The sequence below is a fragment of the Limnothrix sp. HT2024 genome (genome assembly GCF_059138625.1).
This window is the reverse complement of record NZ_CM181121.1, coordinates 2,620,506-2,678,176: the sequence shown is the minus strand read 5'-3', so window position 1 is coordinate 2,678,176 and position 57,671 is coordinate 2,620,506. Positions and strand designations below refer to the sequence as shown.

The window sequence follows — 57,671 nt, the reverse complement described above, 5'->3', positions numbered from 1 at the left end:
CTGGTTGTCCAGCCCTGGAAACTGGAGCCGCTTGAACACCTCGCCAATTTCCTGGCGAAACTTCGCGCCCTGGCGTTCTCCCAGCAAATCTTCAATGTCGAAGTACACCGCCTGGAGCAGCAGCATCCCCGCCAGCACATAGGACGATTTCGCCGCCCCACTGTCGCCTGCGCCAGCATCCGCTACTCCCAGGCGATCGAGCCGCACCTTGCCCCACACACTGAACCGATCCGGCTCTTCCAGCAGGACGCAAGCTTTCCCTCGGTTATCCGTCAGATCTCGCCACAAGGCCCGCGCCTCTTCCGCCTGATTTGCGCCAAAGACATTCAGCAACGTGAATGTTTGACCCTGATAGCTCAGGATCGGAATTTGCTGATCTTTTTCGGGATGCCGGACGTTGGAAATGTCCACGTCTTGCCGCTTCAGAATAAACATGCGTTATTCAAAGAACTCATGCTTGGAGCTACGCCATTCAAACCAGAGGCCACAGGGCCGATCTAGCTTGAACTCATGCAGTCGATCAACCAGAGCTGCTCCAGAAGCTAGCCCCAGCAGGGTCGTGAGGGCTGCATAGACAGCTTTCCCAACCGGTGAACTGAGCCTGCGCTGGGCATCATTCTAGCCCAGGGCCCTTAGCGTAGAGCTATTGGGGGATCTAGGGTCGAAAATCAACTTTGGTCTCTCAAGTGTACCCCGCGACCTTCTAAAAACTGGCTCTTGGCGGAATTGCCTCGGAATGGATGTTCTGAGGGTGGGTTGATCACTCCCATCAACCTCCTCAACGGCCTTGCTTGGGGTTAGGTTAACTCGATACAATTCGTAAACCTTGAAAGGCGGCCAGTCCAGGCGTGTCATCCTGAGTCGCGGATGAAACCCACACCGCCGCGATCGAGCCGGAAGCGCCCTGATGACAGCATTCGTTGGCGAACTGCTGCAATCAGGAGAAGCAATGGTTTTCTCAAGGCCCTGGGAACTTCCGCCGATGAATTTTCCCCGGATGATGTGTGGGAATTTTCACGGAAATCTCTACAAATCTCAGTCTGGGTGCGTAGCTCAGTGGATAGAGCAGCCGCCTTCTAAGCGGCCGGTCGCAGGTTCGAGTCCTGCCGCACCCGTCCTCTGTTCGGGTCTTTAGCTTGTGTAGCAAGAGCTGGTTGAGCAAGGGGTTAATCAACGGCTGGAAATCTTGCCCCGAACCGATGACTCCTCGTTTTTCGATATTTATCGAAAAATATCGAAAACACCGATCGTGATGCTGATCGGGCCCAAAATTTTGAACGCCTGGCCCCGAGAACGCTCCAATAATTGATGAGTAATTGGTGAACAGAGCGTTGGCCCCGAGGAATTAGCCATCTCAAAGATGCCAAAGATCATGGCTTGAAACCTCGATCGCTTGAAAATCTTGAACACCACCCTCCACATTCAGCCATGGGGCCAGATAGACAAGCGAAATAGAAATATGGCAAAAGTCAGGAAAGCAGCACAAAGACGGCAATAACAGAGCAGAAGCGCAGCGGGAACCCGTCGAAACCCGGCCGAAAATTCGGCACAAGTCCAGCGAAAAACAGTCACCGGCATAGCAACCACACCAACAATCAATACAGACAACACAGACAACACCAACATGACTCAGCCGTTGAATCAGCCAACGATCGGGAAAACTGCCTCCTCCCCGGCTTACCGCAGGCGATCGCGCTGGAGTCTGGTGCTGGCGGGCATTGTGGCCCTGGTGCTGGCGGTTCCCGAGGGCCAAACCGCAGCCCCCAAGCTGGTGAACTGCGATCGCCTGCCCCATTGGAGCAACTTTGCCAGCGGCCCCCAGGTGAACCAACCCCATATTTTTTGTGGTGAATTTAGCAACGGTCGGCCCAAGGGGTTCCATTCCCGACCGGGCGGCACCAATCCCCGCACGGTGGCCCGGTTTCAAGTGACCCAACCACCCAACCGGCGAGGGATCTATGGGGTGCGCTGGAGCCATGGGGCCGATCCCAGTCGGGAAAAGTTTTCTACGATGTTTCCCGATCGCTGCTCTCAAGCCCAGGTGTTGGAATCGATCCGCTATGCGGCTCGCAATCAAATTAGTTGCCCAGGGGGCGCGCCCGATTGGGCTTGGTGCGGTTATAACCGGCCTGGCAACCGATCGACCTCGGCCCAAGCGGCCGTTGCGCCGGTTGCTCAACTCATGCCCGCTGCGCCTGGGGCAACCGCCTTGGCGCTTCCTAAGGATCCTTCGGCGGCGGAAAATTCCCTGATCGCCCAAGCCAGCCGGTTTTGCGAGGCCAACGATGGGCAGCGGTTTGTAATTGCAGGGGCATTTGTGCGGGGGCGCAATCAAATCAACACGGCTTTTCCCCTGCGCTAGGGTACAGGCCCGGGAGCATGATGATTCTCCGGAAGCCTGATCATTTCCCGGGAGCATGATGATTCGCATTGCAGCACTGACAGTACAGCACTGGCATTGCTGCAATGCCAGTTTTGCTATCTCTGGCTCGCGGTTTTTACGGATGGTTTCCCATGACGGATTTTGTTGTTTCTTGCTTTGAGCAGGCCCAAGCGGCGATCGCAGCGGGCCAGGTCGATCGCGCCGGTCAGTTGTATTTGCAGGCCACCGACTTCCTAAAACCCCAAGAACATCGCCGTTGGGGCGAACTGTTCCAGCAGGCGGGCCAGTGGGATTGGGCGGAAACCCTGCTGCGTCGCCTCACCCGACAACACCCCACCATGCCCGAGGCCTGGACGGATTTGGGAACCCTGTTGGTCAGTCGTGATCAGCTTCCAGAGGCGCAAACCTGCTTTGCCAAGGCCCATCGCCTGCGGAACTGGCCCGAAAGTGGCGATCGGGGTTATTGGTTTTCCCGAGACTGGTTTTCCAATCAATTGCCCAACTGGGTGAACTGGGTGCAGCCCTTGGCCGATCGGGGGCCGATCCAGGCTTTGGAAATTGGCAGCTTTGAAGGGATGTCTGCCTGCTGGTTGCTCGATCGCGTCCTGCTGAATCCGGAAGCAAGGCTCACCTGCATTGAACCGGAAATTCGTCCCAGCCTGCGGGACAATCTCGATCGCACCGGTCGGGCCCCGCAGGTCACCCTTCTGTCTCAGCTCTCTTGGGAAGCCCTGGCCCAACTGCCGGTTGATCACTACGATTTGGCCTACATCGACGGTTGCCATGCGCCTTGGGTGGCCTTTCGCGATGCTGTCATGACCTGGCCCCTGGTGAAGGTGGGTGGGCTGGTGGTGATTGATGATTATCGCTATGTGGGTTTGCCGGAGGATTGCCCACAATTCGGTGTGGATTTGTTTATGTTGCTGTTTACCCACTGTTTTGAAGTGGTTTTCAGCGGCTATCAGCTTTTTTTGCGCAAAGTTCGCGATTGGCAACCCCTCACAGCTCCCTGGCAACGGGCGGCCGAGGCCACAACGGATCCGCTGCTCTTGGATGCCTTGGCTTGGGCCTTGGCGCGATCGCACCAATGGGACGCGGCCCAACAACTCTGCGAACGGGCGATCGGGTTGGCTCCCCAAGTGGCGGCTCCCTATCTCACCCTGGCGGAAATTTGGGCCCAGCGCCAGCCGGAGTTTAGTGATCAAGACCTGGCGCACTATGGGCCCTTGACCCGATCGCTAGTACAGGTCTTTGGCCACAGTCACCCTGGCTTTGCCCTCAAAACCGTACCCATCGGCACTGGCTACGACTTGGAACCCCTGGTGGCCTATCTGCAAGCCCTGGAAAAGGATACCTACTGGCACGAACCCATTGCGAATCTTTTGACCATTTTGGAAGAACAGGGGAAACAACAGGGAATGTCGCAAGCCATGGCCGTTTGGCTCGATCGGCTGCATCATCCCCCGGTGGGCGGCTTGGCCTTGCCCCACCGCCCCGATCTTTGGCGCTTGATTGGTGACTTGGCGATCGGCTCCAACAATGCCACCGCCGCCGCATTGGCCTATCGGTGCGCTCTTTAGCCCCCAACCCCGGCCTTGAGCCGCAAAAACCGCCAGCCCTTGCCAATCCATGGCAACAGCTAGCCATTGCTCCCCATGCGCCAAGCCCGAAGCGATGTTTAGGCGATCGCCCCGCCCAGGTCTCCATTCACCCGGCTCAGCCAGACCCCGCCAGACAAAACCCGCCAAAAAGTGATGATCACCACACCCAAATCCGGAAACGGGTCGCTAAACTGAGATCCGACGATTGCGCTCGATTGCTACCATTTCCATGGCGACCCGATTAAGTTGCACTGCCCAAGGAACTTTTTCCTAAGAAACTTTTTGGGAACACAGTTCGTCAGGGTTCAGCAAATTTGGCAAAAAATTTGAGGAATTTGCCTAAATCAACTTGAAAAACGGTTGATTGCTGTTTTTTTCACTTTCCTCAGCCTTGAGCACTCTCTCTTGCCTTGCCACTACTCGATCGACTCTTAGCTTCTACGCATCTCAATTAGGTTCTCCTTAGTCTCCCTGCGTCGTTTTCCTTCCTGTTTTCGTCCGTAATTGTTACCGGTTGCGCAAGTTGGGCGGAGAAAAGGCTTCGCTCTGGAACCTGAGCCGTTGTTGAAACAAGGCTGCGATCGCGATCGACCCTCTGGCCCTCGGCACGGGAATCAAGGCTCATGGCTGCGGTCAGGAGCGCACTCAGCCATGGGCCTTAGATGCACGCTCGCTCAATCACTCCACAAACCAGCAACCTAGCATCAGTCTTGGTTGTGGGCTTTGGTTTCGATGGGTCTCGATCGGCCGTGACTGAATGCCAGCCTAGCTGAATTCACGGGCTGGTCAGTCCATTGGGGGAGGGGGTCTCACCCTGTGACGGCGATCGCACCCAAGCCCTGTTTTGATCTCAGGGGATGACGCTCAAGATCCATGCGGGGTCAGCGATCGGTCACTTCGCTGATTAGGCTTTCCCCCGATACTAAAAACTGTGGCAACCGGAAACTTCCCAGATCCTTGCAGTCGTTGAGTAGGTCTCAAAGCAACATGACTTCAATTCGCGAGATTGTGTCCGAAGCGTTAGCTGATCAATACCTGTCGATCGAGGCAGAAGAAGCCCTGCGCCAACTGATGCGCGGGAAATATGGCCCCGATGACTTTGAAGCGTTTATGGCCCTTCAGCGGGCGTTTTTGTCAGGCAGCTTGCGCCAAGAGTCCCGTGAACGGTTATTGGGTCAGCAAAATTTCACGATCGCGGCGGTGGCTGACTCAATCGCCCCGGCCTGCACCACCCGCGATTTATCCTACGCCTAGGCTCTCGATCTCAGTTCAGGGATTCAATCCCCGGGATTTTGTCCCCCCAGGCCCTCAACCCAGCCGCTAGCCCAAACTACAAAGCTGATCAAAAACAGCCACCTCCCCAACTGAATGAGGGAGCTGGCCGCTTAACTGATGATTGGGGTTACCGCTGTTTAGGGTTTGGTCTGGTTGGGTTTAACTCAGCTTGGTTTGTCGATTCCGCTCGATCGAGTGTCCCCAAATTTCGAGTGTCCCGAGATTTGTCCTAGAACGCTTCGCTCAGATCTGCTTCATCCAAATCGTCAGTGGATCCCCCAGTAATTGCCCCCGCTTCTTCCAGCTTTTGGCGCACGGCCAACTCCATTTCTGCCGCGATCGCCGGATTTTCCTTCAGGTATTGAATAGCGTTGTCACGCCCTTGGCTGATGTTTTCGCCCTTGTAGCTATACCAAGCTCCCTTGCGCACCAAAATTCCGGTGGATTCAGCCAAGTCCACTAAGCAGCCGATCGAGGAAATGCCTTCCCCAAAGATGATGTCAAATTCTGCGATCCGGAACGGCGGCGCGACTTTGTTTTTGGCGACTTTGACCTTGGCCCGAATCCCAAATTCTTCGGTTCCCTTCTTCAGGGTTTGAATGCGGCGAATGTCCAAGCGCACCGATGCATAGAACTTGAGGGCATTTCCGCCCGTGGTGGTTTCCGGGCTGCCGTAGGTGACTCCAATTTTTTGGCGCAATTGGTTCAGGAAAATCACCGTGCAGCCCGATTTGCCGATGTTGCCGGTGATGCGCCGCAGGGCATGGCTCATGAGGCGGGCTTGGCTGCCCACTTGGGCCGCGCCCATTTCTCCTTCAATTTCCGATCGGGGAACCAAGGCGGCCACCGAGTCCACCACCACCAGATCGATCGCCCCCGATCGCACCAGTTGATCCACCACCTCCAGACCCATTTCCCCCGTGTCCGGTTGGGAAACCAGCAGATTATCAATATCCACCCCAAGGGCCTTGGCATAAACCGGATCTAAGGCGTGTTCTGCATCCACAAAGGCCGCAATGCCGCCCGATCGCTGCACCTCCGCGATCGCATGGAGTGCTAGGGTCGTTTTCCCGGAACTTTCAGGGCCATAAATTTCCACCACGCGGCCCTTGGGAATGCCACCGCCCAGGGCCAAATCCAAGGTCAAGGCCCCGCTGGGGATGGTTTCCACCCGCATTCGGGCCGCATCTCCCAACCGGACGATCGCCCCTTTGCCGAAGCTGCGTTCAATTTGCTGAACCACCAGCCCCAGGGCTTTTTCCTTTTCCTTGCTAATTTCCTTGGTGGGCCCTTCTTTGGCGGCGCTCTCTTTGGCCGACTCCTTAGCCGCTTCCTTAGCGTCCTTGGATCCTTTGGCGCTGCTGGCGGATTCCTTGGCGGTGGCCGTCTTCGCCGTGGGGTCAGAATTTGCGGATGCGTTGGAAGCCATAGTCGCCTGGGGGTCAACGGTGATGGAAGATTTACTGCCCGATCGCACCGTGGCCGGCTCCGGCAAGCCCTGATCGGCCGGGGTGCCTGCTAGGGGAGCGATCGAAGCGGCTTCTATTGTAGGAGGAACTGGAGTCGCAACGGAGGCGGCGGCCATCCCGAAAACCCTCAAGACGAAAGAGCTTCTCCAATTTAGCAAAAATTCGTACAGAAATCAAACAATCGCCCGACGGAGCCAGCGGGTTCAACCAAGCATCCCAAACTGGCCCCTGAAGCAAACGGCAACCCCTCAAGCGATCAAGAACAGGCTAGAACAGGAAATATCGCTGGGCCATGGGCAGAATGGCGGCGGGTTCACAGGTTAATAATTGACCGTCGGCAAACACTTCGTAGGTTTGCGGATCCACTTCGATCACCGGTTGGGCATCGTTTAATTTCATGTCGGATTTGCGGATCGATCGAATCCCCGACACGGCCACAACCTGTCGCTGGAGACCGAGTTTTTCGGGAACCCCGGCCTTGAGGGCGGCTTTCGAGACGAACGTGAGGCTGGTGCTGTGGATCACTTTACCGAAGCTGGCGAACATCGGACGGCCATGCACCGGTTGCGGCGTGGGGATGCTGGCGTTGGCATCGCCCATTTGGGCCCAGGCGATCGCCCCGCCCTTGATCACCAGCTCCGGTTTCACGCCAAAAAATGCCGGTTTCCAGAGGCACAGATCCGCCAGTTTGCCCGGTTCGATCGACCCCACATGGTTGGCGATCCCGTGGGCGATCGCCGGGTTGATCGTGTATTTGGCGATGTAGCGTTTGGCGCGGGTGTTGTCGTGGCGGGCCGGGTCTTGGGGCAGGGAGCCGCGCTGCACCTTCATTTTGTGGGCCGTTTGCCAGGTGCGGATGATGCTTTCGCCAATCCGGCCCATGGCTTGGGAATCCGACGACATCATGGCGATCGCCCCCAGGTCGTGCAGGATGTCTTCGGCGGCGATCGTTTCCCGGCGAATCCGCGACTCGGCGAAGGCCACGTCCTCGGGGATGGCCCGATCGAGGTGGTGGCAAACCATCAACATATCGAGGTGCTCCTCGATCGTGTTCACCGTGTAGGGGCGCGTCGGATTCGTCGAGGAAGGCAGCACGTTGGGCAAGCCACAGACCTTGATGATGTCCGGCGCATGGCCGCCGCCCGCGCCTTCGGTGTGGAAGGTGTGGATCGTGCGGCCCTTGAAGGCGGCCACGGTTGCTTCCACGAATCCCCCTTCGTTTAAGGTGTCCGAGTGGATCGCCACCTGGATGTCATAGTCTTCAGCGACGCTCAGGCAGGTATCGATCGCGGCGGGTGTGGTGCCCCAGTCTTCGTGCAGCTTCAGCCCGATCGCCCCGGCCTTCACCTGCTCAATCAGCCCCGCCGGTTGGCCGCTGTTGCCCTTGCCCAAAAAGCCCAAATTCATCGGAAAGGCTTCCGCCGCCTCCAACATCCGGGCCATGTGCCAGGGGCCGGGGGTGCAGGTGGTAGCGTTGGTGCCAGCGGCGGGGCCCGTGCCACCGCCGATCATCGTGGTAATCCCGGCGGCCAGGGCCGTTTCGATTTGTTGGGGACAGATGAAATGGATGTGGGTGTCAATGCCGCCGGCCGTGACGATCGCCCCTTCGCCCGCAATGATTTCCGTGCCGGGGCCGATGATGATGTCTACGCCCGCTTGGGTGTAGGGGTTGCCGGCCTTCCCGATCGCCGCGATTTTGCCGTTTTTGATGCCAATATCAGCTTTGATTACGCCCCACCAATCGAGAATCACGGCATTGGTAATCACCGTATCCATCGCACCGTTACTATTAGTAATCGGCGATTGGCCCATGCCGTCGCGGATTGTTTTGCCGCCACCAAATTTCACTTCATCGCCATAAACCGTCAGGTCTTTTTCGACTTCAATCAGCAATTCCGTGTCGGCCAATCGCAGGCGATCGCCCGTCGTTGGCCCATAGGTTTCAGCATAGGTGTGGCGATCGATTCTGTAGGGCATTTTCAATACCTCTGAGTGGAATTTCCCTGATAAGGAAGTTGTCAAATAACCAAGGAAGTTGTCAAATAACCATTGCCAGCCGATCAATGGCATTATCATTGTTGATCTATCGCCGCACGATCGAAGTAATCAAAATCGTCACCGTGGCGCTAGCAATTAACCCAAAGGCCAGTTGCACAACCCATTGCGTTGCTTTTTGATAAACTTCAAACCGTTCATCGCTGCGATCGAGCCGCATGTTCGTTTCTTCCAACCGAACATTTGTTTTTGTTAACTCATCAGAGAGTGCATCAAGCTTTTCAGCAATGCCTTGCAAACTGGGTTCCGTTGACATACCAACCTCTTACAAATATTGTCAGCTAGGTGATCAACAGCGCGATCATTTTGACCGTTTGATCGGGTTTAGTTAATGACAGGCTAGAAGTCTACGCTACAGGCTCCAGCGAAGAATTAGGAGCATTTGAGACCCACCAAACCTCGATCCGTTACTACATTCAGTCCTGTAATCTGTCTCGGCCTGACGTTATTTTCGGGATTTTTTCTCGGCTTTCTTCTCGGCTTTTTCCTTTGACTTCTTGCTGGGCTGATTGCCCTCCAGTGGCCCTTCTACCAGTGCATTAAACCCGTAAATTTCCCGGGTTCCGGCAAAAGGAACCAGCGTCACCGTTTTCTCATCACCTGGTTCAAACCGAACTGCCGTTCCCGAGGGAATATCCAAATGGGTTCCCCGAGCCGCCGCGCGATCGAACACCAAGGCTTCATTCACTTCAAAAAAATGAAAATGGGAGCCAACTTGAATCGGGCGATCACCCCGGTTTTCCACCGTGATCGTCACGGGAGATCGACCCACGTTCAATTCAACTTCGCCGGGTTCAACAATCAATTCACCGGGAATCATGGCATTGTTCCTGATCGCAAGTTTGTACATTAGGGGCGTGCGGCCGTAGGGCCTGTCGTCGTTTAACCCGAAACCCTAGATCTGCCGTTAGCGGATCGTAAGGGACAAGGGGCTTAAGCCCCTTGTTACGACGGTTAGGACACAGAAGATCAACCGTTCTAGCATCACCTCGAAAAATGACGACACCCCCTACGCCCCTACTAACGAATGGGGTCATGCACGGTCACCAATTTCGTGCCGTCGGGAAATGTCGCCTCCACCTGCACATCGTGGATCATCTCCGCCACCCCCTCCATCACCTCATCCCGAGTGAGCAGCGTTGTCCCCTCCGCCATCAGTTCCGCCACCGTTTTTCCGTCTCGCGCCCCTTCCAAAATGGCCGCCGTCAGATAGGCCACGGCTTCCGGATAGTTGAGCTTCAGTCCGCGATTTTTGCGGCGCTCAGCCAACAGCGCGGCGGTGAAAATCAGCAGCTTGTCCTTTTCTTGGGGCGTGAGTTGCATAGGGCGATCGCGCAGGTCATCTTGCCAATACTCTGTTGTTGGTTGTACCGCGATTTGTCTAGCAGGCCACCGATTGATTGCGAAGATTTTGGGTTTCGGGGTTGGGAACGCTCAAAGGGGCCAAAACCGGGAGACGATCGCGGGACGATCGCGCTGGTGACGGCGTACCAAATCCCATACCTGCCAGAACCAGCGCCGGGCCTCACTGACCGAATGGCCCCGATAGCGACAAAGCAGCCCGGCTTGTAGTCGCGTGATCCCGCAATCGACCCGATCGCCTTGGGGCAGGTGCGATCGCGCTTCCGTGATTAGCTCCTTGGGCAATTCCTCACCAATCCAAGCCAGCGTCCCAACGATCGGGCAGCCCGCCAACCCGTGGGAACCGTCGCGGGTCGCCGGGTCAGTCGCGTCAATCCGTTGCGGATCCAGCCAGACCAGCCGATCGCCCTGCCACACTTCCAGGCGCGATCGCCACTCGCCGCAGCCGTAGCGCTCACCGCCGGCCGTGCGCCCCAGTCGGACAATTTCGCTGCCCAGCCAACTGGCCCCCGCTGCCAGGTCAATGCGCGATCGCTGCTCATACAACGCGCCATCAAAAATAATCGTCTCCTGGGGCAACCATTCCAAGTGCGCCCCTGCGCCCACCCGTACCCGCACCGATTGTTGGGCAAACCGCCCGGCCGGATCAATCAGCGATCGCCCCCGACTGCCATAGATCTTGGCCGCCGAAACCGTCGTCACCAGGGCCGCCGTTTCGGGAGCCAAATCCAACGAAATCGACAGGCGATCGCCCCCCACCATGCCCCCCGCCACATGCAACATGGCCGCATGGCCAACCTCCGGCCCCTCGGGATAGAAAGGTCGCTGAAATTGCAGGGGCGATCGGGTTTGGGCCTGCACCTGAGTGCGATCGCCCGATCGCGCAAACTGCAAATCGATCGACCCATGCCAGGTGCGATCGGTCTCGGGCGTTGGATGGGGTGCAACGGTCACGCGGTTTCCTCCGGTTGTGAACCCACCTTCAGCCAACCAAAAATCTGCTCCGCCGTCAGGGTCAGGGGCAAGTCCGGTAAGCAAAGCAAGGGATCTGCCCGCCGACCGATTAAGGGTGAGCGATCGGGCAACAAGGTCAAAACAGATCGATCCTGGGGATCAACTAACCAAGCCAACTGACTACCAAATTGCAAACTGTGCAATAGGTTATCTAGCACTCTGGTCGTTGATTGCTCTGGGGACAAAATTTCAATCATCCAATCTGGAGCGGCTAAAAACTGATCGATCGGCTCACCGTCGTCCGTCAGCAGCACTCGTTCCCAGGCAATCACCGCCACATCGGGGACGATCGAGCGATCGCCAAAGGTACAGCGCAATTCCGGCATAGCCGTGTAGCGATCGCCCACCGCGTCGATCGCCCGAATCAGTCGTTTTTGCAGCAGGGAATGACGAAACTTGGGCATGGGCTTTTGGACTGCCCGGCCGTCGAAATATTCCCAAGCGGGCGAATCGTCGAGATCGGGGCGATCGAGAAATTCCGCCAGGGTGGCGAGCGGGGCGATCGAAACCGTCATAGGCACGCAGCCAGCGAACAGCGCCGCGAGAGGACTTCCTTCAGCCTAAGCGAAAACAATCGGCACGGAAATGGTCAATTCCGTAGGGGCGCAACGCTTTGCGCCCTCTGTTCTGATATGTTGACATGCTCGCGATCAGAGGGCGTACGGCGGTACGCCCCTACGAATTCTGATTGATTGGGGTAGGGGCGCAACGCTCTGCGCCCTCTGACGATGTGATTTTGAAACCGATCGCTGGGTGTGCAGCGGTACAAGCAACAATCGCCCCTATTTCAAATCGGCGATCGCCCCTCGGGCCATTTCGGCGATCGCTCGATCGGTTGCTTTCGGCAGGTGATAATACTTGCCGCCCGCCGTTTCTGCCAGTTCCTTGGCGAAACCCGTCGAAACGAATTTGCTTTGGGTGTCGATCACCAACAGCTTGATGTTCAGGGCGCGGATTTTGCCGGAAATATCCAGCAGCTCTTGTTTCACGTCGGGTTTTTCGTCTGGCTCCATGGGCTGGCCGAGCGATCGGGCCAGGGGCACATTTCCCCGACCGTCCGTAATCGCCACGATCACTACCTGACCCACATCCCCCGACTGGCGGGCATTCGTCCCCACGCGCACCGCCTGGGTCAAGCCGTGGGCCAAGGGCGAGCCACCGCCGCAGGGCATGGTTTCCAGCCGTCGCCGGGCCGCCGAGATCGATCGCGTGGGTGGCAACAGCACTTCCGCTTGCTCACCCCGGAAGGGAATCAACGATACCTGATCGCGGTTTTGATAGGCCTCCGTCAGCAACCGCAACACGGCCCCCTTGGCCGACTGCATCCGGTTCAGGGCCATTGACCCCGACGCATCCACCACAAACACCACCAAGGCTCCGGCCTTACGGGCCAGGCGCTTGGCCCGCACGTCGCTTTCTTCCACAAACACGCGGCGGCCGGTCTCGCCAGTGGCGGCGGCCCGGGCGCGGCGGGCTTTTTGGTAGGGCGCGGCCGATCGCAGGGTGGCATCGACGGCAATCCGGCGCACGGGGCCGCGCGGCAACACGGGTTTGATGTAGCGTCCGCGATCGTTCGAGAAAATGATCGATCGACTGCCGGAGCTACCGCCCGATCGCTGGGCCGTGGTTTGGGCAAACAGTAGCACCGACGGATCCATCACCACCCCTTCCGGGTCGAACACAAACTCCTCGGGGATCGCGGGCGGCTCGTCCGGTTGATCGTCGTCTTCGTTTTCGTCTTGATCGTCGTCTTCGTTGTCGGTTTCGTCGTCTTGCTCTTGTTCCGCTTCCGGCTGTTGTTGCGGCGGCGGGGGCGGCGGCGGCTGTTGCTCATCCGGCGGCGTTTCAATCACCGTGGCCCGGGGCACAATCACCAACTCCACCGCCACCCGCAAATCGTCAGCATTCACCGCCGTCCGCCCATCGAGGGCCGCGTGGGCCTTGGCCACCCGCACCGCAAACAGTTCCGCCCGGTGGCCCTGCACCCGGCCGCGTACCGCCTCTTGCACCAAATATTCCACCTGCTCGCGGGTGATGGTGGCATCGCGCAGCCACTCCCGCGCCAACAGGATTTGGGTTTTCAGACCGTCCAGCTCTTCGGCATATTGACCGAGGAAGTCCTCGGGCGATCGAGCGTAGCCGACGGCCCGATCGACCACTTCCACCCGCTGATCCAAGCCCAAGGCTCCATCGGCAGACAGGGCGATCGCAATTCGATCGAGCAAATGTTCTCGCAGCGGCCCCTCTTCCGGGTTGTAGGTAGCGATCAACAGCGCTTGGCAGGGATGGGCAAAGCTGATCCCTTCTCGCTCAATTTGGTTACGTCCTTCCCCGATCGCCCCGAGCAGCAAGTTGGCGATTTGGTCATCGAGCAAATTCAGCTCATCGACATACATCACGCCCCGATTCGCTTCCGCCAGCAAACCGGGCTGAAACACCGTTTCGCCGCGCTTCACGGACTGGCCCACATCCACGGAACCCAGGAGCCGATCTTCGGTCACGCCCAGGGGAATTTGCACAAAGGGCGCGGGGATGACTTTCCGGGGCACTTCGCCACTAAATTGCAAGCCGTCTTCCCAGCGATCAGGCGCGTCCGGGTCGCAATTGCTGAGGGAACCGTCCACCACCTCGATCGGGGGCAGCAGGGCATGGATCGCCCGCGCCATCACCGATTTAGCCGTGCCACGCCGACCGGCGATCGCCACGCCCCCCAGGCCCGGATCGATCGCCGCCAACAGCAAAGCCATCTTGATCGACTCTTGGCCGATCACCGCCGTCAGCGGAAAGGCGATCGGGTCTCGGGTTTGGAGCGGCGCAGTAACGGACATGGCGGGCGAAAGACTGGGATTTTATGGTGAGTATTGATGCTCTTCAGGATATCAGCGCAGCGGGACAGCCGGGCCAGTTCGGGCGGCTAGAACGGTAGTGGCGTGACAGTCCGGAAATTGCGGGTTCCGTCGGGAGCTTGGCTGTTAACCAATCGTCAGGGAGCAAGGGGCTTAAGCCCCTTGGCTAGCAGGGTAGAAGGGTTCTTGGGCAAGGGTTTTGCGGGTTTGATGACCTTTCACGGACTGTGCCACTACTGTGCTGGATCTTGCACAATAACAACAGCGACCCTGGGCAGAATTGCGATTTCTCGATCGCCAAGGCGCTGAGGAGTTTGAGCCAATGACTTCCAAAACGATCGCCCCAATCACCTACGACAGTGACTATTACGGCTGGGTGCAACAACAGGCCGAACTGTTGCGATCGGGGCAGTTTGATCAATTGGATCTGGAGAATTTGTTAGAAGAGGTTGAAAGCTTGGGGCGATCGGAAAAGCGAGCCTTAACCAGTCAAATTGTCCGGCTCTATTGGCATTTGCTGAAATGGCAATACCAACCCCAGAAGCGATCGAACTCCTGGGTTTTCTCAATTGAAGATGCGCGGGATGAAATCTTGGAATTACTGGACGATAATCCTAGTTTTCGGCGTGATTTAGAAAGCTGGATTCCCAAGAGTTACGAGCAGGCCCGCAAAAAAGCCGCCCGGGAAACGGGCTTACCGATTGATACATTCCCGATCGAGCCGCCCTTTTCCTGGGAATTGGCGATCACCCTGCCGATCGAATCTGTTATTCGGGATTAGGATGCCACCGCATGGAAATACAGACGACTATCGAGCCGATCGCCCCAATCACCTACGACAGCGACTATTACGGCTGGGTGCAACAACAGGCCGAACTGTTGCGATCGGGGCAGTTTGATCAATTGGATCTGGAGAATTTGTTAGAAGAGGTTGAAAGCTTGGGGCGATCGGAAAAGCGAGCTTTGGTGAGCCAATTGGAGCGGCTTTATCTACATCTTTTGAAGTGGCAATTTCAACCCCGTAAGCGATCGAATTCTTGGGTATTTAGCATTCGTTCCGCCCGTCGGGAAATTCAACGGTTACTCACTGAAAATCCCAGCTTGAAACCCTGGCTGCCCTGCGCGATCGAGCAGGCCTATCCCCAAGCCCGCGAGCAAGCTTTTGTGGAAACAAAATTACCTTTGAAGACGTTCCCGATCGAGCCGCCCTTTTCCTGGGAGTTGGCGATCACCCTGCCGATCGAATATGCCGATCAAGATGTCGATTCAGAGGAGAAATTGAGTGGTTGAGCGAATCAACATCCACTCAAGGGCTAGGCGATTTTTAACTCCCCGATCGCTTCCAAACGCTTAAAGGCATTGAGCTGCACATATTTTTCTTCCAGCGCTTCCGACACATCGGGCCCAATCCAGCCCAACTGCTTCAGGATGTGGATCGCAGCGGCATATTTAGCCCGTTTAGCTCCGTCCGTCACCTTGATGGCAACACCCAGCCGCTCGCCCACGCGGCCCATACATTGCATTCCTTCAGCTCCTGCTTTGCTGACAATTTCGCCCCCCGTCAGCCGCATCAAATCCGTATCAAAACCACCATGGCCGGAAATCAGTTCCGGATAGCCGGTCATGGCCCGCACGATGCGCTCCAATTGCAGATTGTCACCGGATGTGAGCTTGGCAAACAGGGTGGCCAACTCCTGAAGGGGCATCAGATAGGTGGGTGCGCCGCAATCGTCGCGGGCCACAACGAATTCTTGAGCAGGAATCCCGAGCAGTTCGCCAATGACGCTAGAAACGGCTTGCTGGGCGGGGTGGGAATATTGCAGATAGTCCCCGATCGACCAATTGCCGTGGCGACACATGGCCAACATCCCCGCATGTTTGCCAGAGCAGTTGTGCTGAAGGGCGCTGGATTTGCCTTGGGGAATGGGGCATTGGAGGGCACTGGGTTCAATGCCGCAATGCCAAAGGATGTTGAACACTTGGCGGGCTTGGGCAATGTCTCCCTGATGGGAACTGCACATAATCGCCAGGTCGCGATTGCTGAGGCCGAAGTGATCCAAGGTTCCAGAAGCGACGACAGCCAGGGCCTGGAAGGGTTTCAGAGCCGATCGCGCAAAGCTGGAGATGCCGGAATCGCCCGCCAACATCAACAAGCGCCCCCGATCATCGCAGGCCACTGCTTGCACCATGTGGGTGGATTCCACCAACCCTTCTCGCAGCAAGCGAATTTCAATATCGGCCGCGCGTGTTAATTTGCCCCGAGTCATAAAAACTGGTTTGAAACTTGTTTAGTTAGACATTAATTCCGTCAAAAACTGCGATTGTTCACCGCAATTTAAGATCAGCTTCGGCAATTAGCCTATTTTTTCATTGTTCCGTCGGTCTTGAACGGGTCTTGAACGGGTCTGGGCCGTGTAACAACAGGGAGTTCGATCGCGCCCACTGTTCCCCATCCAGGTTAACCGAACCGGCCCTAGACCAGGCCCCAAACGGCCGCCCCCGCCAGCAGGGTTCCTGCCAAAATCAGCACCAACCGCCGGAGCCGATCGAGCGTGGGCTTCACCTCATAGGAAACCACTAGCCGATCCTGAGCCAACATTTCCGGAGCCTTTTCCCAGACCTGGCCGTCATACCAGCCGGATTCTTCATAGATAATTTTTTCGCTGAACAGGCGACGGCCCACATAGCTCCAGGCCGAATAAATCCGCGCCAACACCAACAACACGGGCAACACAGCCCCGCCGCCGGCCCCCAACAGGAAATGGGCCAGGTCTTTTTTGAGGGGGAAGCTGGCGGCGGCCACGGGCCCCACCACCAACCAGCTCCAGGCCCAAATCCACAGCAGCTTGATCACCAACCCTCGGCTCGGCAAGGTGGGCCAAGACAATAGCCAAGCCTCCTTCAACTCGGAAAACTCGTTGAGGGGTTGTTGTTCTTCGGGAACGGGGCAAACCGAACGGGGCGATCGCGTCATAGACAAGGGATTTAATCAGCTCTGTTGCGCCGCTCAGGCATGGATCATGGGCTGGGGGATCGGAATTGAGATCCTTAGCCGGCCGTGTGGGGCGATTCGGAGGCGGGCAGGGGCCGAAACTCCAGCCGCCTGCTGTGGCCCCAAAAGGCTTCCAGGTTGTAGTATTCGCGCTCCGTGGGCATCATTACATGCACCACCACATCGCCGTAGTCATGCAAAACCCAGCCGCCATCGCCATAGCCAGCGGTGTTTTGGGGCCGGCGATCGAACTCGGTTTTCAGCTTCATTTCGATCGCGTCGGCAATGGCGCGAATTTGGGCCCGCGAAAACCCGGTCACAATCAGAAAATAGTCCGCTAGGTAGGAAACCTCCGTCACCTCCAGCAGCGCAATATCTTCCCCTTTGCGATCGTCCGCCGCGTTGGCCGCCGCGATCGCCACTTCATAGCTGGAACCACGTCCCAGTTGATAGACCGCCCCTTTGGCCAAGGGCGGCGCAAACTCTACGACCGTCTCATCGTCCCCTTCGTCTTCAATGCCCTCAGCCGTCAACAGGGCCAGCTCTTGCGCGTTCAACTTCAAATCCGGATCACTCATCAAAATTACGTCGCCGCGATCGGCTGGCGAGGTGAGTTCTACACAATGACGCAACACAATGGCACAACGCAGAAACCCGAAACCAAAACGCTGATGAACGGTCGATCGATCAACCCAGCCGCCACCCCAAGCAAAACTTAAACGGTGGCAACAAACTGGGGCGATCGGGTCATGAAGATGAGAGCGCAGCCCTCCGGTTCACGGGTCACTGTTTTGAGTCACGCGCCATTGAACCTTCAGTCTAGCAAAAGCCGTTGTTCTGCGAATCGATCCCCTGAATTACCATCCCCGAAAGCATCCTTCCGTCAATCCTGGCCTGAATTTGCGCCCGCCAGCCCACCCCATTTTTAAATTCTTGGGCCGCAACGCCAGCCTCCAAGTCTCTGTTAAAATGGCGGCGTTGTTATTGCCCCGTAGCACCCTTGAGTCCGTCTCTCGATCTTCCCAAGGTTGACGATTTTTTGCAGGAACTCGCTGCAATCCAGCAAACCGGCTCCAAGCGGATCGCCATCCTGGGTTCGCGCCACGTGCCGATTACGCATCAACAATTGATTGAAACCCTCAGCTATGCATTGGTGCTGGCCGGGAATCAAATTATTACTTCGGGTGCTACGGGAACCAACGCCGCCGCCATTCGCGGAGCCATGCGCGCCGATGCCAATTTGTTGACCGTGATTTTGCCCCAAAGTTTGGAGCGGCAACCGCGCGAATCTCGCGATCAATTGGAATCGGTGATTCATCTGGTTGAAAAACCGGAAAATGACCAGCTTTCTTTGGCTGAAGCCAGCTCCCTGTGCAACCACGAAATTATTTCCCGTTGCCAGCAGTTAATTTGCTTTGCCTTCCATGACAGTGTGACCCTGCTGCAAACCTGCCGGGAAGCTGAAGAACAGCGCCGAGTGGTCACGCTGTTCTATTTCGACTAGTTGATTCAACGTCCTGAAATTCGACTAGGTGAAAACGCATGATTTTGGGTTTTAGCATTCCCACTTTGCTGCTGGGTTCAGTTTTTGCGGCGAGCTTTTTGGTCTATTTTCCTTACTTGGCGGTGGCCTATGCCCGGTTCCAGGTGGGGATGGATTTGGGTGCGCCCCGGGCCATGTTCGATCGCCTGCCGGACTATGGTAAGCGAGCCACTTGGGCCCACCAAAACAGCATTGAAACCTTTGCCCCCTATGCCGCTGCGGCCCTGGCGGCCTATGCCACCGGAGTCAACACCCCTGCGGCCGGTTGGGCAGCGGTGGCCTTTGTGGGAGCGCGGGCGCTGTTTTCGGTGGCCTATTTGGCTAACATTCCGCCCCTGCGATCGCTGATGTTTGGCATTGGGCAAATTGCCATGATTTCGCTGTTTGTGCAGGCGCTCCAGCAAATTGCCTAGGGAACCTCATCAGTCACCATCGGCGAGTCTGGTTCTTGGGAACTCGATCGCCCCTGGCTGAAGATTGATCACGAATTGGGCGATTTATTTTGTATTGGTGTGGATTGAAAAATTAGGGTTATGGCTTCGACGTTTTCCTTTGATGTGGTGAGTGAGTTCGATCGACAAGAACTGGTCAACGCGATCGACCAATTGCAGCGAGATTTGAAATCCCGCTACGACCTAAAAGACACCAACACGATCGTTGAGCTGGGCGAAACCGACCTCACGATCGAAACCGCCAGCGAAATGACCCTCGAAGCCGTCACGGCCGTTTTGCGCGAGAAGGCCGCCAAACGAAAACTAGACCTGAAAATCTTTGACTTTGGCGACATTGAATCCGCAAGCGGCAACCGTGTTCGCCAAAAGGTGAAACTCCAAAAGGGCATCCCCCAAGACATCGCCAAACAAATCAGCAAACTGATTCGCGATGAGTTCAAAAAAGCCCAAGCCCAGATTCAAGGCGACGCAGTGCGCGTTTCTGCCAAATCCAAAGACGATCTGCAACTGGTGATCCAACGCCTGAAGCAAGAAGATCTGCCCGTGGCGCTGCAATTTACTAACTATCGCTAGTCCCACCGGCTCCCCGATTCAGGAGCCGGCCCGCCAGCTTGGCAACCCAGAATATCTCGAAGCACTTTGCTGTTTTGGCAAGGTGCTTCGTTTTGGCAAAAGCACACCGCCGCACAACCACGGTCAGATGCAGCCCGATCGCCCCGGTGGCATGGCCGAACCCGATCGTTGTTGCAACCACAACGGGTTAGCAAATGTCTAGAGATCACGATCGGGTCAGCTTGCTCAAGGACAAATTCTAATGCAACAATTTCGCATTAATTAGAATCTGTCTTTTGAGCCAGCCCGATCGCCATGACCATCACCACCTCTGAACAAGCCGCCGTTGAGCTGTATCAAGAGACGCTGGCTCAGGCCCGACACCCCGACTCCACCGATCGACACGATCGCCTATTGGTTTATCCCGCCTGGCTTTGGGAAGGCTACATGCGAGAAGTGGAACTCCGAGAAGGCTTTGAAGTCCAAATTCATCACTACCGGCTGCGCGATCGCTGGGATGCAGTGCTGGCCGAGCGGGCCGAGTGGCTATCGTTCCACTTCCACCTTTCTGGCCAGCACCAAGACACTTACACCGAAGTCCACAATCTGGAATATGCCCTCTATGGCAGTGGTCTGGCCCCCAAGGATTGCATCATCGGCACCGATCGGCACCCGATCTTGGAAGTGCATATTTGGCTGTCACCGTCCGTGTTTCAGTCCTTTGCGGGCCAGGACGGAGAGCTACCGCCCGCCTTGCGCCACCTCGTGCGCCCAGCGGATCAGCTTTATTACACCCGCGTCGGCAAAGTTTCGAGAACCATGCAGCGAGTGCTGTGGCAAATCATTCGCTGTCCCTATCAGGGCATTACCAAGCGGCTGTTTCTAGAGAGCAAGGCCCTGGAGGCGGTGATGTTGGTGTTGGCCGATGAGCTGAAAATTCAGCAGGAACAACAATCAACCCACAGCCCAGCAGCCGCTTGGGAGAACGGTGCGGCGTTGGCAAACCTGAAGCCCGATGATATCGATCGCCTGCATCAGGCGCGATCGATTTTGCTGCAACACCTCGAGCAGCCGCCCTCATTGATGACCCTGGCGCAACGGGTGGGGCTGAACAGCCGGGCCCTCAAAGAAGGCTTTCGGCAGGTGTTTGGTCAGCCACCCTTCACCTATTTACATGACCATCGCCTAGAGCAAGCCAGACAGTTGCTAGAAACCGGCGATCTCAAAGTGTCCGAAGTCGCGGCCGCCGTGGGCTTTGGCGATCGCAGCCACTTCGCCAAGCAGTTCAGAACCAAGTTTGGCATCAATCCCAAGCTCTATCAGGCCCAGCGCAAAAAGTTCTGCTAACCCCCAAAAAAAGTACCGCGACTCACCAAAACGGCTTTGCTTTGCGGTTCGCCCTTGCTAGGCTCCTGAAAGTCTTTCTCAACTGCGGTGTGGGGTCATGGTGAATCGGTTGTCGGGTCTGGTTGTGGCGAGTGTGCTGTCCGTGGCGGGGCCGCAGGCCGCTTGGGCCGAAGACAACGCTCAAATTCCCCGAATACAAGACCTCGGACAGCCGGCCACCAGCCTCCAAGAGTGGCGGGCGCAAATTGAGCGCACCACCGTACAAGTAACCGGCGTGCAACTGAACCGTACTGATACGGAACTCGAAATTATCCTCGAAACCGCCGAAGATAAGCCCCTGCAAATTGATGCGACTCAGTTTCGCGCTGAGGGCGATCGCCTCGTTGCCGATATTCCGAATGCCGTGCTGGCCTTACCCAACGGCCAAGCGTTTGTCGCGGAGAACCCGATCGCGGATATTGCCACGGTGCAGGTGACGCAGCAAGACAGCAACACCATCCGGGTCAGCGTCACCGGAACCAGCGCTCCGCCCAACACCGAAGTAATCCTGACCACAGCCGGACTGGCCTATAGCCTCAACCCAGCGGAGGAGGAACCAGACGAGGAACTTGTGGTCACCGGGGAAGGGCAACGGGGCTATCGCGTGCCCAACTCCTCCACAGCGACGCGGACCGATACGCCATTGCGTGATATTCCCCAATCGATTCAGATCATTCCCCAAGAACTGCTGCAAGATCAACGGGCTGACGTGACCAGCGCATTGCTGAATGCTCCCAGTGTGCGAGTCGGCTCGCCGTCTAACTTTGACGCGGTGCGGGCACAGGTTCGAGGATTTTTCACCTCACCCACCGTCGATGGCATGATCACGCGGGACTTTAATGGGGTTTCTTCCAATATTGGCCCCGACCTAACCGGCATTGAGCAAATTGAAGTGCTGCAAGGGCCCAACTCAATTTTGTTTGGCTCATCCTCACCCGGCGGAACCATTAACTTTGTCAGCAAACGTCCTTTAAGCGATCCCTATTACTTCATTGAAGCCAGCGGGGGTAGCTTCGATTTTTACCGGGGTGAAGTGGATTTGTCGGGCCCCCTCGATCGCGACAAAAACATTCTTTATCGACTGAATGCTTCCTATCGAGATCAGGGACTTTTTACCGACTTCAGCCAAACCAGCAACCTAGTGATTGCGCCCGTTCTCAGCTTTGCTTTGGGTGAAAACACCACACTCAGCCTTGAAGGCACCCATAAGCACTTACAGCGCGACAATGCCACCCATGGCTTACCCATCTTGGGCACAATCCTGGATAACCCCTTGGGAGATGTGCCGCGCAGCCGCAACCTAACGGAAAGTGATGCTGAGGTTAGACAGACCCGAATTGGCTACAAACTGGAGCATCAATTTAATGAAAATTGGTCATTAAATCATGCATTTCGGTATGGATCGATGGAGTTTGACACCTTTGGCCGATTTCCAGGGGCACTTGGTGCGGATAATCGAACTTTATCAACCAGCTTCTCTGACATTTCCGATCAGTATCTTGATTACCGGATGACCACAAATGTGGTGGGTAAGTTTGCAACCGGTTCCATTCAGCATCAATTATTATTTGGGGTTGATTTAGGGCGATCGGATATCGAACTACGATTCACGGGGTTAGAAGGCCCGCCCATTGATCTATTTGATCCCACCTTTGGGGCATCCCCCGGGGCAGTGACCTTTAGCAGTAAAGACGACATTGTGACCGATGAGCTGGGGATTTTGCTGCAAGATCAAATCGCCCTGGCAGATAACTTGAAGGTGCTGATCGGTGGTCGATTTGACATGTTCAAGCAGACTGGGGATTTTGGTAATCCCGATCTGGTTCAGTCGGGTGAGGCGTTTAGTCCCCGGCTAGGGATTGTTTATCAACCGATCGAACCGATTTCTCTGTATGCCAACTACAGTCGATCATTTGAACCCACGATCGGGCGGTCTCGCGACGACAGTGTTTTTGAACCCACTCGGGGAACCCAGTTTGAAATGGGTGTAAAAGCAGATTTGAGCGATCGGCTGTCTGCAACCTTGGCTTGGTACAACATCACCCAAAAAAATGTGCTGACCACCGATCCCGTTGATGACAATTTCTCAGTGCAAACGGGAGAGCAACGGAGCCGGGGTGTTGAACTCAGCGTGGCGGGGGAGATTTTGCCAGGGTGGAATATCTTCGCCAGCTATGCCTACAACGATGCGCGAATCACCGAGGACAGTAACTCGGATTTGGTGAATAACCGTGTTCAACGCACCGCGCCCCATGCGGCGAGTTTGTGGACAACCTATGAAATTCAAGCGGGTGATTTTCAAGGGTTGGGATTTGGGGTGGGCTTGTTTTATGTGGGCGATCGGGCCGGTGACAATGCCAATACGTTTGAGTTGCCCAGCTATCTGACAACCGATGCCGCAATTTTTTATAAACGCAACGGATTCCGCGCGGCCATCAACATCAAAAACCTCTTCGATGTGGAGTATTTTGAAGGCTCTTTCAATCGCAACCGCATCTTTTATGGAGCGCCCCTAACGGTGCAAGCCAGCCTTTCTTGGACATTTTAGATCAAGCGATCGCCCATCTTTTTAGCATCCCTGAGGGAAAAGATCATGGAATTCACTCAGCAGCAGCCACCCAAAACACAGAGTCGGTTTTTTCGTTCTCCAGTTAGAACAATCTCTTTTTTACTCCATCGTTGGTTGGGTCTAACGGTTGGAATTCTACTGAGCATTGCTGGCTTGACAGGTAGCATCCTCGTCTTTTGGCATGAGATTGATCATTGGGTACTAACCCAGCAGTTTGGCGCTGTGATTCCCACGGGCGTGATCATACCGATCGCTGCCGTTGTTGATCTGGTCAACGGTGCTTATGGGGATAAAAATTGGCGACTAACCACCGTTGTGTCCCCGCAATCATCACACGAAACCTATGAAGCATGGCTAGAAACTCCCGCCCATCACCATTGGCAAGTGCTGATCAATCCCTACGCGGGGCAAATCATGGGCGATCGGGAATGGGAAACCAGTTGGGTTGGCCTGATTTATGAGCTGCATTACAAACTTCTGGCAGGAGATACCGGCACGCTAATTATGGGGATTGTGGCGATACTGACCTTGATTTTGAGTCTAACTGGAATCGTGTTATGGCCCGGTTGGCGAAACCTAAAAGCTGGTTTCAAAATTAAATGGCAGAACGCCCATATCAAACGGATTAACTTCGATCTTCATAAGGTTTCAGGCATCATTACTGCAATCTTTTTGGGATTGATTGGGTTCACCGGGTTTGCTTGGAATGTGCCCCAGGCAAAGGTGACCGAGGCGATCTATGCAGTGACCTTCACCCCCCAACCGGCCGACCCCGTTTCCCAGCCGATTCCGGGTCAACAACCGCTGCCCATTGCTGACTTGTTGCAACGAGCCGATGCGGCAGTGCCCAACGCAGTGGTTACTTATATTTCACTGCCTGCCAAGCCAGAATCTCCGTTCTTGGTTGGCAAACGGCAAGCCCAAGAACGCTCGGAATGGGGCAATACAAGATTGGCGATCGATCAGTTTAGTGGCAGCGTCATTCGGTTGGCGGATGGGCTAAAACCGACTCGTGCCGAAGCTATTATTAATCAATTTGATCCGGTTCACTTTGGCACTTTCGGTGGTATGCCAACCCGAATTCTTTACGTTTTCGTTGGGTTGGCTCCCTTAGTCCTTTTGATCACCGGCTTCGTGATGTGGAAGTATCGGCGCAGAGTTCCCAAGCCGGGTCATTCTTAAGTCAATGAAGTTATTAGTTGCCCTACGGGTCTGGATTTGGAGGCGATCGCTCAATTCAGGACAGATGACCCGCTAAATCCCTAAACCCAATATTCACGAGGGCCGCACGATCGCAATTGGGCAGGGTGGATTGGTGCGATCGTCGATCAATTTTCCAGCCATTGAACACGAGACCAACCTCAAAGCGATGTTCTAGGGGTGTGATCGTGTGGGCCATCGGCTGGGAGAATCTCATACGCACTGGTTAACAATCACCCAAAAATCGCTACCATGGCATTAGCTTTGTTGGCGATCGCGACGCTAGTGCTGTCTGGAAAACCGATGCGCTTTATTAATCCTAAAACCGATTACGCCTTCAAAAAAATATTTGGCTCCGAACAAAGCCAAGATATTTTGATTAGCTTTCTGAATGCGGTTTTGTATGAGGGAAACTCTACGATTCGTGATCTAGAAATTCTCAATCCGCATCTTGGGCCCAGAATTCGTGGTTTCAAGGATACCTATCTTGATATCAAAGCAACGATCGCCGATGGTCATGGACAAACCGAGACGGTGATTATTGAAATGCAGGTCTTGAATGTCGAAGGTTTTCAAAAACGTATTCTCTACAACGCTGCGAAGACTTACAGTAATCAACTGGCGATCGGTGATGGCTATACGGATCTACAACCGGTGATTGCTCTCACGATCGTTGATTTTGAGATGTTTCCTGAGCTGGATCAACTCATTTCGCGCTTCGTGCTGAAGGAGAGAACCTATTTGACGGATTATTCATCCATCTATGATATTGAGCTGGTGTTCATTGAATTGCCTAAGTTCCAAAAAGAGCTTGCAGATCTAGAAACCTTAATGGATAAGTGGTTGTATTTTCTGAAAGCTGCCCGAAAGCTGGAGTCTGTGCCACCCAGTATGGGAGCGGTTCCTGAAATTCAGAAGGCTTTTGCGATCGCTAACCAAGCGAACCTGAATGCTCAAGAGCTGGATGAGTTGGAGCATCAGGAAATTTTTATTCAGGATCAGCGCAATTCAATCAAAAAAGCGCTCAGTCAGGGTATTGAGCAAGGCATTGAACAAGGTATTGAGCGGGGTATCGAGCAGGGAAAACTGGCGGCGCAACGGGCGATCGCCCAACAATTGCTGGGTGTTTTAGATGATGAGGCGATTAGTCGCACTACGGGTCTTGATTTGGAGGCGATCGCCCAACTCAGGCAGGATGACCCGTTAACCTCCTAAAACTAATCTCCATTCTTCATGGAGGCTGCATGGTCGTGATAAGGTGCGATCTCTATTTCACTAACGACTAAGGTGAGGCACGGAGCGCAGCAGAGTTGCCTCCACCGTCTTGTTAGGCGTTTGGGATAGGCGTTCGCGGGTGCAAGCTGGTTGCCTGCATCCGCTTGTTCGACCTCTTTTGGGTTCACAGACGGCATTATCAAGAGAAAATCCTCGCCAAAGCTTGCACGGACTGTCCCCCTGAATAGCCAACAATTCCTACAGGAATTTTGCCTCCTGTTGCTTCAATAATTTTTGCAGCAATGACAGGAGTAAATGCTCCGCATAACTCTATGAACTGAACACCCTCGGCAACGAGTTCTACCGATAACTGCACCGCGATCTCTGGGTCAGGAACTGCAATGATCGTGCTTCGCATACCACCTCGTTCGATAACCATCCGATCCACGGCAGGATTTACCTCTGGTGCGTCAAAGAAGAATGCCCACTTTATCATAATTTTTGTATTGGTTTTCGATTTTACGTTCTTTGCCTAACTATTTATTAGACCGCATGTGCAGGATAACTTTCCCCAGATGGGTGTTGTCAAGCAACTGCGGTCTAAACTGGGTATTTGGGTATTATTGAGTGTTATCCTGCACCTGCGTGATAACACTCATAATTACAGGGCTTTTGCCGCAACTAGAGTGATGGACGCACCACAGCTACCCAAGCTTCTTGATCGCGTTCGACAGACTGCCCGCTTCCGGCATCTCAGTTGCAAGACAGAGACATTCTATCTGTACTACGTCCGAGACTTCATCCTATTTCACCAAAAGCGCCACCCCAAAGACATGGGCGTGCCAGAAGTCCAAGTCTGCCCATCAGTATGTTGATACTATCGACCTATCGCAACCTCCACTCACTCACATTCTCAATCTAGGTGTTTGTAGCCCTTTCGATAAACCCATCTAGCCATCGGTAAAACGATCGCCCGTTGAACCCAGCCTGCTTGATCGCCCGTCGGAACCAACGCAATGTTAGGCAATGGGCACAACATGGAGGCGTAACCCAAGCACCTGCAAAACCTTGAGAACCGTAGCAAACTCTGGATTGCCTTCAAGGGACAAAGCCTTGTAGAGACTTTCACGCCCCAACCCTGTTTCACGGGCAATCTGGATCATCCCTTTAGAACGAGCAATATCGCCTAATGCTGCTACGACCAGGCTAGGATCGCCCTCTTCAAGGGCAGCTTCCAGATAAGCAGCAATATCTTCCTTGGTTTCCAGATGATCTGCCGCATCCCAAACATGAGCTTGAACGATCGCCATAGAAACTCCCTATAGGTTGTTTGCTAAATCTAAGGCTGTTTTGATATCTCATTCCTGAATACGCTTACCTCCTCCTACAAAAAGATAGGTGGGCAATACCCACCCTTGTCGATTCATTGCCACCGATCGCGAAGCAACGATCGCCCCCCCGATCAAATGCTTACAATCACATCAAGCACCGAGCTGAGTCGAGTCCCCATTGCAGTTGGGTCGTGGCTGGGTCGTAGCAGAGCCGTAGGGTGCATGGGAGCAATCTCGGTTGTGAACGACCATTGCCCCTCACCTCCCATGCACCGCCACCCGTAACGCATTTACGACCATCCCCGATCGGTTGGGTCGCCTCAATTCTCGGTGCATGGGAGCACGAATTAACCCTTTCGTGACCATTGGGGCGTACTCCCATGCACCCTACGGTTGGTCGATTTTCCGCCACCCACGCCGAAGAAACGATCGCCCCTGATCGCCTGGGCCGCCACGATCGCCCCAGGCCAGCAGCAACACCCGAGCCACATCGGGGCAAGACTGGATAAGAAGTAGTAGGATTACGGTGTAAATTTGCCCCCTCTGGGCGATCGCCCGCTTCTTGCCCGGCCGGCAAGCCATCACCGATGTTGTTGTCTCGTCCCGTATGAGTTCTGCCCTTACCGAACTGGCGATCGTTGCGGCCTTGACGGTTGCGAACGGGATTTTTTCAATGTCGGAAATGGCGATCGTCTCGTCGCGCAAGACGCGCCTGCAAAACCGGGCGGAACGGGGCGATCGAGCGGCCCGCGCAGCCCTGGCCCTGGCGGAATCGCCCAACCAGTTTTTATCCACCATCCAGATCGGTATCACCCTGATCGGCATCCTGACGGGGACTTTTGGGGGCGCTTCCTTGTCGGCGGAGTTGCGGCCCATCCTGGAAGCCGTGCCGCCATTAGCCCCCATGAGCGGGGCCCTGTCGGTGGTGATTACCGTGGCGGGCATTACCTACCTCTCGTTGGTGGTGGGCGAGCTGGTTCCCAAGCGGCTGGCCCTGGGCAATCCGGAACAGATTGCGGCCAATGTGGCGCTACCGATGCGGTGGCTGTCGCGGATTACGGCTCCGGTGGTCTATTTGTTGAGCCATTCCACGGATCTGATTGTGCGATCGCTCGGAACCACGGTTTCCAGCGAGCCGCAGGTGACGGAAGAAGAAATTAAGCTGCTGTTGCAACAGGGCACGGAAGCGGGCACGGTCGAAGAAGCCGAGCAGGAAATTGTAGAGCGGGTGTTGTCTCTGGGCGATCGCCCCGTCAGTTCCGTAATGACTTCCCGCCGAGAGGTGGTGTGGCTGGATTTGGATGCGCCTTTGCACGAGACGATCGAGCAAATCATCAACAGCCACCACCAGCGATTCCCCGTCTGTCGCGACAGTTTGGATGAGGTCGTTGGGTTCATTCAGGTGAACGACCTGTTGGCCCAAACCCTGATGAATCAGACTCTGAATTTAACGGATTGCCTGCGTCAGCCGTTGATTGTGCCGGAAACCACGGGCACGTTGCGGATTTTGGAGATGTTCCGCGAAACGGGGCTGCATATTGCCTTGGTGGTGGATGAGTACGGCGTGGTGCAAGGGTTGGTGACGATCAACGACATGCTCGAAGCGATCGTGGGCGACCTGACCGATGTCGATGAGGAAGACACGCCCAAGGTGGTGCAGCGGGAGGATGGTTCCTGGCTGGTGGATGGGATGTTGGCGATCGAGCGGATGCGCGATGAATTGGATATGGCTGAACTGCCCGGTGAGCGGGAAGGGCGCTACCAAACCGTGGCGGGCTTCGTGATTGCTTCGTTGGGCCACATTCCCAAGGCTACGGATACGTTTCACTGGAATGGCTTCCGGTTTGAGGTGGTGGATATGGACGGCAACCGGGTTGATAAAATCCTGGTTTCCAAACCCAGCACGGCTCCCAGCACTTCAGAGCCGCCCACGGCTGATTAAGGGAAGCACGACCTCAGAATCACGCTTAAATCACTTAAATACCTTTGGGCCGAGGGCGATCGCGCTGGGCAACTGTCACAGCGTCTTGATGGGATGGGCGGTTTTGTTGGGGTCGATCCAGGTGCATTGGCCAGGTGCATTGGGTTGACCAGTTGGTCAGCGGGTTGATGAACGGATTGATCGCGAATCGAGCACCCCAACCGTGATCGACTTCGAGATTTTTTGATTAATTTCGATCGACCCATTTCCCGATCGACCCATTTCCCGATCGGGCAACTTTCGCAGCCAATTAATGTACTATATTCAAAATAGGCTCTGATAGATTTTGGATCAATTATTCAAAATCCAATTGAGGCTGCCCGTTAGTTGCGAGCAAATTACAAAATTTAAAATCTTTAATCATATAACAAATTGTGCTTAATCAGGTAAGGGGTGATCACCTGACCCCCTTGTGGAAAACTGCCCGATCGGGGCAAAACCTGTGGAAAACCTGTGGAAAAGTACCCCTATTCTGTGGAAAACCTGTGGAAAAGTACCCCTCTTTCTGTGGAAAAAAAAAAGTGTCTGTGGAAAACTTGACTAAGTATAAATACCCTGTGGAAAAACACCCCCCCTTTTTCCACAGGGTTTTCCACAGGGTGTGATCGCTGAAAGGTTCATGAAATAAGGATTTTTTTGAGTTTTCCACATTTCCACAGGGCCCTACTACTACTATCTATTTAAAAAATAAGAAAGAGAAGAAGAGATAGATAGTCCAGCTCAAAAATTTTCTTGGAAACGGCCAAAATTCTTCGGGGAGACGGTCTGTTTCTCTCGAACTCAGGATCCAGTTTTGAGCCTAGTCGATCGAGCCGGAATCGCAACCGACCGGTGAGGCAGTGGCCGCTAGGGGCTGGAGACGACAGGGTTCGAGTTGGGCTGAGTTTGAAACCCAGCGGTTGACGGATCCGAAAACGGCTAAAACCTAGACAGAATTAGGATCTGAGCGTTTAAAATTCGCTTCGCTTGGGGCTGAGTCGATCGGCAAGTTTGAGGGCGATCGAACCCTTTGAAAACAGCTAAAACCCAAGCCAGGCTTTGATTGTTGCGATCGCGCTTCGATTTTCCGCAGGGTGATCGGGCCGCAAAGTCACGGGTTGCTCTCGATGGCCAAAACGGCGATTTTGGGTTAAACTCAGGGCTGCTCATCGGGGCCAAATTTCCCCCGGCGGCGGTCGCCGTTTTCCACAGAACAGCCCCGAAACCCAAGCCCCAGAAGCCATGAAGCTGCTTTGCGCCCAAAGCGACCTGAGTGCCAACCTGTCCCTAGTCAGCCGTGCGGTTCCGTCGCGGCCGACGCACCCGGTTTTGGGCAATGTGCTGCTGACCTGCGATGCGGGCACTCAGCGCGTGAGTTTGACCGCCTTTGACCTCAGCTTGGGCATCCAGACCAGCTTCCCGGCGGAAGTGGAAGATTCTGGGGAAATCACGTTGCCGGCCAAGCTTTTCGCGGACATTGTGGGCAAGCTGCCCACCGGCACGGTGTCGCTGGATGCCAACGAGGACTGCTCAGCGGCGATTTCCGCCCAGTCCAGCCGCTACCAGATTCAGGGCATGAGCGCCGAAGAATTCACAACCCTGCCGGTGGTGGAAACGGGCGAAGCGGTTTACCTGCCGGTGGCGGCGCTGTTGGAGGGGATGCGCGGTTCCCTGTTCGCTGCCAGCAACGACGAAACGAAGCAGATTTTGACCGGGGTTCACCTGTCGGTGGAGACCGATTCCCTGGAGTTTGCGGCCACCGATGGCCACCGGTTGGCGGTGGTGCGGGCGGCGATGGTGGAGGACGAAGAGACGGAAACGGGTACGGTGGAACCCTTTGCGGTGACGGTTCCGGGCCGGACGCTGCGGGAGCTGGAGCGGATTTTGGCGGCGCAGCAGTCGAGCGAACCGGTGGCCCTGTACTGCGATCGGGGGCAGTTAGCTTTGCAGTGGGGGGATTATTACCTCACCAGCCGCACCCTGGAAGGGCAGTATCCGGCCTACAACCAGCTCATTCCTCGCCAGTTCGATCGCCAGGTGACCGTGGAGCGAAAGCTGTTGCTGGGGGCGCTTGATCGAATTTCGGTGATTGCTGACCAAAAGAGCAACCACATCGTCAAGTTCTCGATCGACGCAACGAACCAAAGCCTTGGCATTTCAGCCGATGCGCAAGATGCGGGCAGCGGTCGCGAGACGATCGAATCGGCCCAAATTTCCGGCGAGGACATCGACATCGCCTTCAACGTCAAGTACTTGATGGAATCGCTGAAAAACCTGACCACGACAGAGATTCAGCTTCAAATGAACACGCCCACCAGCCCGGTGGTGATCACGCCCTTGGGTGGCGCAAAGGCAACCCATTTGGTGATGCCGGTGCAGGTGCGGAGCTAGGTTCCGGTTGACCGCTGGCGCTAATCGCTTGGTGTTATTGGTGTTAATCGCTAGTTCAGTTGCCCTTGCTTTGAAGTTTCCTAGCCTGGGCCGAATTATTGAAGATCATACCCGTTGCGGTTGCTAGCAGCCCCAGGAAGCCCAGTGAAATGCGACTGACAAGGGATAGATCGAATTTCCAAAATCAGCGGCTTTTGCGGCAGTTTTTGCCTCAGTTGGGCCAATGGCTGGGGATTGTGGGGGCGATCGCCTGCTGCTGGGCGGCTCCCGTTTGGGCAGAATCAGCCCCGATGTCAGCCCCGATGATGTCGCCGTTCGTGACTGACCCCAGCGTTTTGGCGAGTGCCCTGGCGAGTGCCCCGATCGCGATTCCCGCCACGCCTAACCCACAACTGGCACAAGACCTTGTAAACAATCCGGGGGATCCGGGGACTTTTGATCGGTTCTGGGCCGACCTGGCCGGATCGCAAGTGATTTATCTGGGGGAAGTTCACGACCGATCCGCCGATGTGCCGATCAAATTGGAGGTTATCCACAGGACTTTTCAACAGGTGGAAAACTTTTCGCGCCAGGGTCAGCCCGGCCGGCTGGTCATTGCGCTGGAAATGTTCCAACAGCCGTTTCAGTCAGTCTTGGATGATTACTTGGCGGGGCGGATTGATGAAGCCACCCTGCGCGATCGCACGGAATTTGATCAACGCTGGGGATTTGATTGGGAAATTATTGCGCCGATTTTGCGGTGGGCACGCGATCGGGGTGTGGCCGTGGTGGCCTTGAATTTGCCTGTGGAAGTGACCCGCCAGATTGGTCGCCAGGGCTGGGATGCTCTCCCCGCCGAGGCTTGGCAATGGTTGCCCCCACCCCATGAATTGCAATTGGGATCTGCGGGTTACCGGGCCTGGCTGCGAGAAATTTATGACGAAATCCATCAGCAGCACGGAGTCAGCGCCCAAAGTAGCGCCCAAAGTTCTGCGAGTGCCGATCGCACGGAACGCTTTAACCGATTTTTGGCCGCTCAGGCCGCTTGGGACGAAACCATGGCGGCGGGCATTGCCCGTTTGCTGCAACGGCCGGGCGATCGGGTGGTGACCATTTTGGGGCGGGGTCACATGGTCTATGGGTGGGGTGTGCCTGATCGCCTGGCCCGGCGCAAACCCGATGTGGTGCAGCGATCGATCCTGTTGGGCCCCCTGGAAGCCCCCGAAATTTACCGCGATGGGCGATCGATCAGTCACTACTGGTGGCCCAGTGCTCGATCGACCCCGTGAAATTACTGATTAATCCAAGGGTTGATTAGTAATATTATGAGTAAACAAGACCAACTCGTAACGGCAACTCATTAGGAATGGCCAATTTAGTGCCGAATTTCTAATTTAGGGACTAATCCAAATCCTAATTTAAAGCCTCATTCAAGGTCTAACTCACTGATCCATTTGCGCTGGAGCTAGCTGATCAGTTGGTGATTATTGGTGATCAATTCGCCCTTGCGGACTCGGTGTACCAGAGTCATTGTGCGGTTTCCTCGAATCGCTGTCTCCAGCACAATTCATTGGTATTGGCTCATTTGTATTGGCGCACCTTAACCGAGTCAATTCAGTTAAATTAACTTGCGCCAATGCCCATAAACTTGCAAAAATGTGCAGAATATGGGCAAAACTAGCTAGTTTCGATCTGGCTCCCCGCGATCGGGGATGAACCGGTGAGTCAGACTTAACAGCGTTGATCAGGGTTTGTCATCGTCTTGGGGAGAAGTGAGTTGAGTTCTGCGTCCGTTTCGGAGGCTCCGACGTTTCAGGAGCGAGTTGCGCATCTGACCGAACAGCTTGAGCAATTTGCTCAAAAAGACCTTGATCCAACGGTTCGTGATGAATTAGCACTCGATATTCTGTGCGATCGAGATACCTTGCAAGTCATCCTTAAGGACTTGGCAAAGCATCAGCAACTGGAAGCTGCCACCGTTTCAGAAATCGACGCGCTCGATCGTCGCCTGGCAACCCTGGACTCAAAATTTCTGGCCATTGCGGCTTTGCCCCGTTGGCGAGATACCTTCGATCCTGGCCCTAATGCCTGGTGGTGGTTTCCCGAAGCCGAAGGCTCCAAACCCAAAATTGCAACCCGACGACGGGAAATTTTCTGGCGGGGGGTGTCCGTGGTGTCCCTCTTGGCCACGGCCAGTGCCGCCAGCACCATCCTGCCGGTTTTCTCGATCGGGGGATTTGGCTTAGGAGAAGCCCTGGCCAGTGCAGGCCAGGTGACCGGGCTGGCCGTGTTGGGGCGTGGCGTTCTCACTCCCGAAGGAACCAAGGCCCTCAAACGGTTTTGCGCGAAGTTTTCAATTCCCGGTCAGTGGTACAGCGAGGCGATCGCCGCCTTTTCCATTACCCTTGGCGCTTTGTCCATGTGGGCCGCCCAAGATGGTTTGCCCCGGTGGTTTAACTATGCCGCCAATCAGCACTATCAACAGGGCGAGCTAGACGAAGCCCGTGTGAATTATCAAAAAACGCTGTCCCTGATGCCCAACAATGATGAGGCTTCATTGGGATTGGGATTGGTCTATGAATCCCTGGGGCAACTGAAGGAAGCGGGCGATTCCTATCGGCAAGTGGCTGACCAAGGCGATCCGATCGCCCTCAGTCGATTGGCACGGGTGCAATTTTCCTTGCTATTGAAAACCAATCGCCCCGACAAGCTATTACAAAATCAACAGACTTCCGAAGTGGAAGCTCTCTTGAAACTAGCCTTACACCGCGTTGAAAAGCGAAATTTGTCAACCTCAGAGGCCGCTAACCAGCGCTATCAAATTTACCGAAATTTAGGATGGTTGCGTTGGTGGCAACGGGACTACATTGGTGCAGAAGCGATTCTCAAACGCGCCATTAAAGAGGATGAATCTTTTCCCGAACAACAGCTCGGAACGGGGCTTTCCCATTGCCTATTGGCACAAATGTATCGCGAAGAGAAACGGGATTCAGAAGCCGAGCAAGAATACACCATTTGTCTTCAAAAATCTCGCCCAGAGACCCTTTCAGAATATGAGTGGTTCTTCCAGGTTGGCCAAGGCCGAGTGGCTACCTGCATTGACACAAGCGCGGTGATGCGTGGCACCACTCGAGAAACTATTCAAAAACTCCCCCTTTGCATGGATGATGCTGCGGAACGGAACAAGTTGAGAACGCCGAATCCAGGCCAATCTACGCCTTCTGCTGTGCCGTCTGTTGTACCTGCTGCTGCGCCGAGTCCTGCTGTGAAGACGACGGGATCTCCCAGTCCCTAACCCAGGGAAGAAATTGAAGAGGAGGAAGGATCCCGATCACCCGTTGCGCCACTCGATCGACTATCCAAAACCGATTGGGTCAGTTGCACAATTTCCGGAAATGCGAAGTTTTCCGTTAAGTGGGTCAGGGTTTGGCAGAGATCGTAATAGGGGCTAGGAATCTGTTGCAAGAGTTGAGTAATGGTTTGATCAGAACAGGTGAGGGCCGCATGGTGTAAAGCGGCAATCCAAGCCTGGGGCATCACCGATAAATCCACGGTGGGTGACGGGTCGATCGAACCGATGGGGCTGAGGGCATGATCGGGAAAATCAGTTTTGAGTTCTGCATAACGGTACTTTAAGGGCAAATATTTCGCCATCATCTGAAAGGGTTGATCGAGGGCAAAAGGCTTGCTCATATAGTCATTACAACCGGCCGCGATCGCCAGCGAAGGATCATCGGCAGATCCCTGGGCCGTAATGGCAATGATCGTGGTTAAGGAAAAGGGTGCTTGATGCTTACTTTCCCAACGCCGTTGCTCCAGAGTGCGAATTTTTCGTGTTGTGGCATAGCCATCTAATCCTGGCATTCGCAAATCCATCCAAATCAGATGGGGCTGCCAAGCTTGCCATTGGGCGATCGCCTCCAAGCCGTTTTGGGCTTCGCGAATCTGCAACCCCAAACAGGACAGCAGCCGCACCAAAAGTTGGCGATTTTCCGTTTGATCATCCACTACCAAAATTCGATAGTCCGTGCGATCACTTGCTAATCCCACAATTTGGGGAATCGGCGTATTGGTTTGCGACATCGCCTGATGAGTCACCAAAACGGGGATATAAAAACGGAAAAGGCTGCCTTGGCCCAGTTGGCTTTCAGCGGTAATTTCTCCGCCCATTAGCTCCACCAGTTGCCGACTAATGGCTAAACCCAAGCCAGTTCCACTATGGGCATCTTGGTGATCCGTTGCCTGCACAAAATCATCAAAAATGGTTTCCAAATGTTCAGGAGCAATGCCAATTCCACTATCTTGAACCTCAAACAGTAAGGTGGTTTGGGTGGGTGTGGAGGGCGATCGCTCCGTTGGTGAGCCATTCGCTGAAACCGAATGAGAAATGGTCATTGTCCCGGAGGAAACTGCCTCAAAATCGGGAATATTTGGGGGGGAAATTTCCGCAATAGGGGGGAACTGGGTTGAGCTACTGTCGTGGGAACGTAGCCGCACTCGAATAAAGCCCGTTTGTGTAAACTTCAGGGCGTTGCTAATCAAATTAATCAAAACTTGCTCTAGCTTTCGGCCATCAACCAGGGCATGGGTGGGCAATAATGCGGCCAGTTGTAAATCTAGCTGTAGGCCCTTGTGTTGGGCTTGCAACAAAAATAGATCGGCCACACTTTGCATCAATTCCCGTAGGTTAATGACCTGAGGCGCGAGGGTTAATTTACCGGCTTCAATTTTAGAAAGATCTAAGATCTCATTGATGAGTTTTAAAAGATGCTCACCACTGCGATAAATTCGCTGCAAGTCGTCACGCTGGGTGGGTGATAGAACCGCTTCTCGCTGCAAGATATTGGTAAATCCCAGAATGATATTGAGAGGGGTTCGGAGTTCATGGCTCATTTTGGCCAGGAAGGTACTTTTCGCGCGGTTAGCCACTTCTGCGGCTTCTTTAGCTTGATGTAGCTCCCGCTCCACTTGTTTTCGATCGCTGATGTCACTGAGGATGCCAATCAGGCAATCTTGACCTTCCAAATAACTGATGGTGGCTGAGAGAAGAACCGTTTTAATTTCGCCAGATTTGGTGCGAAATTCTGTTTCAAATTCACGAATCCAACCTTGTTCCTTGAGAACTTTCCGAAATTCTGTTAAATCATTGGGATCTTTCCAGAGCTGCATCTCGGTACAGCTTTTGCCTACTATTTCTATGTGAGAATAACCTAAAATGCGTGTGAAATTATCATTAATATTAAGGCAATAACCATCATTGATTTGGGCAATCCAGGCGGCTTCTGGCCCCGCTTGAAAGATAGTGGCGAATTTTAATTCCGATTGACGCAGGGCCAGTTCCATCCGTTTTTGATCGGTGATGTTGGTGATGGTGCCCACCAGTTTCACCACTTGACCCTGTTGATCAAAAATCGGTTCGCCTCGGCTAATGAGATAGATCGTTGACCCGTCGCGGCGTTGGATGCCATGTTCGATCGTGTAGGGAATACCTTGTTCGATCGCCTCAGTAACAGTGGCCACAAATCGCGGGCGATCGGCCTCGGGGAGCAAATCAAAAAGGTCAGGGTGGCCCGGTTCCTGGGCATCGGGTTCCAATCCCAAAATGCGAAATTGTTCCGCTGACCAAGTGCTTGTGCCCGTCGCCACATTAAATTCCCAACTGCCCACCTGGGCAATCCGTTGGGCTTCCGTGAGGGCAGCCGTTTTCTGCGCTACCTGTTGCTCCAGGTCACGGGCATAGGTGTGGCGGAGTTGGTCGGCCGCTTGCAAGGCTCCCACCATTTGCTGAAAGGCTTGGGTTAAGCGATTCACTTCCGCCACCCGCGTTTTGGGCAGGGGGTTGGCATGTTGGCCGGCGGCGATCGCCCGGGTTGCCTCTGTCAAATTGCGCAGCGATCGGCTCAATCGTTTGGCCGTCCAAGTGCCCGTTCCCAAGGATCCTGCCAAGGCCAACAAACAAAACCAAACATTTTGGCGATGATTAGCCTCAATCTCACCAATGAAATCGGCTTCCGGAACCGCCGTGACCACGAGCCAATTCAATCCATAGGCATCTTGGTAGGGGGTGACCTTCGTAAACAACGTGCCATTTTGAAAGGCTAATCGCCACCGTTGTTCCGTTTGAATGGTTTGCCAGTGGGGATCTTTTTGTTGAAGCTGCTGGGCAATGGCCCTGGTTTCTGAATTACGACTTTGGGCCAGCGATAATCTGGTGGGATAGGGTTGGTTAGGTTGCTGAATGTAGGGCAATTCCAGGGTTGAAGTGGCTACTAAATTGCCCGATCGATCCACAATAAAAGCCTGACCTCGGGGCGAAATTTGTAACTGATTCAGAAAGGTATTCAACCCCGACAGTAAAACCGTGCGGCTTAAAACGCCTCGAAAATTACGATTGCCATCATAAATGGGCAACAATGCATCAATGCCCAACATTGGAATCACGCGATGGGTATAAACCGGTGACCAAGTGGGCTGGCGACTACTTTGGGCCCGTTGAAACCAGGCCGTTTGCCGCACATCATCGGTGATTTGATAGGCGGCTTCCAAGGGTTGCCCTTGGTCATTCACCCGCGAGTAGAGGCGCTGGCTGGGAAGGTTGGGGCTGGCCTCCGCCAGGAACTGGGTGCCCACGGGATAGGATTTGCCCGTTAATTGCTCAATTTGTTGGCGCAATTCCAGGTTGACCGATCGCACATAGCCCACGAGCAAGCCCCGATCGTTGGCAAACATGGCCGCCACCAGACCGGGATCCGTGGCCATCTGTTGCCATAGATAATCGCGCCAAGGGGTGGGGTTATCTAACGGCAGCTTGCCCCCTTGGATCGCTCGGCCATTGGCGGCCAAAGTGTGTTGTTGCTTGCTGAGCAGACTATCCACATGATCACGCACCCGGTGATCCACAGCATCCAGCAGGCGATTGGCCAAATTTTCCACGGAGGTTTGACCGCTGCGGTAGGACCAATAGCCGACCAAGCCCACCGCCCCCACCACCTGCACCACAAAAGGAACCGTCAACACCCAAAACAGGCTAATGGCCGCAGATCGATCGGGCTGATTTTGGCCATGCCGCCGCCGCGAAATCCGTTGCCAAAGGCCTTGGATTCGACGAGGGAGCCGCATTTTTCGCCAGCGTTGCTGTTGAAGATTCATAGGCTCATGCGGGACTGACGGGGCAATTCAGGCGCGTTCAGGGGCCCTTGTCCTAGCGGTTTGGGAAATGATTGGGAGACTGGAGGCAGCGGTTTGGGTCGGGAATGGTCGGTTTGATTTGGGGCATGGGCGGGTAGTGGCATCCCAATCGCTCAACGGTGGATGACCTGACTGCAATGGGGCGATCGACCGGTTGGCAATCCTCGACTGCGATCACAATCGGGGCGCGATCGGACTCTGATCGCACCGTTGCCTAATCAATCGCTTACAACTGGTATTAACACTATCAGCGACTGATGATCTGTAACGCTATCTACCTACTAATCGAGTAGATCTACTGAAGCGTTAGAAATATCACAGCGTTCTTTGCTCGATCGCTTGAACTCATATTGATAATTCTATTGATATCAACTTATGGAACTGAGATTTTATAAGTTTTGTAAGTGTGCTGAGCTGGCAAGAAATTGCCTTTGATGGCTCAGATTAGTTGAAAGTCTGATTCACCTAGTCAGCCGCTGAAAAATTGCCTTAACTAACCATACTAACCCATGGGAAAGAATTTTGACTTGTTGGAAATTACGGCGAGTTAGTCCACCAGAGATCACAAGAGTCCCAGGATGATAACAACGTGAGTCCTTTGATTTTGAAAAGGGTAAATTGTGCAAGATTTAATCCCGGCTTAAGGATACTTAAAATTCAAGCAGAAACCCAACTCGGAATCAGCTATTCTGAACTAGGCCTTAACCTATGATTCGGGTTTTTGTTTCTGCAAAAGTTGGAGCAGTCAGTGTTAGAAAAATAACCCAATTGTCTTGAACGGGGCGGCAAATTAGATGGCCCTCATCCATGAACCCAAAACACTCCTGATTTCCCCAAGGGTGATTGCTAAAGTTTTGTTCTGGAACTGACGCTTGGCAACCTGGGTCATCGAGGCGGCTGGTTGGGATGCAAGGGCCTTGGGGAAAAGCTCAATGGCCGGGAGCCAAAATTTTGGATCAGGAATTGGCGAAGATCATCGGCTAGGATCGACGCAACTTTCAGGCCGTTTGGATAACTCCCATGTCTGCGACAGCATCGTTTATTCGCCAAAGCCAACTGCTGGGCCGCTTGGTGCTCGATCGCGCCACTACGGAAACTCTGGGCCATGTGGCCGCCCTGTGGGTTGATCCGCGAGCAGCCCGGGTGTTGGGGATTGTGATTCGATCGGGGCCGTTGCCGCTGAATTTGTCCTTGAAGTTGCCGCTGGGCGGCCCGTTGCGAGCCTGTGCCTGGGGTCAGGTGGTGGCGATCGGGGCGGATAGCGTGTTGGTGGATCTGGGGACTCAAGGGGAGAGCCTGCAACAGCCGGAGGGAGCTTTTGACCTAGTGGGTCACGAGGTTTGGACTGATGGCGGCAATCGGATTGGCACGGTGGCGGATCTGGAGTTGGATCCAGCCGTGGGCCGGGTTGATCGCTACCTTTTCCGGCGCGAAGGTGTGGCGGATGTGGCCTATAGCTTGCCGGCCGGAGCGGCCATCAGCGGCGGGCCGAAGCGGCTGTTGGTGGTGACCCAAGCGGCCGAGGCGGCCGAAGCGGTTCCTTTGACGGCCGCTTGGGATCAGGCTTTGGATTCGGTGCAAACGTCGGTGCAAACCACCCTGCGCCAAGTTCAGGAAAAGACAAAGCCGATCGCCGAAACGGCCCGCAGTCGGTTTGCGGATTTGGCCCGGGAAGCCCGCGATCGAGCCAAGTCCTTGGCGGACACGGCCCGCACCCGCGCCACGGAACTGACGGAAACCATGCGCGATCGAGCCGATCGGTTGACCCAGGAAAGTCAGTCACTCCAGCGCGATCGCCCCGCTGGAAATTTGCCCGCCGCCCCAGAGAATGCTGCGACGGATGATGATGATCCGATCGACCTGTGGGATGAAGATTCCCCCGCGATCGACACGCCCGCAAGCCCGATCGAAACCGATTCCCACCAGCCACCTCAAGCCTAGGCAGCGCCTCAAGGCTGAAATCATGCGTCTTCGCCATTGGCCGACTGTGCTGAATCCTGGGCAGAAGGGCGATCGGGCGGTTGCACCGGCAACAAGTTCTGTTCTTTGAGATGGCCCAACAGCCAATTAACCGCCGTGGCCCGTCGGGTTTTGCGGGGCACTAATTCCCCCACCTTGTAGCCCTTGAAGCCCAGATATTCCTTCAGCAATTGCTTATTCTCGGCGGGAATCGATCGAGTCAGCTTTACCGTGGCTGGGCGGCTTTCAATAAAGTTCGGCGGTTCTGGATAATCCCCTTGCCAGTCAGCCGGAGCCAACCAAGCTTGGGCGCTTGGATCCCATTGGTAACCCAACCCATGCCACAGCAGTTGATTCACCCGGTCATCCTCTAGGCGATCGTCTAAAATGTCCCACAGCAGCTCGATCGTGAGACTGGGCAGGCGATCGGGGAATCCGTCCGGTAACGCCACCGCTGAGAGTTCCGTGCAGTTTGGCTCCTGACAACTACTCATGATAAACCTCTGTTTAAAACCGCAATTAACTCATAAATTCTATAAATTGATTACATTGAATATTACATCAAAAAATAGCGTTGAATCGTCATAAAGTTCAATCGATGATGCTCAATCAATCAAATTAAGTGTATTTTATCCCAACATTTAACTTTGTGATTGTTTGACTCGATCGATACCCAATTTGCTTCAAATCTTCTATCTTGATTGCCCCATTGCATTAACCCTGGAATGACTCAGCAATTGTCTAGTCTGCACCTTATAACGACATCATTCCTCGCTCCAGCCGCCTGAACCAAAACCTAATCATCGGGATGCAGGGAAACACAACTCCCGATCGTTCGATTTTGGAGACCTATTGCGTTTTCTTCTTCATCCAATCTTTAATTTAAGTAATCATCAACCAATCTTTGCTGAATCTTTAAAAATCCCCCTTGATTCCGCCAAATCTTAAGGCTAAGTTAGATTCCATAAGGGGTCATAAAAGCGACGCGGAATGCCACGCGGTCGAACTTTGCTCTCAATACCCATCCTCCTGTGGAAGATATGAAATCTTGGTTTGCCCCCAGTGTTGCACTTGCAACCATTTCGCTGAGTTCCATCGCGGCTCCCGCACTTGCCCTCAGCATCAGCTACTCCGATGCCTATGTGCCAAGCGCCAGCACGGTTACGACCCTGAATGCCATTGATGGCTTTACGGGTGGACTCACAGACGCAGAAGCCCGAAACGGCCTTTACGGTCTCACAGATATCAACCAAGTCTTATCGATTCAGAAATTCGATCCTAGCCTCGGAACGCTGAAATCGGCCAAGTTGACCTTTGATACGGGGCTTTGGCAAAAGGCCTACTATGAGCACTTTGGCATCGCTGCCCCATCTGGCGCGTCCGTAGACTTTGATTTTTCGGCTAACTTGAGCCTGAAATCGAGCGGTGGTTCGTCGATTTTTGACATTCCCCTCACGGGTGCCCATGATTTCACAGTGTCCTCGTTTGATGGGGGCTTTGACTTTGCTGGCACTTCGGGCCGGAAGTTTTCCACTTCTTTGAACGGTCAATATCAACAAGCCAAAACCATCACTGATGCCGCAGCTTTGGCTGGCTTCATTGGCGCTGGTTCGATCGACTACACCTTCTCCGCTTCGGCTCTGTTCAGTGTTTTTGGCCCGGGTAACTTGAATGCCGGTGTGCTGACCTTGGCTAAAGGTGCGCTGCGGGTTGATTACGAATACGAAAAAGAATCCACCTCCGTGCCAGAACCTACCGCGCTGTTGGGTCTTGGTTTGGTGGCTGGTGGGGCAATGGTTCAGCGTCGCCTGCGGGCTGCAGCACCCCGAAACTAGGTTGCAAGGCCTGTCAATGGCAGCTCGGAATAGCTCGCTAGTCGATCGAACCCTAGCCAATTTAGGGATGAGGCTGGGGGACTGAAAAGATAGCCCGAGCTGCTCTTGATTGCGACCCTGTGGACTGCACAACTGAATTGCACAAGTTGGTACTGTTGAGATTGGGTTTGGCGATCGCTGAACCCAATCTTTTTTTTGAATGATGTTGATGGCGATCGAAGTATTTTGATGATTCTGTTGACGATTCGGCGGCTAGGGTTGCTTGTTTTGAATGTGCCTTGGGCGCTATAGGTCATCAGGATTGAGGCCCAGCTCTCGTAATTTGGCCGCCAGGCGATCGGCGCGTTGTTGAGCATCTTCAGCTTGAGCTTCAAAGGCCTTGGCTTGCACTTGAAACAGTGACGATCGCTCCTCGGGGGTCAGGTAGCGATCGCCCGCCTCGTTGAACCAATAGAGCCATTCGCGGTCGATCGCTTGGAATGTCCCGATCTGCCGGCCAATCCCTAATTCCAGTTCCGGCATCCAGAACGGTTCACCACTTTGCCGTTGATAAACCCCATCAATCAGCTTGTAAATCTCAAAGGGATCGTGGCGATCTCGCTGATAGTGATCGGGGTTATAGATGCAGTAATACAGCACACCCAAATCGGCATAGCGCAGCAGTTTTTGATCGTATTCGCCACCCTTGGTTTTTGAGACAATTTCCAACACGAAAATGGGCGGAATCTCGTCCTCCATCCACATCGCATAGCTCAATCGCAATTGCTCGCTGCGTTGCCGGGGAACCCCCACACTCAGGAAGCCATCGGGACAAAGGGCGGGCTGGAGCTGGCCATTTCGATAATAGAAAATGCCCATGTCCACGTTCCAAGTCCAATCGGTGCGATCGCCCCACAGCCAAGACAGGATCGAGAGCAACAAATTGGGCAACAAATTTTGAATTTCGTGATCCACAGGCTCGTCATCGCAGGACGGTAAGTTCAGGTATTCGGCGTAACCGGGCTTGTGGATTTCCAACATGGTTCACGCTCCTAAAAGTCAACCCTGTAGGGGCGTATGGCCGTACGCCCCTACCCGAATCTGCCTTGATTATTTTGGCTCGCCTGCATCCGACGGATTAGACGAAATGAAGTGGGATTAATAATGCAAAAAAACAATCCCACTGCCATTTTAGTCATCGCGATCGGGTCGATGTTGGCACTGCTTGCTGAGGGGGTGTCGTCGTTTCGCCCAAAACCCTGATTCCACCGTGAGCGAATCGTGGGGGGCAAGGGGCTTAAGCCCCTTGTTACAACCATTGAGGCCTGGAAAATCAACCATTTCAGCTTGTTACCAGGAAATGACGACAGGCCCTACACCGTTGCACCCACCAAGGCCGCAGGTCGATCGCCTAAGGATTCCACCTTCCACCGATCAAGTTCACCCAGGGCGCGATCGCGGTATTGGCCGTAGCGTTCCTGTTTGTTGCGGATCTTGGTCGGCAGCTCCGGCAGGATGCCAAAGTTCGGCGGCATCGGTTGGAAATGCTTGGGTGAGGCGGAGCTGATGAACTCGAATAGCGCGCCGCTCATGGTCACGGGAGGCAGGGCGATCGGCTCCAGGCCGCGAGCAATCCGCGCCGCGTTCGTTCCCGCCAGCCAGCCGCCGGCCGTGGCCGCCGTGTAGCCTTCCGTGCCGATCAGTTGCCCCGCCGCCAGCAGCGTCGCACGGCCCTTGAACTGTAAGGTGGCGCTCAACAGTTCCGGTGCGTTGATGAAGGTGTTGCGGTGCATCACGCCCATCCGCACAAACTCGGCATTTTCCAAGCCGGGAATCATCCGAAACACGCGCTGTTGCTCGCCCCAGCGTAGGTTGGTTTGGAAGCCGACCATGTTCCACAGTTGCCCCGCCTTGTCCTCCTGGCGCAGTTGCACCACGGCGTAGGGGCGTTTGTCGCGGTTGGCGGGGTCGCGCCCGTCGCCCAGCCGGGAATCGAACAGACCCACGGGTTTCAGGGGGCCGTAGCGCATGGTGTCTTCGCCGCGCTGGGCGAGTTCTTCGATCGGGAGGCAACCCTCAAAGAATTTGGCACTTTCGCGATCGAAATCCTTCAGGGGTGCTTGTTCCGCCGCGCAGAGGGCTTGGTAGAACTGCAAATATTGCTCCCGGTTCATGGGGCAGTTGAGGTATGCGGCCTCGCCCTTGTCGTAGCGGGAAGCCATGAAAGCCACGTCGCGATCGATCGACTCGCCCACCACGATCGGGCTAGCCGCATCAAAAAAGCTCATGTAGTCCCGGCCGGTGAACTGCCGCAGATCGTCGGTTAAGTCCGGGCTGGTCAGGGGCCCCGTGGCCAACACCACCACGCCATCGGTGGGAATTTGCCGCACTTCCTCGCGCCGGAAGTCCACCAGCGGATGTTGGGCCAGGGTCTCGGTCAGGTCGCGGCTAAACTCGGCGCGATCGACCGCCAAGGCCCCACCGGCCGGAACTGCGTGATGATCCGCCTTGCCAATCACGATCGACCCGAGCCGCCGCAATTCCTCATGCAGCAAGCCGGCCGCGCGATCGGCAGACATCGCGCCAAAGGAGTTGCTGCAAACCAATTCTGCCAAATGTTCCGTGTGGTGGGCGGGGCTGAGGCGTTCGGGCCGCATTTCATAGAACACCACGGGCACGCCCGATCGCGCCACCTGCCAGGCTGCTTCGGTGCCGGCCAGCCCGCCGCCAATCACATACACCGGCTGTAAATTCGACATGGCTTACCTCAGCGATCGCCCAAACTTGCAGAAACCGAGATGAATAGCTTATAGCAATTTGTTTGAAAGGCTGTTTGAAAAATATCTTTTGGCGCGAGCCAAGCACCGATAGTTGTGGGGTCAAGGGGCTAGAGCATATTATCTTCGTCGATTACTAGGGCGTGCGGAATGTCAATTTTAGCTTTTCAGATGTGGCTTTTCAGACAGTTTTTCTAAGCCCCTTGTCACCGTCGATCGCTCTAGAACTCCACATTTTCAAACAACTCAGCCAAGCCAAACTCCACATCAACCGATGACAACATCACCCGATCGGTTAATTCGCCATGCTCCACCATTAACCACTTATGAGCTTCCTGTTTAATATGTTGTTCCACATAGGGTCTAGTTTGATCAATGAGCAAATATTCTTGAAAACTTGGAATTGTTCGATAATCGGAAAATTTTTCACTCCGATCATAATTCTTAGTAGAGTTAGACAACACCTCAATGATCAAAATGGGTTCAGTCACCGTGTCCGTGCGTCCCTCTTGTAGAGCGATCGGACGCGGCACAACCATCACATCCGGATAGGTATAAACCTGCCGCTCAGGAATCCAAAGACGTTGATCCGTCACAAAAACTTGCAGAGGACGGCCTTTGAGCGCCAGCCTGAGTAACACGGTCATTGCTCCAATAATTTCATTGTGAGTCGGTGTCCCACCAGTTATCTCCAGCACTTCTCCATTGCGATATTCGTGACGGGTTGTTGCAGTCGTCTCTAAGGCCAGATACTCTTGCGGACTATGAATTTTCTGAGAAGTCACAATAGCAGTCATAATCAATTTTCTCCTGATTTAAAACTCATCTCAAAACTCATATAGGCAACGAATGATTAGCAAGATTTGATATCAGTGTATGAAAGCTTGAGTCAATTTCAAAATATCTATAAATTTCGCAAATTGCTAACCAATCAACTCCTTCAATCAATTAATTTTTGAATCCAATTACAGCTTTTACCGCATTTGATAAGCATAGAGATCTGTAGCGCCTGTAGGGTGGGCAATGCCCACCGACTAACAGCTTCATGGTATTTGCGATCTGACGTACCAATTGTTTGAGGTAAAGACTGTATCGCTGGTCATCGGTCATTGCTCAGGCTGATAGAAACCGAATATTTAGCTAGCCCAGCCGTAGCTGCGGAGATGTTTGCCACAGTAGCCGATCGCAACTTTTTCGGTTTCAAAGTCCAACTCAAAATAGATTTGCAAGTTGTGGACTGCGTTGTTTTTGCCCAAGGTGAGATGTTTAAACATCCGCTGTTTGCGGCCCCCATGGCGAAAGTCCCGATCGCTCCCATATCGGGAACCGGTCACCTGGTGTTCCGTGGGCTTGAAGTCCAAACCATAGGCGCGGAAACCCTCCCGCCAACCGCCCATCGATCGCCCTTCCCGTTTGGCCAGCAGGGAGGCGCGGCCAATTTCCGCGATCGCCCGTAAAGCTTGATAAACCTCGCTGGGGCGACCAAATTGGGACTCGGCCGCCGCCGATCGGGCAGAATCCCAAATTTCCAACACATCACCAAATTGTTGTTCCGCCGTTTCCACCGCTGCCAACACCGTTTCAAAAGCCCCCGCACTGGCCAACTCGTCCGTTTCCGAGTCGCTTGCTTCCGCTTCGGTCGGTTTGGGTTGATATTGCAGCAGGCTAGCCAAGTTGCTTTGGCTTGTGTTTAGCTCCGCTTCCAATTCCGCCACGTAATCCCGTAAATGGGATAGCTCCCCTTGCAGGGCCGATTGCTCATCCCAGGTTTGTTCCACATCAGTGCGAATGGCTTCCAGGTCGGCCCGCTCCTTTTGCAGCAGCCGATCGCGCTCTTGGAGTTGGGTTTTCAGGGTCTCGATCGTCCGTTGGTGGTTGGTGGCCTGCTCTTCCAGGGTTTCCAGTTGCAGTTGTAGTGCTCGCTGGCTGGTTTCCAGGGTTTGGCGCTCGTGGTTTTCGTGATCTAAATCTCGCTGCAACCGCTCCAGCCGTTGTTGATAGCGCCAGCGATCGAGCACCCGCATGGACACCACCCCGATCGTCAGTCCCCCCAAGGCTTGGGCCGCATTTTGCCAGAGGGTTCCTTGGCCCCAGGCGGAGTCTGTCACCTCCACGCTGGCCAGCCCCAAGGCGGATCCGTGGCTAACCACACTCCCCACGCCCACCACCGTGCAAAATGCCACCACGCTCAGTCCCAAGAGCGCCAATAACCGCATTCGATCGCCTGTTTCCATACCCGAATTAAGACCGCCGACCTGTGTGAGAAGCTTCCTCGATTGTAGACGCGCCACTCTGGATTGTGTGGCCCCTACCCGTCATGATTTCCAAAGCGAGGGATTATCAATCCCTATTGTTTTGGGAGTTTAAACTAATGTTAAAAGTTGATTTTGAAAGCAGCGGTTTAAAGCGAAGATTTTAAGCCAAGGTTTAAAGCCAATTCTAAGGTCGCCATCTGTTTGTGATTGAGGGATAGTTGAGTGGCGCTCATGCTTGACCAATCTTGGTTTGATCTTGATTTTGCTTTAAGTTGACCTTGGTTTGATCATGCTTCAAGGGGGGCTTGGTTGGGATTGAACTTAGATTGAACTTGAATTAGAAAACCGGGAGAACCCGCTCAGGACTCTCCCGAATCTGCATTCATTCACTCTTCTAGGTCGGCAATTGCACTGAAACGGAAGTGCAACATCATCGTTCAAGATCAAAGTTCAAAGCCAAAGCGAAAGACCGCAGTGCAACGCTTTCAACCATGGGCCAGTTGCCCTAGCCGATCGACAGCTTCACAACTTTGTTCTTTTCTTCTTCCACCTTGGGCAACCGCAGTTCCAAAATGCCATTTTGATAGTTGGCAGTGGCTTGGGCATTTTGTACGCGGGTGGGCAACGAGATCACTCGCTGGAATTTGCCGTAACGAAATTCAGTGCGGAAAGTGCTGCCTTCTGGGACGGTTTTCTCGGAGCGCCGCTCACCAGCGATCGAAACAGAGTCCGCCGTTACTTCCACATCAACGGTCTTCGGATCAACGCCCGGTAGTTCCAGGCGCAACAGGAGCGCATCAGCGGTTTCTTCCAGTTCCGCAGCCGGTGCGTGGTGCAATTCCGGATCGATCGCCAAGGGAGTCATCAGTGCGCCATCCAAGAGTCGATCAAAACGCCGACGGAGTGACTCAATTTCTCGATAGGGTTCCCAACGAATCAAGGTCATTTTAGCCACCTCGCTAACTCCTGAAATCAACAACTGGGGAGAAGGGCTTGCTTGAGAATTAACCTCAAGAATCGAGTTTAATCTTGCTCGAACTTGCTCGATTTTGTTCGATTTTGTGTGGAGCGTTTTGCTCTGCACAATCTCAAGATAGCTCTTTCAAATAGAAGCCTGATTCGGTTTGTACGACCCATTCAAGGGCAGTTCCCACACCTGAGTTTTAAGCAATCAATCAATTGCTGAAGTATGATGCCGAAAGCCGAGGTGCTTGATGGCTTTTACTTCTGGCGGTTGAGGATCTATGGAGAGAATGAAAATTCTGGAGCGGCGCAGTCAAATCTCAATAAAATTAAGAATGTTGCAAGGATAAAAACCGTACTTTGGAGGGTCTGAAAACCGATGGTTTGTCTGATGGGGGGCGGACATTCAACAGGATCCGAACCGGGTGCTTAACTGGAAACTAGGAGTGACTGTTGGGAGGGATGGCTGGATGGGTTGTGGGCTGGATTCCGTGATCAATAGCTGGGCTGGCTGCTCGATCGCGCCTGTCCTGTTGGCGCTTCCAACCACGGACAGCGATTGGCGGTGGCTGGCGGGTGGCATGGGGCTGTATTTGCTGTCTTCGGCGGCAACGGAAATGGGAACCCGCCGCCCGATCGGGGGGCGATCGCCCAAGCACCCACCAAGGGACGATTCCCCATCAGCGGGCGATCGGGAATCGTCTGTGCCTCCCCAGCCTTAGGAAAACCTTTTAAGATCGAGCAGTTGCGGCCCAGGGATCACACCCCCAAATCGGAACCGATCGCATTGAAATTGCATTGAAATTGCGCTGCGCCTTGCATTGAGATTGATCGAACCCCGATCAAATTGCCCATGAATGTTCAGGAACTCCTCGCCATGTTTTTTGGTTTAAAGCAAAAGTCCACGATGCCCACCGCCAAAGAAGCGTTACCGGGACGATCGACCAAAATGCCCATCAAGAATCAGCATTTTGTGAATGGCAACCCGATCGAGGGGCCCTTCCCGGCCGGTTTGGAAACGGCCCTGTTTGGGTTGGGTTGTTTTTGGGGAGCCGAGCGCAAGTTTTGGCAAACCCCCGGCGTATTTTCCACGGCCGTGGGCTATGCGGCCGGGCACACGCCCAACCCCACTTACCACGAAGTTTGCACGGGCCTGACGGGCCACAACGAAGTGGTGCTGGTGGTCTATGACCCGCAACAGGTGAGCTACGAGCAACTGTTGAAGGTCTTTTGGGAAAGCCACAACCCCACCCAAGGGATGCGCCAGGGCAACGATGTGGGAACCCAATATCGATCGGGCATCTATACCTACAACGAAGCCCAAAAGGCGGCGGCGATCGGCTCCAAGGAACAGTACCAAGGGGCCCTGACCCAAGCGGGCCATGGGGACATCACCACGGAAATTCTGGATGCGCCGGAGTTTTACTACGCGGAAGACTATCACCAGCAATATTTGGCTAAAAATCCCGGCGGCTATTGTGGCCTGGGCGGCACGGGGGTGAGCTGTCCCGTGGGCTTGGCGGTTTAGGGTTCGTTGCTGTGTCTGTTTCGGCCGTTGGTTGTCTTGGGGTTGCCCTGGGGGCCCGGCGGCCGATCGTTCCTTTGTTGGCCCCGGTGGGCCCCTTGCCATGAGCGCGATCGCGATCGATCTTCAGCCGGACTTGGCCTTGGACGATGCCACCTTTGCCCGCATCTGTCGCCAAAATCCCCACTGCAAATTTGAGCGAACCGCCGCAGAAGAATTAGTGATCGTGGCCCTCACGGGAGGCAGAACGGGACAGCGCAACTCACGCCTCACGGCGCGGTTGGTGTTGTGGAATGAAGAGACGGGCTTGGGCGAGGTGTTTGACTCTTCCACGGGGTTTAAACTGCCGAACGTAGCCATTCGATCGCCCGATGTTGCTTGGGTCAGTCGCGATCGCTGGTTGGCCCTCAGCGCTAAGGAACAGGATAGCTATCCGCCCCTTTGTCCTGATTTTGTGGTGGAGCTAAAGTCGCCCAGTGATGACTTGGGCCAAGTGCAAGCAAAGATGCAGGAATATATCAACAATGGGCTGCGTTTGGGGTGGTTGCTGGATCCGGCGGAGGCGATCGCCCAGATCTACCGACCCGATCGCCCGGTGGAAACCCTGAAATCCCCCACCACCTTGAGCGGCGATAGTTGCTTACCGGGGTTTTCCCTCTCTTTGGCCGGCATTTTGGATTCCTAGATTTTGAATTCCTAGATTTTGGATTCCTAGATTTTGGATTCCTAGGAGGTTGATGGGGGAGCGGCCTGAGGGGCTGGCGATCGTTGGCCAAACATGGCCGTGATTGCCGTGTCGAGGGTGGGTTGCATCACAATTCGATCGCCATGGGCCACCACCAGCCGAATCAGGGTCGGCAGGCCGCCCGCATCGGCCGCGAGATATAGCGGCTCCACATAGAGAATAGACCGCCCGATCGGGATGGCGACTAAGTTCCCTTGAATCACCTTGGAACCCTGGCGATTCCAAAGGCTAATTTGGCGTGCAATGTCCGGATCTTGATTAATGCGGGCTTCCACCTGCTCAATCCCAAACACCAGCCGATCCTTGGGGAATTGATAGAGCAAGAGTCGGCCGTAGCGATCGCCATCGGAGCGGGCCGCCAACCAGCCAATCAGGTTGCTGCGCCTGGCGGGGCTGAAGGGCAACAACTGCACAAACTCCGGTTGGCTGGTGCCGGGCAGTTGCATCAGGGCAAAGTAGGGCTGAATCGGTTGGGGCTGGTTGCCGTAAATTTCGTTGGGAATTTGCCACAAATCCTCCCGGTTATAGAACTCCTGGGGATTGCTCATGTGATAGGTCAGCAGCTTTTCCGATTGCACGGCAAACAGATCGATCGGGTAGCGGAAGTGCGATCGAATGGCCGGCGGGCATTGGTCGATCAGGTGAAAGAGTTCCGGGAACACCGCTTGCCAACTGCGAATCAGTGGATCATCCCCATCGGCCACATAAAACCGCACCGTGCCGTTATAGGCATCAATCACCGCTTTTACGGAATTGCGAATGTAATTAAAACCGGCGCGGCTGGGTTCGGAATAGGGATAACGGCGGCTGGTGGTGTAGCCATCCACAATCCAAAACAGGTGGCTGCGGCGATCGAACCCATCGGCATCCGCCGCCGATTGCAGGTTCACGGCCACGGCGTAGGGATCGCGATCGAACTGCAAGAAGGGGGCGATCGTCCGTACCCGTTCCCGCACATTCCGCCGCCAGAGCAAGCGCGTGTCCGGCGTGAGGTTATTGGTCAGCAGTAACTGCCAATCGCGTAGATAGGCCGCCAACAGCCACCGCTTCCACCAGTGATCGCCCAGTAGCACCCCGCCTTGACCGTCGTAGTGGTTATAGGCGTTGTCATTGCCTCGGGGATAGTCCAACTCTTGGGCTGCGGTCGGAGCCAGGATGTAGGTATTGGTCAGCTCACCAAAGTAGACCCGGGGCCGATCGAGGGGAATGCCCTGGCTCACCTGTTCATTGGCGGCCCGCAGGATGCCGCCGCCCGTGTCATCAGTGCCGGAACCAATATCCCGAACCCAATAGAGCGGTAGTCCACCGGCTCCCACTTGGTTGGCGGGACTGAGGGTGAAGCCATAGCCGTGGGTGTAGACCAAATGGCGGTTCAGCCAAGTTTGGGCCGGGGTTGACAGGGCGGTGGTGTCCAACTCCCGCATGGAGAGGATGGTGGGATGGAGGGTCGATCGGTCTGTGGCGGCCGGGGCCGAGTTGGGCCGATCGGGCAATCGGTACCGATCGAGGTCTGCGTTGGCAAAGCGGTAATAGGAGCGGATTTGTTGTAACTGCCGATTGGTATCTAGCAGCGGGTTCGTGTCCCAAAGGCGCACACTGTCGAGGGTGGGTTCATAGGTTTGCAGATCCGCCGCGCTGAGGGTGGCTTGGGGGTCAAAGGATTCCGCTTGCACCCGATCGAGGCCAAACGCTGATCGGGTAAAGGCAATGTTGCGCTCAATGTAGGGCCGTTCCCGCTCCAGCTCGTTGGGTTCCACAATTGCCCCCTGCACCGCCTCGGGCAACAGAAAACCCAGACTGATGCCCCCGATCGCGTAGCACAACAGCCCGATCGCCACCAACCGGGGCGGCAAATCCGGCCGGCGATCGCCCGTGGGTTGTGCCACCCGGCCATCCAGCCAGCGCCGAGGTTGCAACCCCGTCAAGGCATAGCCCAGCAGCCAAACCCCACTGCCCAAGGACACCAACCCCAAGCCAATGTTGGCTGGCAACTGCACGCGAATATCCGCAAAGCCGGCTCCATAGGCAGCACCTCGGGTGGAATTGAGCAAATCAAAACAGGCAACCCCGGCGCTGATGCCCGCTGCCAACAACACCAACCCCAAGAGGCCGCAGCCATGCCGCCATTCCCCCACCGTGAAGCCGGGAAATCGCCCCCGCGCCAAGGATTTCTGACTGAGCAGGTAATATAGCCCCACCAACAGGGCCGACCAAAGCAACAGCCCGATCGCCCAAAACTCCAACAGTTCCACCAGGGGCAAGCCAAACACAAACCAGCCCACATCCAACCCAAACACCGGATCCACCTGCTGAAATCGGCTGGGGTGGGCGGCCAGCAAAATCGTCGCCCAATGTTGGGAGCCAATCCAGGCAAAGTTCAACGCAGCGATCGCCCCTAAGGCCCGCAAGCCCCACCTCGGCGCGATCGCCCCCAGGGCCCAAAGGCATCCCGGCAGCGCCAACCACCACCATTGGCCCGATCGCAACGGCTCCAGCAGTTCCCATAACAACAGCGGTTGCAAACGAGGAACCGCCGTGGGTAAGGCTTCCCGCCCTGCCGTCCAGCCAATTTGCCCGTAATGCACCACCAGCAGGGCCAACCCCAGGGCTAACAATCCCGACACCAGCAGCAATGGCAGCAAGTCTAGCCGGCCGCCCACCAGCCGTTCCCCGCGCGGTTCGATCGCCCGAGGCATCACCCACCAGGGGCGATCGGGATCAGGGCCCAGGGCCACCGACTCCCGGCGATTGAGCTGTTCCGCCAGCCACAGATTGCCCCACAGCACCGCCAACGACCCGATCGCCCCCACCCCAAACAGAGCCGCCTGCACCGCCAGCCGCATCCACCAAAGGGAGCCATAGCCCAACTGGCCAAACCAAAGGCCATCCCCCAGCCAGCGCACCGCCAGCCCGATCGCCAGCACAAAACCCAACCCGCCCAGGGCCCACCGCCAGGGTTGCCGCCTGGCTCGATCGGGGGCCGCCATGGGGGGCGTTGAATTGACAGCCAAGGGCGATCGCGTCCGGGTCATCGAAAGTCTCCAGCCTCAATGAACGTTGTCTAGCGGAATGTTGGAAAAAAAACAACTGCTCCGCGCCGCCGCCCCTGGGCAACAGCCACCATCAGGCCGACGATTGAGGCGATTTAAAGGCCTGACGCACTTTAGGCCGAAACAGGTAGAACAAAATCAAAAGGGCGATCGCCAATTGAAACCCCAACTGCGACAGGGTTGAGGCCGGAACTGAAGCCGATCCTAGGGCGATCGAACTCACTAGAGACTGTCCCAAACTCAAAACCTGCAAAATTTGCCAAATTAATGTCAAAATCCAAGCCCATTGCTTCAACTTCCAAAGGCCATATCCCAGCAATCCCCCCACCAGCGAGAGCAACACCCCAATTCCCCCAAACACCAAAATCAATGTCGGAACCATCCCCAGCATCATCGCCTGGGCTTGCGGATCTGAATTGGAACCGGCGGTTTGGAGTTGCAGTTTGAGGCTCTCGATCGTGCTATCCACTAAAAATTGCCGCCATTGGGGAATCACCAACACCGACAAACTGAGCAAGAACCCAAAACCACTATAGAAAAACTGCAAGCCCGCCAGAATGGTCACACCTAAGGGGCGCTTGGTCATAATCTTTGGATTGATTGCCAGATCACGCCTCGGTTATAGCAACGAAATCCGAAACGTTCTGGGGCAAATCGTGCTATTTCTGCAAGGGATTTCTCGGGAATTTCTCTGGAGTTGCCCCGGCCCATGAAAACGAAAGTTTCGCCCCTGAACCCGATTTGGCTGTTTCTGATTGCCTTTGCCACGGTGGTGGCGGCCTATGGCGGCAAGATGAAACCCCTGACGGAGGCTTCCTTCAAAGGGGCGGGCAGCGCGGTGGAACTGGCGATCGGGCTGGTGGGTTCCATGGCCCTGTGGTTGGGGATTATGCGGGTGGCGGAGGAAGCTGGGTTGATGCAGGCGATCGCCCGGGCGATTCGGCCCGTGATGGTGCGGCTGTTTCCGACTGTGCCGCCGGAGCATCCCGCCATGTCCGCCATGATCATGAACTTGGCGGCCAATGCGCTGGGCTTGGGCAACGCGGCCACGCCTTTGGGTTTGAAGGCGATGAAAGAACTCGATCGCCTGAATCCCAACCCCGGTACGGCCACCAACGCCATGTGTTTATTTTTGGCGATTAACACGGCCTCGGTGACGCTGATTCCGTTGGAGGTGATCGCCGTGCGGGCCAGCGCGGGCACGACCCAACCGGCCTCGATTGTCCTCACCACCTTGATTGCCACGGCGATCGGGACTACGGCCGCCGTCCTCGCTGCCAAGTTTGCGGCCCGCCGATCGCCCGACCCGGCCCCAGAAATCGCGCCAACCGAGCCGATCGCGGACGCGCCTGAAAATTCCGAGGCGATCGAACCGGCCGTGGACACCGCCCCGCCGCCCGTGTTGCATCCCCCCAGCCGCGTTGGTCAACTGGTCTTTGGTGGGTTGGTGCTGGCCTTTCTCGGGGCGATCGTCCAAAAGGTGATGCGACACGGTTTTGGCTTTGTCTTCAGCTTGGAAGGTTTCACCACCATTTCCAACTGGGTGCTGCCGATGTTTATCAGCGGCTTCTTGATTTTTGGCTACTTTCGCGGCGTGCGGGTTTATGAAGCCCTGACCGAGGGCGCAAAAGAAGGCTTTGAAATTGCTGTGCGGGTGATTCCGTTCATGGTGGCGATTTTTGTGGCGATCGGGATGTTTCGAGCCAGTGGCGCGTTGGAACTGCTGACCAACCTGCTCACCCCCGTCACCGCCTTGATTGGGATGCCCGCCGAAGCGCTGCCCATGGCCCTGATTCGCCCCCTGTCCGGTAGCGGGGCGTTTGGCTTCATGTCGGAAATTGTGAAAGCCAACCCCAACAGCTTCCTGGCGGATTTGGTTTCCACCATGCAAGGTGCATCGGACACGACGTTCTATACGCTGGCGGTCTATTTCGGCAGTGTGGCGATTATTCGGACGCGCTATGCCTTGCCGGTGGGGCTGTTTGCCGATGCGGTTAGTGCGATCGCCTCGGTGTTGGTTTGTCGGCTGCTGCTACCGGGCGCGGCCTAGGCGATCGCCCCGAAACCTTGCCAGGCAAGGGGCTTAAGCCCCTTGTCTACTGATAGTTAAGCCCCTTAACGGATCGCCCCTGGATCGCTATCTTTAAAAACAGACCACACAACCACCTTTCAAGGACGAGTTAGCAACCCCATGGCCAAAGCAATTTGGAACGGAACCGTGATTGCCGAGAGCGATCGCACCGAAGTTGTGGAAGGAAACCACTACTTCCCGGCCGATTCGATTAAGGCGGAATATTTCCAACCCAGCAACACCCACACCACCTGCGGCTGGAAAGGCGTGGCCAGCTACTACACGATCGCCGTGGATGGCCAAACCAACCCCGATGCGGCTTGGTACTATCCTGAACCCAAGGATGCGGCCAAGAAAATTGCCGGTTACGTGGCCTTCTGGCGCGGCGTGAAGGTGGAAGCGTAATGATTGGGGGCGATCGCGCGATCGCCCCCACCGCGAAACGGTTAACATCCTGGCAAGGCAAGGTGCTCCAGCCCCTTGTCCCAATGACTGTTCCCTGTCGATTTTCCTGAGCTTGCGCCGGATATGTCCCCCGAAATTGCCGCCACGATCGAAATTTTGTCCGCCGACGAGTTGCGCCGCACCGTCAACCGGCTTGCGTCCGAAGTGGTTGAGCGATCGGGCGACCTCTCCAAAGTGGTGCTCGTGGGCATCTACACCCGGGGCGTACCCCTGGCCAAACTGTTGGCCCGCCAAATCGAAATGCTCGAAGGCGTAACCGTCCCCGTTGGCGCACTGGACATCACCTTCTATCGCGATGACCTCGACAAAATTGGCCCCCGCACCCCCGAACGCAGCGATATCCCTGTCGATCTCACAGGCAAAATTACCGTTTTGGTGGATGACGTAATCTTCACCGGCCGCACCATTCGCGGAGCCTTAAACGCCACTTTGGACTATGGCCGGCCCGAGTCCATTCGGTTGTTGTCCTTGGTCGATCGGGGCCATCGCCAACTGCCCATTCACCCGGACTACACCGGCAAAGTGCTGCCCACCGCCAAGGACGAAAAGGTGAAAGTTTATCTCCAAGAATTCGACGGCCGCGATGCGGTCGAACTCAGCCGCGCCCCCGTCAATTAGTTTCTAAATCAATTGCCAAATTTCTTGGAGCGATTGGCTCAAAAAGATGGATCAAACCTTAGCAGCCAGTGAAATTATTAAACAAGTCATTGAGCACTACGCTCAGTTCCAGCCTTCTCACGGCAAAATTCGACTAGAAACAATTTTTGATGATCGCCAGGGTCGTTATGCACTAATGCAAACAGGATGGGATCGCGATCACCGCATTCGTGGAAATCTAATCTACGTTGTCCTAGAGCAAGAAATGATTAGGATTGAATATGATGGGATGGAACAGGGAATTTTCTACGATTTAGTCAAAAAGGGAATTTCACCTGAAAGGATTGTCCTGGCATATTTACCAGATTGCCCCACTGGTGCTCGTCTTGATTTTGATAGAAATAGCTCATCGAAACAGTCTGTAATAGCTTAGGTTTTATCAGAAAAAAACCTTGATTGGCTTCAAGCAAATTAAGACCAGTACATTAGGCTATCATGCTTGTCAATCTTTGATTATCAAATATGGTTGCTACAGGAGTTCAAACCAATCTATTTGACTTGTTAGCGGTCAATCACCGGCAAGCCATTACAACAACCTTCAAATTTGTTGATCTGTTTGCAGGGATTGGTGGGTTTCGGATTCCGTTAGAACAATTAGGTGGCTGCTGTGTGGCCTATGCAGAAATC

Annotated in this window: 52 protein-coding genes and 1 tRNA gene (2 of these 53 cut by a window edge); 29 read left to right on the top strand and 24 right to left on the bottom strand. The window is 54.9% G+C overall.

Annotated elements, in window-relative coordinates:
- A protein-coding gene (locus AC2IAX_RS10735) for an Npun_F0813 family protein (RefSeq protein WP_494387496.1) crosses the window boundary here: on the bottom strand, positions 1–435 show its 5' portion. 234 nt of this gene lie to the left of the window's left edge; 435 of the gene's 669 nt are visible here — the first part of the coding sequence; the start codon lies at positions 433–435; the stop codon falls past the left edge of the window.
- A gap of 607 nt (positions 436–1,042) precedes the next feature.
- On the opposite strand from AC2IAX_RS10735, the gene AC2IAX_RS10730 reads away from it, so the two are divergent.
- The 4 genes from AC2IAX_RS10730 (at position 1,043) to AC2IAX_RS10715 (ending at position 5,238) form a co-directional block, all read left to right on the top strand.
- Positions 1,043–1,115: transfer RNA gene (locus tag AC2IAX_RS10730), tRNA-Arg, on the top strand.
- 509 nt (positions 1,116–1,624) lie between these two features.
- The gene (locus tag AC2IAX_RS10725; RefSeq protein WP_494387495.1) at positions 1,625–2,362 is read left to right on the top strand and encodes an EndoU domain-containing protein; all 738 of its coding nucleotides are present in this window, start codon (positions 1,625–1,627) and stop codon (positions 2,360–2,362) included.
- 152 nt (positions 2,363–2,514) lie between these two features.
- Complete coding sequence (locus AC2IAX_RS10720; RefSeq protein ID WP_494387494.1) at positions 2,515–3,963, top strand: class I SAM-dependent methyltransferase; 1,449 nt, start codon at positions 2,515–2,517, stop codon at positions 3,961–3,963.
- Between the two features lie 1,008 nt (positions 3,964–4,971).
- Entirely contained in the window at positions 4,972–5,238 is a 267-nt protein-coding gene (locus tag AC2IAX_RS10715; protein ID WP_494387493.1) for a hypothetical protein, read from the top strand.
- A 250-nt stretch (positions 5,239–5,488) separates the two neighbouring features.
- Here AC2IAX_RS10715 and recA read toward each other — a convergent pair whose 3' ends face one another.
- The 8 genes from recA to bchD all read right to left on the bottom strand — a co-directional run bounded on the left by recA (position 5,489) and on the right by bchD (position 13,987).
- Positions 5,489–6,535, bottom strand: coding sequence for a recombinase RecA (gene recA / locus AC2IAX_RS10710; RefSeq protein ID WP_370567694.1), 1,047 nt, complete (start codon positions 6,533–6,535; stop codon positions 5,489–5,491).
- Positions 6,536–6,995: 460 nt separating this feature from the next.
- Positions 6,996–8,705, bottom strand: a complete 1,710-nt coding sequence (gene ureC, locus AC2IAX_RS10705; RefSeq protein ID WP_494387492.1) for an urease subunit alpha — start codon at positions 8,703–8,705, stop codon at positions 6,996–6,998.
- 106 nt (positions 8,706–8,811) lie between these two features.
- Entirely contained in the window at positions 8,812–9,039 is a 228-nt protein-coding gene (locus AC2IAX_RS10700) for a ssr2422 family thylakoid membrane protein (protein WP_494387491.1), read from the bottom strand.
- A gap of 189 nt (positions 9,040–9,228) precedes the next feature.
- Positions 9,229–9,603, bottom strand: coding sequence for an urease subunit beta (locus AC2IAX_RS10695; protein ID WP_494387490.1), 375 nt, complete (start codon positions 9,601–9,603; stop codon positions 9,229–9,231).
- A 200-nt stretch (positions 9,604–9,803) separates the two neighbouring features.
- Positions 9,804–10,106: an urease subunit gamma gene (gene ureA / locus AC2IAX_RS10690; RefSeq protein ID WP_099534820.1), complete on the bottom strand. Its 303-nt coding sequence runs from the start codon at positions 10,104–10,106 to the stop codon at positions 9,804–9,806.
- Positions 10,107–10,217: 111 nt separating this feature from the next.
- Positions 10,218–11,099, bottom strand: coding sequence for an urease accessory protein UreD (locus AC2IAX_RS10685; protein ID WP_494387489.1), 882 nt, complete (start codon positions 11,097–11,099; stop codon positions 10,218–10,220).
- The gene (locus tag AC2IAX_RS10680; protein ID WP_494387488.1) at positions 11,096–11,674 is read right to left on the bottom strand and encodes a Uma2 family endonuclease; all 579 of its coding nucleotides are present in this window, start codon (positions 11,672–11,674) and stop codon (positions 11,096–11,098) included. The genes AC2IAX_RS10685 and AC2IAX_RS10680 overlap by 4 nt, the downstream gene beginning before the upstream one ends.
- A 267-nt stretch (positions 11,675–11,941) precedes the next feature.
- Positions 11,942–13,987 (bottom strand): magnesium chelatase ATPase subunit D, encoded by a 2,046-nt coding sequence (gene bchD, locus AC2IAX_RS10675; protein ID WP_494387487.1) that lies wholly within the window; start codon positions 13,985–13,987, stop codon positions 11,942–11,944.
- Positions 13,988–14,327: 340 nt separating this feature from the next.
- Between bchD and AC2IAX_RS10670 the strand changes: the two genes are divergently transcribed.
- On the top strand, positions 14,328–14,786 hold the full coding sequence (locus AC2IAX_RS10670) for a DUF29 domain-containing protein (RefSeq protein WP_494387486.1): 459 nt from the start codon (positions 14,328–14,330) through the stop codon (positions 14,784–14,786).
- A gap of 11 nt (positions 14,787–14,797) precedes the next feature.
- Entirely contained in the window at positions 14,798–15,295 is a 498-nt protein-coding gene (locus tag AC2IAX_RS10665) for a DUF29 domain-containing protein (protein WP_494387485.1), read from the top strand.
- 23 nt (positions 15,296–15,318) lie between these two features.
- On the opposite strand, the gene AC2IAX_RS10660 is transcribed toward AC2IAX_RS10665, so the two are convergent.
- The 3 genes from AC2IAX_RS10660 to rsfS all read right to left on the bottom strand — a co-directional run bounded on the left by AC2IAX_RS10660 (position 15,319) and on the right by rsfS (position 17,632).
- Positions 15,319–16,272 (bottom strand): asparaginase, encoded by a 954-nt coding sequence (locus AC2IAX_RS10660; protein ID WP_393012710.1) that lies wholly within the window; start codon positions 16,270–16,272, stop codon positions 15,319–15,321.
- 206 nt (positions 16,273–16,478) lie between these two features.
- Entirely contained in the window at positions 16,479–16,979 is a 501-nt protein-coding gene (locus AC2IAX_RS10655) for a CGLD27 family protein (protein WP_494387484.1), read from the bottom strand.
- 74 nt (positions 16,980–17,053) lie between these two features.
- Entirely contained in the window at positions 17,054–17,632 is a 579-nt protein-coding gene (rsfS, locus tag AC2IAX_RS10650; RefSeq protein ID WP_494387483.1) for a ribosome silencing factor, read from the bottom strand.
- A gap of 365 nt (positions 17,633–17,997) precedes the next feature.
- Here rsfS and AC2IAX_RS10645 point away from each other — a divergent pair, with 365 nt between their 5' ends.
- From AC2IAX_RS10645 to AC2IAX_RS10635, 3 genes are all read left to right on the top strand, one after another.
- Positions 17,998–18,501, top strand: coding sequence for a DNA-processing protein DprA (locus AC2IAX_RS10645; protein ID WP_099533428.1), 504 nt, complete (start codon positions 17,998–18,000; stop codon positions 18,499–18,501).
- A gap of 38 nt (positions 18,502–18,539) precedes the next feature.
- A complete protein-coding gene (locus AC2IAX_RS10640; protein WP_494387482.1) occupies positions 18,540–18,953 on the top strand; it encodes an MAPEG family protein in 414 nt (137 codons plus the stop codon).
- Positions 18,954–19,073: 120 nt separating this feature from the next.
- Positions 19,074–19,565, top strand: coding sequence for a YajQ family cyclic di-GMP-binding protein (locus tag AC2IAX_RS10635; RefSeq protein WP_494387481.1), 492 nt, complete (start codon positions 19,074–19,076; stop codon positions 19,563–19,565).
- On the opposite strand, the gene AC2IAX_RS10630 is transcribed toward AC2IAX_RS10635, so the two are convergent.
- Entirely contained in the window at positions 19,552–19,746 is a 195-nt protein-coding gene (locus tag AC2IAX_RS10630; protein WP_494387480.1) for a hypothetical protein, read from the bottom strand. The genes AC2IAX_RS10635 and AC2IAX_RS10630 overlap by 14 nt on opposite strands.
- 113 nt (positions 19,747–19,859) lie before the next feature.
- Between AC2IAX_RS10630 and AC2IAX_RS10625 the strand changes: the two genes are divergently transcribed.
- The 4 genes from AC2IAX_RS10625 (at position 19,860) to AC2IAX_RS10610 (ending at position 25,914) form a co-directional block, all read left to right on the top strand.
- Complete coding sequence (locus AC2IAX_RS10625) at positions 19,860–20,891, top strand: helix-turn-helix domain-containing protein (RefSeq protein WP_494387479.1); 1,032 nt, start codon at positions 19,860–19,862, stop codon at positions 20,889–20,891.
- 97 nt (positions 20,892–20,988) lie between these two features.
- Positions 20,989–23,478 carry a TonB-dependent siderophore receptor gene (locus AC2IAX_RS10620; RefSeq protein WP_494387478.1) on the top strand — a complete coding sequence of 830 codons (2,490 nt, stop codon included), beginning with the start codon at positions 20,989–20,991 and terminating at the stop codon, positions 23,476–23,478.
- 45 nt (positions 23,479–23,523) lie between these two features.
- Positions 23,524–24,681 (top strand): PepSY-associated TM helix domain-containing protein, encoded by a 1,158-nt coding sequence (locus tag AC2IAX_RS10615; RefSeq protein ID WP_494387477.1) that lies wholly within the window; start codon positions 23,524–23,526, stop codon positions 24,679–24,681.
- 321 nt (positions 24,682–25,002) lie between these two features.
- Complete coding sequence (locus AC2IAX_RS10610) at positions 25,003–25,914, top strand: Rpn family recombination-promoting nuclease/putative transposase (protein WP_494390357.1); 912 nt, start codon at positions 25,003–25,005, stop codon at positions 25,912–25,914.
- A 199-nt stretch (positions 25,915–26,113) separates the two neighbouring features.
- Here AC2IAX_RS10610 and AC2IAX_RS10605 read toward each other — a convergent pair whose 3' ends face one another.
- A complete protein-coding gene (locus AC2IAX_RS10605) occupies positions 26,114–26,410 on the bottom strand; it encodes a DUF6506 family protein (protein WP_494387476.1) in 297 nt (98 codons plus the stop codon).
- 79 nt (positions 26,411–26,489) lie between these two features.
- Here AC2IAX_RS10605 and AC2IAX_RS10600 point away from each other — a divergent pair, with 79 nt between their 5' ends.
- Entirely contained in the window at positions 26,490–26,789 is a 300-nt protein-coding gene (locus tag AC2IAX_RS10600; protein ID WP_494387475.1) for a phage integrase N-terminal SAM-like domain-containing protein, read from the top strand.
- Positions 26,790–26,933: 144 nt separating this feature from the next.
- Here the strand turns inward: AC2IAX_RS10600 and AC2IAX_RS10595 are convergent, their stop codons facing one another.
- Positions 26,934–27,224, bottom strand: coding sequence for an addiction module antidote protein (locus tag AC2IAX_RS10595; RefSeq protein WP_494387474.1), 291 nt, complete (start codon positions 27,222–27,224; stop codon positions 26,934–26,936).
- Between the two features lie 401 nt (positions 27,225–27,625).
- Here AC2IAX_RS10595 and AC2IAX_RS10590 point away from each other — a divergent pair, with 401 nt between their 5' ends.
- From AC2IAX_RS10590 to AC2IAX_RS10570, 5 genes are all read left to right on the top strand, one after another.
- Positions 27,626–27,754, top strand: a complete 129-nt coding sequence (locus tag AC2IAX_RS10590; RefSeq protein ID WP_494387473.1) for a hypothetical protein — start codon at positions 27,626–27,628, stop codon at positions 27,752–27,754.
- A gap of 98 nt (positions 27,755–27,852) precedes the next feature.
- On the top strand, positions 27,853–29,187 hold the full coding sequence (locus AC2IAX_RS10585) for a hemolysin family protein (RefSeq protein WP_494387472.1): 1,335 nt from the start codon (positions 27,853–27,855) through the stop codon (positions 29,185–29,187).
- Positions 29,188–30,447: 1,260 nt separating this feature from the next.
- Positions 30,448–31,596 (top strand): DNA polymerase III subunit beta, encoded by a 1,149-nt coding sequence (gene dnaN / locus AC2IAX_RS10580; RefSeq protein WP_393011252.1) that lies wholly within the window; start codon positions 30,448–30,450, stop codon positions 31,594–31,596.
- Positions 31,597–31,790: 194 nt separating this feature from the next.
- On the top strand, positions 31,791–32,864 hold the full coding sequence (locus AC2IAX_RS10575) for a ChaN family lipoprotein (RefSeq protein ID WP_494387471.1): 1,074 nt from the start codon (positions 31,791–31,793) through the stop codon (positions 32,862–32,864).
- Between the two features lie 488 nt (positions 32,865–33,352).
- Positions 33,353–34,870 carry a tetratricopeptide repeat protein gene (locus tag AC2IAX_RS10570; protein ID WP_494387470.1) on the top strand — a complete coding sequence of 506 codons (1,518 nt, stop codon included), beginning with the start codon at positions 33,353–33,355 and terminating at the stop codon, positions 34,868–34,870.
- On the opposite strand, the gene AC2IAX_RS10565 is transcribed toward AC2IAX_RS10570, so the two are convergent.
- Entirely contained in the window at positions 34,867–38,724 is a 3,858-nt protein-coding gene (locus tag AC2IAX_RS10565) for an ATP-binding protein (protein ID WP_494387469.1), read from the bottom strand. The genes AC2IAX_RS10570 and AC2IAX_RS10565 overlap by 4 nt on opposite strands.
- A gap of 1,059 nt (positions 38,725–39,783) precedes the next feature.
- On the opposite strand from AC2IAX_RS10565, the gene AC2IAX_RS10560 reads away from it, so the two are divergent.
- A complete protein-coding gene (locus tag AC2IAX_RS10560) occupies positions 39,784–40,704 on the top strand; it encodes a hypothetical protein (RefSeq protein WP_494387468.1) in 921 nt (306 codons plus the stop codon).
- A gap of 20 nt (positions 40,705–40,724) precedes the next feature.
- Here AC2IAX_RS10560 and AC2IAX_RS10555 read toward each other — a convergent pair whose 3' ends face one another.
- Positions 40,725–41,144, bottom strand: a complete 420-nt coding sequence (locus tag AC2IAX_RS10555; protein ID WP_494390356.1) for a DUF1823 family protein — start codon at positions 41,142–41,144, stop codon at positions 40,725–40,727.
- A 618-nt stretch (positions 41,145–41,762) separates the two neighbouring features.
- On the opposite strand from AC2IAX_RS10555, the gene AC2IAX_RS10550 reads away from it, so the two are divergent.
- Positions 41,763–42,557 carry a choice-of-anchor E domain-containing protein gene (locus AC2IAX_RS10550; RefSeq protein WP_494387467.1) on the top strand — a complete coding sequence of 265 codons (795 nt, stop codon included), beginning with the start codon at positions 41,763–41,765 and terminating at the stop codon, positions 42,555–42,557.
- Between the two features lie 285 nt (positions 42,558–42,842).
- Here AC2IAX_RS10550 and AC2IAX_RS10545 read toward each other — a convergent pair whose 3' ends face one another.
- The 5 genes from AC2IAX_RS10545 to AC2IAX_RS10525 all read right to left on the bottom strand — a co-directional run bounded on the left by AC2IAX_RS10545 (position 42,843) and on the right by AC2IAX_RS10525 (position 48,514).
- Positions 42,843–43,577, bottom strand: coding sequence for a Uma2 family endonuclease (locus AC2IAX_RS10545; protein ID WP_494387466.1), 735 nt, complete (start codon positions 43,575–43,577; stop codon positions 42,843–42,845).
- Positions 43,578–43,909: 332 nt separating this feature from the next.
- Complete coding sequence (gene trmFO, locus AC2IAX_RS10540; protein WP_494387465.1) at positions 43,910–45,295, bottom strand: FADH(2)-oxidizing methylenetetrahydrofolate--tRNA-(uracil(54)-C(5))-methyltransferase TrmFO; 1,386 nt, start codon at positions 45,293–45,295, stop codon at positions 43,910–43,912.
- A 239-nt stretch (positions 45,296–45,534) separates the two neighbouring features.
- Positions 45,535–46,110: a Uma2 family endonuclease gene (locus AC2IAX_RS10535; protein ID WP_494387464.1), complete on the bottom strand. Its 576-nt coding sequence runs from the start codon at positions 46,108–46,110 to the stop codon at positions 45,535–45,537.
- Positions 46,111–46,449: 339 nt separating this feature from the next.
- Positions 46,450–47,547 (bottom strand): hypothetical protein, encoded by a 1,098-nt coding sequence (locus AC2IAX_RS10530; protein ID WP_494387463.1) that lies wholly within the window; start codon positions 47,545–47,547, stop codon positions 46,450–46,452.
- A 526-nt stretch (positions 47,548–48,073) separates the two neighbouring features.
- A complete protein-coding gene (locus tag AC2IAX_RS10525; RefSeq protein WP_494390355.1) occupies positions 48,074–48,514 on the bottom strand; it encodes an Hsp20/alpha crystallin family protein in 441 nt (146 codons plus the stop codon).
- Between the two features lie 487 nt (positions 48,515–49,001).
- On the opposite strand from AC2IAX_RS10525, the gene AC2IAX_RS10520 reads away from it, so the two are divergent.
- The 3 genes from AC2IAX_RS10520 to AC2IAX_RS10510 all read left to right on the top strand — a co-directional run bounded on the left by AC2IAX_RS10520 (position 49,002) and on the right by AC2IAX_RS10510 (position 50,741).
- Positions 49,002–49,253 carry a hypothetical protein gene (locus AC2IAX_RS10520; RefSeq protein WP_494387462.1) on the top strand — a complete coding sequence of 84 codons (252 nt, stop codon included), beginning with the start codon at positions 49,002–49,004 and terminating at the stop codon, positions 49,251–49,253.
- Positions 49,254–49,408: 155 nt separating this feature from the next.
- Positions 49,409–50,059 carry a peptide-methionine (S)-S-oxide reductase MsrA gene (gene msrA / locus AC2IAX_RS10515; RefSeq protein WP_099534929.1) on the top strand — a complete coding sequence of 217 codons (651 nt, stop codon included), beginning with the start codon at positions 49,409–49,411 and terminating at the stop codon, positions 50,057–50,059.
- Between the two features lie 31 nt (positions 50,060–50,090).
- On the top strand, positions 50,091–50,741 hold the full coding sequence (locus AC2IAX_RS10510; RefSeq protein WP_494387461.1) for a Uma2 family endonuclease: 651 nt from the start codon (positions 50,091–50,093) through the stop codon (positions 50,739–50,741).
- Between the two features lie 41 nt (positions 50,742–50,782).
- Here AC2IAX_RS10510 and AC2IAX_RS10505 read toward each other — a convergent pair whose 3' ends face one another.
- Together AC2IAX_RS10505 and AC2IAX_RS10500 are read right to left on the bottom strand one after the other, a co-directional pair.
- Positions 50,783–53,833 (bottom strand): UPF0182 family protein, encoded by a 3,051-nt coding sequence (locus AC2IAX_RS10505; protein WP_494387460.1) that lies wholly within the window; start codon positions 53,831–53,833, stop codon positions 50,783–50,785.
- Positions 53,834–53,924: 91 nt separating this feature from the next.
- Positions 53,925–54,437, bottom strand: a complete 513-nt coding sequence (locus AC2IAX_RS10500) for a hypothetical protein (RefSeq protein ID WP_190353652.1) — start codon at positions 54,435–54,437, stop codon at positions 53,925–53,927.
- A 123-nt stretch (positions 54,438–54,560) separates the two neighbouring features.
- Here AC2IAX_RS10500 and AC2IAX_RS10495 point away from each other — a divergent pair, with 123 nt between their 5' ends.
- The 5 genes from AC2IAX_RS10495 to AC2IAX_RS10475 all read left to right on the top strand — a co-directional run.
- Positions 54,561–55,901: a nucleoside recognition domain-containing protein gene (locus AC2IAX_RS10495; RefSeq protein WP_494387459.1), complete on the top strand. Its 1,341-nt coding sequence runs from the start codon at positions 54,561–54,563 to the stop codon at positions 55,899–55,901.
- Between the two features lie 141 nt (positions 55,902–56,042).
- Positions 56,043–56,327 (top strand): DUF427 domain-containing protein, encoded by a 285-nt coding sequence (locus AC2IAX_RS10490; RefSeq protein WP_494387458.1) that lies wholly within the window; start codon positions 56,043–56,045, stop codon positions 56,325–56,327.
- 123 nt (positions 56,328–56,450) lie between these two features.
- Positions 56,451–57,005 (top strand): bifunctional pyr operon transcriptional regulator/uracil phosphoribosyltransferase PyrR, encoded by a 555-nt coding sequence (pyrR, locus tag AC2IAX_RS10485; RefSeq protein ID WP_494387457.1) that lies wholly within the window; start codon positions 56,451–56,453, stop codon positions 57,003–57,005.
- A gap of 46 nt (positions 57,006–57,051) precedes the next feature.
- A complete protein-coding gene (locus AC2IAX_RS10480; protein ID WP_494387456.1) occupies positions 57,052–57,417 on the top strand; it encodes an element excision factor XisI family protein in 366 nt (121 codons plus the stop codon).
- An 89-nt stretch (positions 57,418–57,506) separates the two neighbouring features.
- Positions 57,507–57,671, top strand: the 5' portion of a protein-coding gene (locus AC2IAX_RS10475) for a DNA cytosine methyltransferase (protein ID WP_494387455.1). The gene runs 1,197 nt beyond the window's last position; the window shows 165 of its 1,362 coding nt (coding positions 1–165); it begins with the start codon at positions 57,507–57,509; the stop codon falls past the right edge of the window.

Bases quoted from the DNA above. Each gene is read 5' to 3' on its own strand.
- AC2IAX_RS10600 (WP_494387475.1), top strand. From the start codon at position 26,490: ATGGGTGTTGTCAAGCAACTGCGGTCTAAACTGGGTATTTGGGTATTA.
- msrA (WP_099534929.1), top strand. From the start codon at position 49,409: ATGTTTTTTGGTTTAAAGCAAAAGTCCACGATGCCCACCGCCAAAGAA.
- ureC (WP_494387492.1), bottom strand. From the start codon at position 8,705: ATGCCCTACAGAATCGATCGCCACACCTATGCTGAAACCTATGGGCCA.
- AC2IAX_RS10620 (WP_494387478.1), top strand. From the start codon at position 20,989: ATGGTGAATCGGTTGTCGGGTCTGGTTGTGGCGAGTGTGCTGTCCGTG.
- AC2IAX_RS10625 (WP_494387479.1), top strand. From the start codon at position 19,860: ATGACCATCACCACCTCTGAACAAGCCGCCGTTGAGCTGTATCAAGAG.
- AC2IAX_RS10660 (WP_393012710.1), bottom strand. From the start codon at position 16,272: ATGACTCGGGGCAAATTAACACGCGCGGCCGATATTGAAATTCGCTTG.
- AC2IAX_RS10495 (WP_494387459.1), top strand. From the start codon at position 54,561: ATGAAAACGAAAGTTTCGCCCCTGAACCCGATTTGGCTGTTTCTGATT.
- AC2IAX_RS10695 (WP_494387490.1), bottom strand. From the start codon at position 9,603: ATGATTCCCGGTGAATTGATTGTTGAACCCGGCGAAGTTGAATTGAAC.
- AC2IAX_RS10635 (WP_494387481.1), top strand. From the start codon at position 19,074: ATGGCTTCGACGTTTTCCTTTGATGTGGTGAGTGAGTTCGATCGACAA.
- AC2IAX_RS10615 (WP_494387477.1), top strand. From the start codon at position 23,524: ATGGAATTCACTCAGCAGCAGCCACCCAAAACACAGAGTCGGTTTTTT.
- AC2IAX_RS10535 (WP_494387464.1), bottom strand. From the start codon at position 46,110: ATGACTGCTATTGTGACTTCTCAGAAAATTCATAGTCCGCAAGAGTAT.
- AC2IAX_RS10725 (WP_494387495.1), top strand. From the start codon at position 1,625: ATGACTCAGCCGTTGAATCAGCCAACGATCGGGAAAACTGCCTCCTCC.
- AC2IAX_RS10655 (WP_494387484.1), bottom strand. From the start codon at position 16,979: ATGACGCGATCGCCCCGTTCGGTTTGCCCCGTTCCCGAAGAACAACAA.
- trmFO (WP_494387465.1), bottom strand. From the start codon at position 45,295: ATGTCGAATTTACAGCCGGTGTATGTGATTGGCGGCGGGCTGGCCGGC.
- ureA (WP_099534820.1), bottom strand. From the start codon at position 10,106: ATGCAACTCACGCCCCAAGAAAAGGACAAGCTGCTGATTTTCACCGCC.
- AC2IAX_RS10715 (WP_494387493.1), top strand. From the start codon at position 4,972: ATGACTTCAATTCGCGAGATTGTGTCCGAAGCGTTAGCTGATCAATAC.
- AC2IAX_RS10590 (WP_494387473.1), top strand. From the start codon at position 27,626: ATGCACCCTACGGTTGGTCGATTTTCCGCCACCCACGCCGAAGAAACG.
- AC2IAX_RS10530 (WP_494387463.1), bottom strand. From the start codon at position 47,547: ATGGAAACAGGCGATCGAATGCGGTTATTGGCGCTCTTGGGACTGAGC.
- AC2IAX_RS10610 (WP_494390357.1), top strand. From the start codon at position 25,003: ATGCGCTTTATTAATCCTAAAACCGATTACGCCTTCAAAAAAATATTT.
- AC2IAX_RS10680 (WP_494387488.1), bottom strand. From the start codon at position 11,674: ATGACGGTTTCGATCGCCCCGCTCGCCACCCTGGCGGAATTTCTCGAT.
- AC2IAX_RS10720 (WP_494387494.1), top strand. From the start codon at position 2,515: ATGACGGATTTTGTTGTTTCTTGCTTTGAGCAGGCCCAAGCGGCGATC.
- AC2IAX_RS10550 (WP_494387467.1), top strand. From the start codon at position 41,763: ATGAAATCTTGGTTTGCCCCCAGTGTTGCACTTGCAACCATTTCGCTG.
- AC2IAX_RS10640 (WP_494387482.1), top strand. From the start codon at position 18,540: ATGATTTTGGGTTTTAGCATTCCCACTTTGCTGCTGGGTTCAGTTTTT.
- AC2IAX_RS10490 (WP_494387458.1), top strand. From the start codon at position 56,043: ATGGCCAAAGCAATTTGGAACGGAACCGTGATTGCCGAGAGCGATCGC.
- AC2IAX_RS10605 (WP_494387476.1), bottom strand. From the start codon at position 26,410: ATGATAAAGTGGGCATTCTTCTTTGACGCACCAGAGGTAAATCCTGCC.
- AC2IAX_RS10500 (WP_190353652.1), bottom strand. From the start codon at position 54,437: ATGACCAAGCGCCCCTTAGGTGTGACCATTCTGGCGGGCTTGCAGTTT.
- AC2IAX_RS10505 (WP_494387460.1), bottom strand. From the start codon at position 53,833: ATGACCCGGACGCGATCGCCCTTGGCTGTCAATTCAACGCCCCCCATG.
- AC2IAX_RS10670 (WP_494387486.1), top strand. From the start codon at position 14,328: ATGACTTCCAAAACGATCGCCCCAATCACCTACGACAGTGACTATTAC.
- bchD (WP_494387487.1), bottom strand. From the start codon at position 13,987: ATGTCCGTTACTGCGCCGCTCCAAACCCGAGACCCGATCGCCTTTCCG.
- AC2IAX_RS10585 (WP_494387472.1), top strand. From the start codon at position 27,853: ATGAGTTCTGCCCTTACCGAACTGGCGATCGTTGCGGCCTTGACGGTT.
- AC2IAX_RS10545 (WP_494387466.1), bottom strand. From the start codon at position 43,577: ATGTTGGAAATCCACAAGCCCGGTTACGCCGAATACCTGAACTTACCG.
- AC2IAX_RS10700 (WP_494387491.1), bottom strand. From the start codon at position 9,039: ATGTCAACGGAACCCAGTTTGCAAGGCATTGCTGAAAAGCTTGATGCA.
- AC2IAX_RS10665 (WP_494387485.1), top strand. From the start codon at position 14,798: ATGGAAATACAGACGACTATCGAGCCGATCGCCCCAATCACCTACGAC.
- AC2IAX_RS10480 (WP_494387456.1), top strand. From the start codon at position 57,052: ATGGATCAAACCTTAGCAGCCAGTGAAATTATTAAACAAGTCATTGAG.
- AC2IAX_RS10520 (WP_494387462.1), top strand. From the start codon at position 49,002: ATGGGTTGTGGGCTGGATTCCGTGATCAATAGCTGGGCTGGCTGCTCG.
- AC2IAX_RS10565 (WP_494387469.1), bottom strand. From the start codon at position 38,724: ATGAATCTTCAACAGCAACGCTGGCGAAAAATGCGGCTCCCTCGTCGA.
- AC2IAX_RS10560 (WP_494387468.1), top strand. From the start codon at position 39,784: ATGTCTGCGACAGCATCGTTTATTCGCCAAAGCCAACTGCTGGGCCGC.
- pyrR (WP_494387457.1), top strand. From the start codon at position 56,451: ATGTCCCCCGAAATTGCCGCCACGATCGAAATTTTGTCCGCCGACGAG.
- AC2IAX_RS10595 (WP_494387474.1), bottom strand. From the start codon at position 27,224: ATGGCGATCGTTCAAGCTCATGTTTGGGATGCGGCAGATCATCTGGAA.
- dnaN (WP_393011252.1), top strand. From the start codon at position 30,448: ATGAAGCTGCTTTGCGCCCAAAGCGACCTGAGTGCCAACCTGTCCCTA.
- AC2IAX_RS10525 (WP_494390355.1), bottom strand. From the start codon at position 48,514: ATGACCTTGATTCGTTGGGAACCCTATCGAGAAATTGAGTCACTCCGT.